Source organism: Pseudoalteromonas sp. SG43-1 (assembly GCF_014164415.1).
Lineage (GTDB): Bacteria > Pseudomonadota > Gammaproteobacteria > Enterobacterales > Alteromonadaceae > Pseudoalteromonas > Pseudoalteromonas distincta.
In genome coordinates this window covers 1-57,671 of record NZ_JACJFD010000022.1, presented here as the reverse complement: position 1 = coordinate 57,671, position 57,671 = coordinate 1, and the positions used below count along the sequence as shown (strand labels likewise).

The following is a 57,671-nucleotide window of genomic DNA, read 5'->3' as shown; positions in this document are numbered from 1 at the left end:
GAATCAAAACCGAATCCACCTTAACAGGCGGGCACATCACCCGCGCCACAGCCGAAACCAAAAAGAACGTCCCAACCATAGCGGCATAGTCAGTATCTTCAGCGCCTAAATAACTATGCAACCACACAGCAACCCGTGGCGTACCATCCCACTTAACCGAGTTTAAATAATCCTTAACAGGATGAAAGGCATGCTCTTCAGAATGAACCAAAATAGCACCCAGCACATCATTAGCCCTAGGCGTAAAACCATAGGTTTCAGAAAGGTAAATACGTAAACGCTCAGTATCAGTGTCGGTCCACTCACCCACCTTACCCTTTAAAAAAGGCGGCTTCTTACGTTTAATAATGCGGTAACTAAAGTCGCAATAACCCAACACACCATCAAAAGCAGGGTCATTTTCAAGCACCAACTTTGTATTGCTAATACTCGCCTGAGGGTTACCCGAATTAGTTCTTTGGAAATTGCGCTGCCACTGCTCATCCCCCAGAGAACGCTGTCGCGCGTCAGCGTTTTGCGGCGGCGGGTTATTTTCATTATTACCATCATTAGCACTAGGCTTATCAACAACATTAAGCAGTTGCGTTTTAACCTCATTAAGGCCAGCGCTAACGTGTAAATCATTCCAATCATTTAACTTATTACCTGCCATTACGCCGCCTTATCCGCCACAGCAGAAAAGTCAGGCACAGCAACCAAACCACAAACAGCAGCTGCCGCCTCATTAGCCTTCGCTATGCCCGGGTTACCTTTTGTATTAGCATCATCATCAGCGCAAAATATAAAAGTCTTATCAGGTAGCTTCTCTTTTAGTGCTAGTGCAACAGGCATTAAATTCCCCACATCAAGCGCCACCGCACACGGCCACTCAGTTGCCATATGAATACTCGCACCCGTTGCATAGCCTTCGCATACAGCCAAAATATTGCAACTGCTCGCCTTACCAATAAAATGAAACAACCCAGCCTTACGGCCATGCTTTAAAAAGAACTTACCCCCCGTCGCATTAATAATCTGCACATTCCAAAGCGCCTTATCAATATCAATCAACGGAATCGCCAAGTCCCCACGCTTAATATGGAAAATAGAATAATCGCGTTCATCCTTAGGTGGTAAATCACTTAAAAACTGCTTAACCTCTTTTGCACCAGTAACATACTCAGCCACAAAATTAGGCCGCATAATCACAACAACAGACTGCTTAAACGCCCTAACCCCAAAACCAATCACCTTTTTTTCGCTCAAATACTTATTAGACTTAACCTTAATCGTAAATTGGTCAAGTAAACTACTGGCAAATTCCGCAACAACCCCATGCCAACGCTGGCGCGCGGCTTCATCTTCGGCCTCTTGCGCTTCGCGCTCCTTAGCACGCTTGGCAAATTCAGCATTAAGCCTAGCTTGCTCTTCGGGTGATATAGGCTCACGTTTAACAGTAAAGCCATTATCCTTAGCCATACCAAAAACAGTTTTAATCGTAGTACCGCCGCCAGCTTTAATGCTACGCCACGTACTTTTAATATCGCTCGGTTTATATTGCTCACTGCCAGCGCTCCAACTATCAAACGCATCAAAGCCCGCATCACCAAACTCATTTTTAATACCCATGCCCACCTTAACCCACTCATCACGCGAGCAATTAGGGTCAAGGTACTGCAACGCATCATGTAAATCCTGCAAAGTCGTTTGCTGCATTGTTTTAAATCCTGTTATTAAGCGCTTCCTTAAATTAGTATGTTCAGTAACCAAACCAACAAACCAAAATAAGGAAGCTAAATGTCTAATGGTTATGAGACCCCTAGTTATGAAACTATCCGAATAGATCATCCTAAACTTCGAAAATTTGCACCGTTAATTTCTCCAAAGGCTAAACCCATTAAAGTCAAAATGTCTGATAAGTTGAGACCTGAGGGTTGTTGCTATTGGAACGTTGCCGAAGAAATTGAAGCTCATGGAGGCGTTCCTATATATGGTTGGCAAATAATGTACTGGCCGAAAAGGTTCATTGAAGCTATGCATCATGCCATTTGGAAGATGCCAGACGGGACCTTGGTTGATGTCACGGCAAAGTACGAAAGCGATCCGGTTAAGAGCCATACAGTCTTCATTCCTGATGATAGAATCACTATCAGCCTCGAAAAGCCTTGCTTTGTTCAATCTAAGCACTTTCCCTTTAAGGACGAGCCAGCTATTACAGAGCTTATCTCCGCATATAGGAATAAAAACATCGCAGAAAGAGCCATGGCCGAACTTAGTTACAAGTATGGGTATAGAAATCAAGGTCAAAAGGCTACTGCTAAAGGGGTCAGCTTTAACCCAAGCAGTATTCAGTTCCCTCTTGATTTTCAAAGAGAGATTGCGCCCATACATGCCACTTTTCAAAATGCTATGAATCAACTCGGTACGGCAATCCGCAGAGTCAAAGCTTTGGATGCTGCCAACACTAGAGGTGGTGCCTGACAATGGAATATAGATTTGTTTATTCTCATCTATAATTTCAATCATAATTAAATACCACTCAAAGCTATCGGTAGTTGTAATTCTGAATTTTCAACCGATAGCTCAACATTCAAACTTCTAACCGCCATAAATCACCTGTATAAAAAAACATATATTGCACAGGTTTATTCCACATTGAGTTATTGCACTAAAATTAACCGCACAACAACACAGGAATAACCCCAATGAAAACCATCAATTTAAGCAGCGTGTTTGCTTTCCTCAGGCGGATAGATGTCAGGCCGCAGTTCATACCTAGACACACCCGTAACTTTTTCAATAAGAATCACTTTATCAGGCGCAACTTTACCGGTTCTTAGCCAGTTAGATACGTTTTGTTGAGAGGTTTGAATTGCGTCGGCAAGTTTTACTTGGCCACCTAAGGTAGCAATTGCTTTTTGTAATGCTGGTTGAGTAGTCATTTTGATACCTACTTTGTAATTAACTCCTCACATCATACAACTTAAATTGTAATTTACAACAATTTAAGTTGTTTTCTATGTTACAAATTTTCTTGTAAAATGAGAAAAACCATAAAAATTAATAATTATGAATACATTAGCTAAGCGTTTAAGTTATGTTTTAGAGATGAAAGACATAACTCAGGAAAAAGTCGCTAGCGCTATAGGTGCTAGCCAGCAGTCCATTCATGCCATATGTTCGGGTAAGACCTTAAAGCCGAGAAACCTTGTTGCTATAGCAAGGTTCCTAAATGTATCACCAGATTGGTTAGAATCTGGCAATGGTAGTATGGGTTTAAGTGAAAGCAACACTATAGAAATGAAAAAATTTAGTCCTAGCGTTCCGTTAATCAGCTGGGTGCAAGCTGGTCATTGGACTGATATACATTTAAATGATATTGACGAATTTTACCCATGCCCAGAAAAACACAGTCAATTAACATACTCACTTGAAGTAAAAGGCGAGTCAATGTCACCCGACTTTATCAATGGCGAAATAATCTTTGTTGATCCAGAGGTAGAAGCGCGTAATGGTTCGTGCGTTGTTATTAGGCAAAATGGCAATACTGAGGCTACATTTAAACAACTAATTATTGATGGCTCACAAAAATACTTAAAAGCACTCAACCCAAACTGGCCTAACCCAATAATAGAAATGCTGCCTGATGCCGTCATTTGTGGCGTAGTTATTGGTAGTTATAGAAAAAGAAATTAAACCAATCAAAAGGATTTTTATAATGAAAAAACTATTTCCAATCTTTGTATTCGCTCTAACAATGTCTGGCTTTGTTCATAGTACAGATATGAGAAACGTTAACTGGGGTATGAGTATAAAAGAAGTCAAAGCCGCCGAATCAGTTAAACCTGAGCTAGAAAAAGAGAACATGCTTGGGTTTATTGATCAGCTGGATGATAAACAAATCTTTGTAATTTACTATTTTACTGAAGGTAAATTAGGTAAAGGGCTTATACGTTTTAATAATAAGCGAGTTAATAAAAACGGTTTTATTAGAGACTTTAAAACCATAGACGACTTACTAAAGAAGAAATACGGTGAACCTATGGATTCTAGGGATTTATGGTCTAACGACATATTTAAGGATGATCCAAACAGTTATGGAACTGCATTGGCTGCTGGTGCATTAATGAAATTCAGCAAATGGGAGTTAGAAAAAACTAATATTTACCATATGGTATCTGGGGAAAATTATAAAGTAAGCCACGCTATAGAGTTTTCTGCTAAGCAGTTAGGTAAAGATATAAGCAAAAAAATAGAAGAGAAAAATTTAGACAAGTTATAGGCTCAATCGCCCTCTTATAAAACCGCCTTTCGGCGGTTTTTTTATGCCCATCAAAAATCCCACCTAAACAACAATACAATTTAAATTGTAATTTGTATTGACTTAAACAATTTAAGTTGTATTCTAAATAACAACTTAAATTGTTAGAACTCATTATGAACACTACACGCACAGAAACCGGATACCAGCTTGACGGCATGCATGTTAACGCCAAGCCCTATTCACGCTTACCAACTCAACAGGCGCGTACCTTGCTATTGGTCGCTAAAGGCCTACCGCAAAAAAGCATCGCTGATGAGTTGGGTGTAAAACTGTGCACAGTTCGCCAAGCGTGTAACGAGCTCAGCTTTAAATTTAACACCCATTCCATGCGCCAAACGGTTCACCAAGCAATCAAGCAAGGCGTATTGCGCTATACAGTATGCGTACTGCTTTGCCTAATTAGCGCAGCAAATAACGACCTAGAGCGCAGTTTTAGAACTATTCGGGTAGCCCGAACAGTTCGCACCACCCGTTTACGCCACCTGCGTGAACTGCAAAACGACTTACTAGCAGCCTAACGGCACAAGGAGAATAGCAATGACCAAAGTATTTTTATTCCCAACAGCCCGAAATAACGCCGCAACAGCCCCGTTACTTCATAAGCTAAAACAAGCCCAAAAGGTATGCCCGTTTGAACTGGTAATTCCAAACATCAAAGCGGCCAATAACCCATACCCTGAGCCACCACCAACCGCGGCGTAACTCAGGGCCATAGTTTCACAACCTGCTGGCGCGTACTTGCCCAACTAGCCCAGCCGAGTGGTTGCCGTAAGCAACCAAACAACACAACAGGAAAAGGATAAACACCATGCTAAACGTATTTACATCACTGGTAATAAACCAACTAAAACAACGCATTCACTTTATGAACCAGCGTATGCAAGGTGAAGAACTACGCATTTACGAATCAGGTACCAAATACTGCATCATCGTATTTGTCGATCTAAATACACAAACTGTACTCAGCACATGGGCACTAAACGCCAGCGCCAAGCGCGACCTGTGTGTCACCAAAGCGTTTTTAAGCCTTATTGAAAACACCCGTTCACAGCAATCATTACTAGCAGCGTAATGACTGAATTTGAGCAAGCAACGCTCGAAACCTTGGTCAGTTTTAAAGCCAAAGACCAAGCCGAGATCAAACAGTTACTAACTAACAAAAAGCTCAAAAAAGAAGCCTGCGAACTGGTAAGAAAGTGGAACGAACAGCGCTTAAAGCTCGGTTTAACGCCCTGGCAATAGTCATTACTAAACTAGCAATATTGATGACCGTAACCACTAAAACAAAATTTTACCAACTGAAGGATAAAACAATGCACAAATTTAAACGCAACTGTGTAGCCCAACAGCGGGTCCGCATACGTCAATACTATCAACGTAAAAAACAGGCTGAGCAGGTAAAAGAGCCTAAACACACTAAGGAAGCAGCATGAGTAAAGTATATCCAATTGATCAAATGTCCTTAATTTCAGCTATCAACACCGAGCTGACTAGGCAGCACCCTGAAATGCCATTAATTTCATCTGTTTTTAACAAGTGCATTGAAGCCGCAAATTTAATTTGTGAAGAGTGCGAGCGTGAAAAAGTTATGGCAACTGAGAGGATGAGTCTTAGCGAATGGTTTAACTGTGACGACACAGGCCTAAGCTCGTGTTTTATGGCATATGTAATTGATAGTGGTATTCCACCTCAAATCCCCGTTCAAGAGTACGCATATCCAAGAGATGCCGACGACCTAGGTCGCTGTATCAGAATGGTCCGCGCTTGCGAGCTAGAAAACCAATTGTTTTTACTACGAACAGCAGGCCACGAATGGAGTTTAATTTCTAATCAATGGGATAACTTAACTTCCTTATACGATCAAAAGCAATGGGAAGCAATCAACACATTCTTAACATTAATTAGTAAGTAGATGGCTAACCCAAACACTTTAATCACCATGCCAAAGGCCTGTATTAGCTGTCAGGCCTATAAACACATTGGTAAAAGCGACGATCCGCACTGCCCACATACAGACTGGCGCGGCCAAGTTAAAACAAAAACCCGTTATGGCCACTGCCAAACCCACGGCACTCAAGTATTCATAACAGAGCTGTGCAACCAATATCAGCAAGAGCCATTTATAGAAGTGGTTGATGCTGATAACAGGCCAACAGCAAAACAGCCAAGGCAAGAACGCTTAGCATTTTAAATAACAGGTGACATATGAAATATATTTTAGCCCTTGATGGTGTTGGTTTTATAACTGATGAGGTAAAACTATGAAAAATATTAAATGGTTTCTAAGTGAATTAGCACTGGCCGAACCTGAGCAATATGAAGCAGGTGAGCTTGAAATAATCTGTGAAGATGAATCAGGCCGTGAGGGATATACATCATTTGAAATTAAAGATTTAGCCGAAGATTCACTTAAGCTAATTGAAAGCCTTGAAAGTAAACTTGATGAAGCCAACGAGTTACTTACACGAGTTTATGATTCAGGTATTAAATTAGATGAACTTGAAGAGCCTATTCATTTCTATTTAGTAAAATAAAGGAACCAACATGGCTAAAAAAGTAATCACAATTTTAGAAGATGCCGATGGCGTTATTATTGAAATTCGCACCAATGGCCGTCGCGTAAATTATGAGTGCGAAGACCTAGACGAAGCACTAGAAGTACTCCCCCACTTAGACGAACTGCAAACAGGTGACTTATGAAAAAGCCTAAATTAATGAAAGCCCGTTGTTGGGCAAAAGAACACTTCCACGGCGATTCACTCCCAAGCTATCAATCACTTCGTGACTGGGTAGCAACCGGCTATGTGCAAGGTGAATTGGTAGGCCCAGGGCAACAAGTGTATATTTACGAAGACCAACAACCAGGAACGCATGCAAAAGCAAAAGAAATTGCATTGCAACTAGCAGCGAACAGCTAACATGGCACCAAGAAAACGACTTAACAAAAACCGAGACCTGCCGCCGTTTTTATACTTTGATAAAAACGCCGGCTATCAACTCAAACTAGTAAACGGCAAGCGCAAAATAATCAGCCAAAACCGTACTGAGGCAATTATCATCGCCAACGAGTACAACCGCATAAAGCGCGGCGGCTCATTACTAGACGACCTAATCAACGACACCGCCTCAAAAACCAGCTTTAGCAGCTTAGTAGATAAAATAATTGAGCGCATGACCGCCGATAAAAAACCCGGCAGCAGTGTTATATCTACGTGGTTAAACGACGCCGAGCGCGTTAAATCATACTTCACCATGCCAGGCGAAGAAATAACCCTAAGCGACGTAACTAACTACATGGACCACTTTCATCAAAGCGCCAGTAACAACGTATACAACCGCAAATTAACCTTTCTTGAACTCGTATTCGACTACGCCAAAGACACAGGCCACATGACCACCAACCCAGCAGCGCTTAAAATTAAAAAACCAAAAGAAGCCAAAAAGCGCAAAGCCCTGGACGTAAACGCATTTGAAAAAATACGCGCCGCCGCCCCACTATGGCTAAAAACAGCCATGGACTTAACCATGCAAACCACCCACGCAGTACTCGAAGTCTCGCGCATAGAATACAAACTAAAAAAAGCAGAGCCAGGGCGCTGTGGGTGCATTTGGTATAAAGAACCACTCACAGACCAATACGGTAAAATTTACGGCGAACTGGCCATACACCGCCAAAAAACCTATAAAAGTGAAGCGTCGCACGTAATAATACCCATCAACGACACAATAAAAGCCATTATCGACAACAGCCGCGACAACACCGTATCGCCCTATGTCGTGCACAAGCTGCCTAAAAAGAACTCAAACCCAACCAGTGCATTGGTAAATCATATAACCCAAATCGTAAGCAAAAACATCAGCCGCGAATTTTCAAACGTACGCGACCAACTAGGCCTATACAACAACCTAAAACCAGAAGAACGCCCAACCTACCATGAAATACGCGGCCTTTCAGCACGCCTAATAAAAGCCCAAGGCTGGGATCCACAAACTAGAATGGGCCATTCAGACAGCAAATCAACCAAAGTCTACACCGAATTCGGCAAGCAAATAGAATGGGTGCAAGTGCCTAATTTAACGGTAAACCTAAGCTAAACCAGCAACGGCAAAATAAACCATGATATTGACAAAAAATAACAGTCAGCCCATACTTAGCGCGTACCAGCAAAATCTGGTTCCCGAATTGGCATTCGGAAATTACTTGCGGAGCACAACACGCCCTAATATTTAGCGTGTTTTTTTGTGCATGCTCTCCATTTCATTATGGTGGGGTGGGCTGTGGCAACTTCGGTTGCGCCAGTATTCCGTAGGTAGCTGGTATGCCAACTCGGTTCACCCCACCACCATCTGATTGGCATCCTTGGTGATGGGTTTAAAACTACTTACCTACGGAGTCAAATATGACTAATTTATCAATTCTATCAAAACAGATCCGTTTACATGACGGGCTTTACTCATTAAATGATTTACATAAAGCTGCTGGCAGTGAGGGCAAGCACCGCCCCGATAGGTTTTTACGCTTAGAGCAAACGCAAGATTTAATAACTGAAATTAACAGTTGCCCAGATATGGGCAACTCTTTTAAAACATTGCGTGGTATAGGTTCATTTGGCTGTAAAGAACTGGTTTACGCCTATGCCATGTGGATAAGCCCTAAGTTTCATCTACAAGTGATTCGCGCATTCGACGCCCAACAACAGGCCATCACCAAAACACCCAGCCCACTGGACTACCAGCGAATCATGCTCACAATAGAGAACGGCAAAACCACCCATACCCAAGCACTCGCGCTTGATGATATGGTCACCTCATTCGACAAAATCCCCGGTGTCCTACGAGAAAGTATGAAAATACAACCCTACCAACTCGCCCAAATAGCCAAAGCCGCCAACGAACGCTTAAGCCGAATGATCCACAAACGCTAGCCCATAAAAAAACCCGCTAATCAGCGGGTTTTAATTTTTATTAATCAGAACAACAAAGTGCTAATCAATCGTTTTTTCCCCTATACAAGCGCATAAGATCATTATAAGCATCAGCTAGAGCGTTTCGTGAATCATGGCTTTCGTTCATGTTATAGCTTTTAGGTATATTTTTATTTTTTACATACATAGTAGCCGCTACTTCTAAACGCGCACTAGCTGCATTGATTTTTGCGGTTTGAAACATTAGTTCAGCTTGTTTGGCTTGGGCTTCTGCAGCTCTATGTAACTCCCCTCGTTGGTTTGATAATTCATCACGGGTCAATTTTAGTTCTTCCCTTTGTAATTCTAACTCTTTACTTTGAAGGACAATCGTATAAATAACACCACAAAATGCAAGCCCAGTAAATAAAGTGTTTATAGCTCCAAACATACCACCAAAGGAATTTCTAGCATCCCAATTAGGCAGTTCAAAATAAATAACCAGTCCAAGAGTAACTTGTATTAATGCCACTAAACCAAACATTATCCATAATGCTCTGAATTTTTTCATCATGCTCACTTAAATATGTAAAATTAATAAAGGAATCTCGACCAATTTATCACGATCATTATATTTGTTTAATAGCTATTTTGAGCTTTCAATGTTTGATAAGACTTAAATGAAAACACCACAGCAAAAAAAAGAGCTAGAAGAAATGGAATATAAAAAATGACAGAAAACGTCTCAAATAATGAAGTAATTACAGTTGTGTGCTCTTTGGTATGTAGGCCATATCCCCAATTAAGTAAATAGCCAGTCAGTAACCACAAAAGCATTGAAATAAATGCGCCAACTTGCCAAAAATGGCCTGTTATTTCGAAGAGCATATCTAAAAATTCTGAAGTGTTATTTTTTCTACGAGCCATGCTATCCCTGCAACTAGAAATACAATTTATCTAAATTTAAGACACTAAGCCACCTAAAGCAAGATTAAAAATAAAATCATAACCGGAAAATTGTTCATTCTTTAGCAAGTTACATCACAAGCACTAAGCTATAAAAGCGAAACTCCACTAATTTGTATCGAGGTGTTTAAAAATCTAATCAAAACTAAAGATTAGCCCTATATACAGAATATATTTAATTTACAAAAAAAATTAAAAATGCAAATATAACAAATATTCTAGTAAGGAAGCTTGAATACATAATCTTTTATACCCTCCTTACTTCAATTCTAACGCAGTTTACCTAATATGAAGGAAGTAGAAAGTGTCACACAACTCATCTTTCGCCTACTTAGAAGAACAAATATCTAAAAGTATAGAAACTCTAAAATCTAAAGTGAAAGTCAACAAACGAAAAACATATTTTTGTAATGCACTATCCATAGCTATGGGAGCGGCGATAACGTTATGTTTAGGCTTAGACCTAAAAGAAGAGTTGGGACAATTGCAAAAAAACATGGCACTAATTTTAGGTTTTATTTTAACTGTCGTTAACAGTTGGATGGCTGTTTTTGACTACAAGAAACTATGGATGCGACAAAAAACGACGCTCTTAGATTTATATCAATTAATGAATGAATTACGCTACAGACAATCACAGAATGAATTTTGTTCTATAGCGCTTTTATTCGAAAAGTATCAATCAATTTGGGAAAAAGATGGTAATGAATGGAGAAAAATAATCATTCCTTCTGCACATTCTCTGGACAATAAAAACATTAATAAGAATGGTGAGCCTAATGGCACTAATAAAAATTAAAATCGATAAAATCATGATACATCAAGTCCATCAAAGGGAGGCTAGTGAGACTCGAATTAAACCAACTAGAAGTAATGAATTCATTAAATTTGATAAAGAGGCGATGGAGACTTTTGAGTCAAGATTTATTAATGCTGTAGGTTCTAATTCTAAAGCAGTGGAAATGGACATAGTTAATCAAGATAAAAGTGATTTACCATCAATAATTGATAAGCTTAGCACTGCAAATGACAAGGACTTCAAAGATCTATCATATGATGTAGCTGAAAGGTTAACATTTGCACAACAGCGAAAAAGTATACCGGGAGGAATAATAGTTGTTTTTCGAGGTACATTTGGTGGTATTCCTGCAAAAACATTTATCGGTTTGATGAAAGCTGAAGTATATAGTGCTTATGAAAAAAAAATGAATAAACTGACCCAAGAAATTACTCTTAGATTGGTACATGAAGCGTTATTAACACCTGCAACAAAGCTATATAAAACAGCCGTGTTCATGCTCACAAAACCAAATGAAACTAAAAGCTTAAAAGAAAAATGGGATGTCTTAGTTTCTGATTCCCAAATAAGTCAAACAGATGGTAAAGCGGCTGCAAAGTACTTCTATTCTACATTCCTTGGATGTGGTTACCCTGAAAGTAGTGCACGTACAACAAAAGAGTTCTTTGAGGCAACTGCAAAATTTTTGAATCAGTTAGATATAACAGAAGAAAAAAGAAATGATCTTCGAAATGCCCTAGTTTCATATTTGAAGTATGAAAATACTGATATAATTAACCCTAAAGATTTTGCTAATAGATATTTTGAACTTGAAGATAGAGATACGTTTTCAGATTATTTAGAGGATATTGGGCTCCCGACTAATTCTTTTACTAAAGACATAAGGCACATTGAAAGTAAGCTAAAAACTCGAAAACTTTCATTCAGTAAGAATGTAAAAATCACAGCTCCTTCTGATGTATTTAAAAACTATATAAGTATTGAATCGATTAAAAAGGACTCTAATGAGATGAGTGTCAATTGGACCAAAGTTATTATTAAAGACAAGATTATATCTCAAGAATGAACGAAACAAACTTCTTATCTATTTGGAGAAAAGAAAACCCTATGTACGATGCATGGGGTAAATTTGTTGTTTCTGAAATATGTGGGGCCCTAGAGAAAAAAAACATAGTCTTATCACAGTTCTTAAAACTGCCGACTACTCCACGCCTCAAGACAGAAGACTCTTTATTAGATAAAGCATTTAATAGAAAAAAAGAATACAAAGATCCGTATAATGAAATCGAAGATAAAGTTGGTTGCAGATTTGTTGTTTTGTTAATTGATCAAATCAAAACCATAACTGAAATTATTGAATCTAATCCGAATTGGGAGTTTAAGGAGTGTCGTCATTTCAGTTCTGAAAGAGCTAAAGAGCCTCTACTTTTCACTTATCAATCTGTTCATTATGTTGTTAAAGCAAAAAATGAAATCATCAGCGACAATATAACTATAAAAAAATCTACACCCTGTGAGATTCAGATTAGAACGCTTCTTCAACATGCATATGCAGAACTAACACATGATGCTGTTTACAAAGCAAAAACTCTTGTGCAACATGATGTACATAGAACCGTAGCTAAAAGCATGGCTCTAATAGAAACTACCGATGATTTTTTCTCAGATGTTCATAATAAGTTAGGCTCATCCTCTGCTGATAAGCACTTCTTACAAAATGAATTGGATAAACTGTTTATTGATTACACTGAAGTTTTACCTCTTCCTGCTCAAAAGTCCTCTTTAGTTATTTTGGACGAATTTGATAGTTATATTTCTGAAAATACTATACATGATGTTAAAAGAACACTTGATAAAAACCCTCACCTTATAGATGAGATAAAATCAGATCTTCCTTCTAACCCTCTATACTCACAAAGCATTGTGCTTTATGTTTATTATTTGATCATAAAAAGAACACATACGCTCATAGACAACTGGCCACTAAACTCAAAAATTCTTGATAAGTTAGCTGTAAATGCTGGTGTCTCACTTGATATAAATTAAAAAACACTGACGCTTACAATTTATCAAACTCTACACAAGGTTTATGTAACCTAATACTCCTTGTAACCACACCTTCCAAGCAAAAGCCATCTTCGGGTGATATGTACACTGGTGCGTAGTCATCTGAGGCCGATTGCAACAAACGCTTTTCTTTATGAATTATTTTACAAACAAAGCAGCCATTGTAAGTGGCAACCACAATATCACCTGTACTTACATCAACAGCACGATCAACAATTAACAAGTCGCCATCAAATATCCCTACCCCCTGCATAGATTGCCCCGACGCTAAACCTATAAAGGTAGCATCAGGATGCTTAATAAGTAGCTCATCCAAAGTTAAGCCCAGCTCTTTATATTGCGCTGCCGGCGATTCAAAACCAGTAATACCCGCCTCAATATAAATAGGAATAACAAACATACACACACCAAAATAAAACACTGTTTATTTATACAGTATAAGTCTAATAAGCGAGTTTGGAAAGGTAAACTAGCTTACTGAGGAAAGTGAGGTTTTTGATTAAGATTTTCTAATGGGTTGTTTATATTAAGTTTTACTGATAACGTAAATACTCAATTTGTAACAAGCGCTCTAACCGCTTGATTTTATTGAATTGTAAAAATGATAAAAATTGCAAAATTAACTGTATATAAAATCAGTTAATTGCATTTATAATGTATAAATTACAATAACTTAACTCGATATAGCGTCACATCATGGGGTGGCAGGGGTCGAGAGTTCGAATCTCTCCATACCGACCATTAATTTATTTAAATATTAAGTACTTATAATTTAAATAAAATACATATTGCTACACGCACACTAAATATTATTAATACATGTAGCATATATGTAGCTTCACTACTTACAGCTAATTCAGCTCGTTCATATGTAGTTATTAAATAAATAACTTTAATATGTAACATCATGCCCTATCTTATTTCCTAATACCCTGATGTGCAGCATAATTAACATATTTCTAGTAGATGTTTATATTTAGCAACAGCTTGTCGAGTCATTCCTATTTCGTTGGCTATAAGCACCTGTGAAGGCTTTTTCCCTTCACTTTGTATCTTCGTTATTGCTTTAGTGATTTTTTCCTCTGTGTTTGTTCTACGTGCTTTGTGTGTAAACTTAGCCCCCTGCTGTTGAGCAAGTTTTTTAGTTACGATCTTAATTTGCAGTAAAAATAGTCCGGCTCTCCCACGGTTATTTGACGAGCTATATTTAAACCAAGTGAAATTAGCCACACTCTTAACAATCCCTTTCAATTCGGAGTGGTTTAATGGGTGGATTTTAGGAAGGTCTGACGAACTGAACTCATTACACGACTGAGCAATATTAAATAAATGACTTTCCCATTGCTCATATGTCCAATTTTCTTTCGCATAATTAATGCGTTCATATGCTATGAATCTGAGTTCATGAAATACCATACAGTTTCGCGACTCAGCGACCAAAGACCAATCAAAGTCATATCGGCGTTTTTTTGTCACCTTTGTTAAATAATTATTTAATTCATTTAGACTGTATTCATGTGCATGAAGGAAAGATGTATTCCAACTTGAATTTAAAGGATTTTTACTCAAAGGGCCGTAATAGTCTGCATCAGCGCCTAATTGCAATGTCATCCCTTTTTTTACATCATCTAAAAACCTGACAGGTTTTTCACGCGATGCATTTGATGAAGGTACAAATTGCACTGCATAAAATAGATGCGCACCACCAACTACTTTAGAGCTATCAGCTCGGTCTAAACCACTTACAATTATATTCGGTGGCGGTAATAACTTATCTTCCCAGCTGAAAGTGTTTTCATCATCAATGTCAAAAACCAACCAAAACACGATGTTTTTAGGGTTTATCTGAATATATTTATGAGTTTTTAACGCTAAATCACCATACCTATAACGTGCTTCATGTTTTATATCTGCACTAAGTGTTCTAGGTGGTGTGGTTTGAAATAATCTTTGGGTTAAAAGCAACTGAGCACACTTATTCTCAACCACTAATGGCTGTAATGCTAAATTCATAATAAAAATACCTATGTCAAAAGTAATCAACATGGCAGGCAAGAAGTATAATTTTTTATGCCTGCCATATTAGCAAGCTATGTGCGGTCACCATACTTTCGAAGCCAAGTATCTAAAGTCGACTTTTCAAATAGTAGTTTGTTACCTAACTTAATACTTTCAGGCGAAAGTTTTTTAGCCAACTGCTGATCCCCCGCTTTTAAAGCGGCTTTACTTTTATTACGAATATTATAAATATGTTGAGTAGAACAGCTTAAATAAGCAGCTGCTTGTTGAGCGGTAATATATCCAGGCATAACAATCTCCAATACGTTAAAGAAGCGAAGAAATGCGCCACATAGATATGGCTTAATTGCATACACATACGTGTATGTAACTCGTTACGTATTGAAGGCAGCCCGTAGGCGCCTGTTTTTTCACTGTGAAAGTGATAGGTAGAATGTACTGAACTTAATTAAATAGGGAAATTTCTTCGCGTTATAAATAAGCATATAACATATGCTTATTTATAAATTTAAATTACTTAGGAGTATAAATCAAGGAGTTTAGCCTCTAACGGGTATTGAACTTTATAACACTCTGTTTATAACCACCGTTTTTGAATGTAGCCCAAGTTTCCAAATTTAGGCTTATATTCACTGTAGTAGTTTTCACGAAATACTTTATCCGCGCCTTCCCTATCTATTAAACCGTTTTCAAGTAAATACATTAAAGCAATAGATGGGCTTCGAGATTCACCTAAGCTGCAATAGATAAATACTTTTTCTTCATTGTCTAAAGCTCTTTTTATAAAGCCTAACGCAGGATCGATCATTTCATTACTTACATATGCAGGGTTATCACCATCAATCATGTTTAAATAAATCGCTTCCTCCGTTTCTTTAAATAAGTAGTAAGGGTTATCTTTGTTGCATCCCCTGCCACTCCAACCAACAACAGATTGGTGAGTTACATGACCATTTGCTCTGTTTAAAGCACAAACAATTTTCATGCCCTTTGATTTGGCAAGCTCATATTCTTCTTTAGTACCTACGTAAATTTCTAAATCGCCAATTCTTTTCATAATAAATCCCTTTAAGTTTTTTTTGCCGTTTAATGAATTACTGAACGATGGGTTTTTAAACTATTACTACAATCATCACAAAGCATAAGCATCCACTTAAACACTGATTGAACATGTGCCTCAGGGTAGTAATTATCGCGTTTTTTCACTTTTTCTGAACGATTATAAAACGATGAAAAAGACTCTAATTGTATATCCCAAACCTCTGATTGCTCATTACTATAATCGTAAAACATAAAGTCTAAGGTAAGTAGCTCACTAAGTACTTGTGCTTCATTAAGCTTACTTAAGTTATCTCTAATTGATAATAACTTATCACGGCTATTATCTTGACCTTGCAGTTTAATATATAAAAAATCAATCGCAGGTAAAAATGCGTAAACATTAAAATTAATCATAAAAAAACTACGCAGCTTTTCAACTGCGTAGCCTGTATTTTGTGTAAAAACCCACCTAACAATTGCACTTAAAAAAGCAACTGTCAAAACTATTTGTAGAACTCACCACGGCTATGAGCGTCACGCGCTTCTTGCTCTGTGTAGCTATCACCGCAATGATCGACATTTCCAGTTCCATCATTGTATTCATCAATGAACTTATCTTGCTCAGACTTATCATCAACATCCAGTAAAATATCAACCGTAACGGCTCCTATAAACTTAACTGCTTTCCACAACATTTGCTTCACTCGCCTCTATCTAAGTATTCCTTAGTATCGTGAGCACATTAAAGCTAAGAAACTCTTAGTTTTCAAGTTAAGAATTAAATATAATGAAAACGAATGATGGTTCACCGTTTCCAAAACGGCTAAAAGAGGCAAGACTAGCAAAAGGACTTTCGCAAAAAAAACTAGGAATACTGGCAGGGATGGATCAATTCGCGGCGTCGCCTAGAATGAATCAGTACGAAAAAGGCGTGCATTCACCCGACTTTCAAACAGTACGGGCACTAGCTAAAGTATTAGAAGTACCAACAGCCTTTTTTTACTGTGAAGAGGATGCACTAGTAGATTTAATTCTGCACTTTAAAAAATAAACTAACCGAATGGATATTTATGAAAAAAGCAGTAAGAGTTAAATTAATTTTGTATATTTCACTATTTATCGGCTTAATTATCTTCCCATTTAGCTTGTTCAAAGGATGGATATTTATTGCATATCCATCCCTTTTAATAGGCTTTACAATACCTTTCATATTACTTTTAGAGCATGATATTGAGAAGTTTCTAAAAGGGATATTTTTAATTTTATATGGGATTTTTTGGGGTGCAGTAATCCCAGAGGTATTCAGTGAGTATATGAATGGATACTTTGCCCAACAATTTGAAATTTTCAAAAATTTAGCTCTTTTTTCTTGTACCGGCGCTGGCGGTAGCATTATAGCTTCTCATTCAGAAACAGAAAGTAAGAATAAAAAGATCGAAAAAGTTGTTATTGATAAAACAGAAAAAATAGAAGAGCTAATATGTAGCATAGATAAACTGAGAAAAATAACATATCGAATCCACGCCATATATGGAGTAATTATTATATTGGTTATTCTCATCATAGTTTCAAATAGCATGCTTTAAAATACCTCTAAGAATACCAAAGCTTTATTTTCTAACAACATATAGCAAATTCATTTTTAAAGAGAGGCATCATGAGCAATAGCCTCTCTTTAAACATTGGGGCTTCGCCCCTGTCCCCCGCTATGTCGAAGCCGAAAATCGGCTTACACATAGCGGGGGACAACACATTCATACTCTTATACGCAGGTTTTATTTGCAGATTGAAAAATATTTCTAAAGTGGTAATCTTATTGTTACTGAAGCTCTAACGAGCCAGAAAAAAACAGGCGCTATTCAGCTGCCTTCAACACGTAGTAACGAGGTAAATACTATCTTTTCAAAGGTAGTAACCAACCAAAAACGGCGCACTCCAGCTGCTGACAACACGTAGAAATGAGGTTAATAATCAGGCGAGATCAGTCCGAGCCTTTCGCATGTGCGAAAAACAGGGGCGAATAGGCTTAAGTGCCGCTGAGCTTTATTGCCAGTCAATCTTACAACCTTAATACGACTGGAGTGATCCCATGAAATTCGATGCCCTAATCGAAGTCCAAAAACTAAAATTTGAAAGCAAGCTAATCGCTGGAAACCGTAAAAAAGCATCTAAGCTTGATAAACATAAATTTGAGCTAATAGAAATTTACAAGCAAGGGTCTAACATTGTCGAGCTTCAGCGCTGGCTAAAGCGTAAAGGTATCAATGCTCATTGGTCAACAATTCAAAGATGGATTAAAAAACATGGCTAAATTTGCGAAACCAAAAACTCAAGCACACAATGTCATAAAAGGGCTTACAAAAAGTAAGCTTATAAAGTCTCTTGGAACTGCCAGAAACTATGAGCAATCACTTAGCACAGTTGCTTCATGGGCTAAAGATATTGGCATAAACGGTATTCAGGCAATGACAATAGACCAAGCACTCAATTATTTAGATTACCGAAAAGAAATAGTAGGTCAAAAGTCACTGGATATGGAGCGGCAAGCTATACAAGCAATGATGAGGCTAAACGGCAAACTTAAAGACAAGCAAACACTCCCTGTTATTAAATCAATTAATCAGCAAATTCTTAAATCTCGCGCCTACACTACAGAGCAAGCACAAACAATAAGTAAGCACCAAACATCTAAATATTCATTATCAACGCAAATAGCACTCTCTTCGGGGCTTCGTGCGCATGAATTATTGACCATAGCCAAAGTTGAAGAGCGCAAAGCAGATAAACGACCAGCTTTTGATTCAAAATGGTCTGGTAGAAACGGTGTGCTATATACCGTAACAGGAAAAGGAGGCTTAACACGCGAAGTACTAATACCCCACGATTTATCAGCTAAATTAGAACTTCGTAAATTTAAACAACCTGTCACTGTTGTTGATAGAAAAATAAACTACTTACAGCGCTACGATATTGGAGGTGGCAAAAAGTGGTCTGATTCATTTAATAAAGCATCAAACCGAACTATCTCTTTTTCCAATGGCGCTCACGGCCTAAGGCACAGCTACGCACAAGAAAGACTATTAGAGCTGATACTTAACCAATATCCATATCAAATAGCATTAGAGACCGTTTCACAAGAAATGGGGCATTTTAGACCTGAGATTACTGAGGTTTATCTGAGATAGATTAATGATCATTTTTTGAACCAGCTTTGATCTGATAATTACAAAATGGATCTATTCGTATAAGCCCATGAACTTAAATATTTATTCCAATAATCCTAAGCGTAGAAGGATAATATGAGCATTATTTGAGATATAATTAAAGAACTAAATAAATATGATTTGAATTAAACTTGCTCGTGTTGATCTTTGTAGATTGAAATTCATTCAATCTAGGAACAATTTAATCGCGGCGTGAAATTTGTAGCCTAGTGGGCTAAGTAAAAATCTAGTAACAAAGAGTTAGTCGCCCCAAGAGAACCTTTCGGGTAGCGCATGTTTGGTACGCAATTTATTTATGCCGCGTTATCACTTATTTATGGGGAGTACACAACATAGACTCTGCCTTGCCAAGTACCAAACATACAGCTGTAAAATTAAACACAAAAGATCAGCATGCCCTAGCTATACAGCTCTTTATTTAATTGAATAATTATTTTATATACTCAGTTGTCCAGTACTGTTAGTTTTTCCTGTGAAAACCCTTGAAATAAAGAGTGATACTTTTTCTCTCTTTCATGATCTGAATTTAATCGCCATACAATAGTTCCCTTGAAGAAAATTAAATGAATGATATCTTTTCGTTGATGGTATTCTGCAATATTCCAAAGTACTCTATGGCATTTGTTAAACAAATTTTCAAACTTTTGCCTGTACAAATAATTGTAAATATTCAGCAATTCACCAATATCTGAATCTTTAATTCTATCTATCATCTCACATTCAATATACGCTTGGTATTTATATACTGTAGCTCGACAAAAATTGTAAGCGCTGTTATCCGACCTAATAGCCTTATCTAGATTGTTTATTTTTTCAGCGTTACTTCGATCGTTATTAATAGTAAATAGAATATTATTTGCCAAAGTATTAAAACCAAAATTTCTTGCACGTTTTTCTAGCTTAACTAGCGTTCGAATCCGCAAGTCACTCGCTTTACTTTCAGCAAGTATCACTTCTGATGATATGTAAGCGATAGAGTTTTTATGGTAGTTATTTTTATTTTCTTTAGCTAATCTAATAGCCGCATTCAAATCTTTTTGTTCCAATAAGTAAAGTCTTTCAGTGTAGATATTTTCTAAAGTCTGCTTATCTTCTTTAGGACAAAGTTTTTCACATAAATCTAAGTAATGCCCAGCTTCAAGATAGTTAGACTTTATTCGGTGCGAAGAAGCAATATGTTCATAGTATTTATATAGATTACCTTCATCAACGACTTTAATAATTTCTATTAAATTCTCTACAGCCGAAATAGCCTCAGCAAATCGAGATGAATTTCTAAGAATATACACATAAGAATTACTATAGTAGGAAAGTTTATTCATTTTTCTCAGGTTCATCTCATTAGACTCCCCTGTGTTTTTATTTATTTCAATATCTTGTTGACAAGCTTTGAGAGCATAATTTAGTAATGTGCAAGTATTATCTTCTTCAGTATTATACCCAGACTGGTATATTTTACGATTGATTGAGCTAAGCTTTATACCTTTTTGAGTCTCAATTAATGTAACTTTCAAGTATGCATTAGAAATCTCTACAACTTCTTCTCGAGATATTTTACTAAGAATATAATCTTTTATTATAGGATTAACTTTGATTAGCATTGATGAACTATCAATCATGATAGTTGTGGCTAATTCAAATCGAATAAGTTCTTGCGTGTTCTTAGGATTAAGACCCAAACCCATTTTGTCTTTTCTAAGATTTGTTAATGTTTCCCCATTTTTAAGGATTGAGAGAATATTTAACATCCTAAGAGTTAGTGCTTTTGATGAATCTGAAAACAAAACATCAATTTGATTAAGCATCGTTTTAGGGATGTGCTCTAAGTGAAATTGATCATCAAAAATATCATCATGTAACAATACTTCCTCTACTGAGCTAATTGATAAAAAGTCCATTATTTGTTCTAGTTTATCAACTACACCCTCAGAAAGTTCGTGTATTTGAAATATTTGAGTCGATGTAAAATGAGATTGTTCAAATCTATCATAAAGAATTAGCTCTGTATCGAGCAAACTCATAGCATCCAATTCAACCTCAACCCCTCTAAACTGCTTAATATTTACACTAGAAGTAAAAATAAAAAATAAATTTTTTCTAAAAATTGTAAGCATGCTCGGTAAGTTGTAAAGGTATATCAAAGCATCGACATTCATATTTCCACGTATTTTGTCGAAAATAATAAAATGAACATCTTCACTTTTAGTATTTAATAGGTATGTGAGCTGTGATATGGATTGACCAGTATCGATACTAATTTGATGCTCAATTTGACTCTTAGAGATCAATTCAGAGCAGTCTACTCGTAAACATTTGGTTCTATTGCCGTCAACCAAACTTTGTAATGATGATATGAAATCATATGTACCGTATCCAAGAGGAGCTCTAATAAATAGAGCATTTTCTTTAGCTAAAATATCTACAGATTTGCGCCTAATACTTTCTCTGACTTTACGGTTATACCCCCTATTTTCGACGTCGTAGTAGTTAACATTTTCTATAATTCTTCTACTTAACTCTTTTTCAGCATTTCTTTTTTTTTTAGTTCGGTTACTGCTGAAAGCTCTTTAAAAACATCGTTGCAATCAATCCCCTTAAAGAAGCTTATGCGCCCACGAGTTATTGCGTCTTTTAATTTATTGAATAAAGCAATTTGATATTTTTCTATAACGGCATCATTTGCTTCGAAGAAGCACCATAATAGGTTATAATTTGACTTATTATTTATCACCGTAGACGCTAAAGAGCGTGTAAAGCTATCGTCCCAACCACTATATCCAAGGATCGCTATAGTTTGCTTACTAATTAGCTCCTGAAGCGAGGTTTCGGTACGATCTCGGACTGAATTTAACTGAGAGGTTGTATGCATAGAATCCCCTCTATCCCAGATACCGTGCAAATGAATAATATTAATATTGCTATTAATCTCATCATCTAATTGAGTGTCAGCAACAATGCTAAAAGAATTAAAATGTATTCCTTGATTCGTAAACTCTTCTTCTAAGAGTGTATCGAAATTTGTAGTAATAATATTTTTTACATGTAAGTTTTTATTTTTAACACTCGAAACAAAATCCTTAACCGCTTGAGGAATTTGTTGTTTTCCATCTTCATCGAAGTTACTTTCTACTACCCGTCTAATAATTTCGTTAATTGCATCTTGTCCACATAGACCAGCAATTAAACTAAAAGATTTCTGGTATCTGTCCTGAGGAGAGAAGGTCTGAGACACCTTACAATATTCATCAAGTAAGCCATTTTCATTGGCAAAATCTTCAATGAATTTGAGCACCTCATCAACATTTGGAATACCTGCTCCATTAGTAATTTGACTAAATGCGGATCCCAAAAGGAATGTCACACCATTTTTCTCTTTCTTAAGCCGAGAAACAAGAATACTTTTATTATGCAAATCTACCATCATCAATTTCTCACTATCCCTTATGTTATTTTCTCCCACCATGGTACTTATCAAAAAGCATCTATGGTTATACACTTCAAAATTTAGCTTTCAAGTCTATGATTATAACTGGAATCATATTGTTAATTAGAGCAAATATACTACTCGCTAAATTAAAAATAGACTACATCATTGTGAACATAAATGCACTTAATAAGACTAAATTATAAGTTGGGTTGATTTTAAGCAAACAACATCTAAAAGTTTATTCAAATGAGGAGCACTACTAAATAATGTAAATGAAGTACATCTAGAGTTTGGATATAGCTAAAACAATGATCACATGAATTTTAAAAGCTATTCCATACATTTTGTTTAATAAACCAAAGTAATAATTACTAACATTCCAGCTACTCAATATCGTATATCTATTAAATTAAATCGGCATAAATATATAAGCGCGGGGTAAATTGCACAATATTAATATATAGCTACGAACTAATCTTATTCCCCCACTCTTCCAAAGCTTTACTTCTAGCTTCCATATACTCCTGCATATTATAAACGCCCTGCACACCTTGTAATTGATGATTGAGTATTTTCTCAATTACTATGGGATCAGCTCCTATGTCAGAGTCACCTAACCGTGTAGCAACCGTTCTTCGCAAGTCATGAGGTACAAATTTTGGTACTCCTAATTGCTCTAGTTTACGGCTTATAGAGCGTGATAGTGAGTGCCTGTCAATTGGTTGCTCACCTGGGCCTGATTTATTCGTTGTTGTACTCGGAAATACATATTTAGAATTGAGATAGCCAAATGCTGCCCGCAGCTCATCAAGCAAAAAAACCATATTTTGAGTGATCGGTACTTTATGGGTTCTTTCGCCATCTTTGTTTTGTTTTACGCGCTCGGCTGGGATTGTCCATATCATTTTGTCAAAATCAAATTCTTGCCACTGTGCGCCTGTAACTTCTATTGGCCGACAACCTGTTAAAGTAATACACTTCAATGCGTAAATAACTTGCTGGCTAACACCTAGCTTTGGTAAGCGTTCAAAAACTTGAATCACTTCGTCAAACTCTAGCGCTCTGGTTCGCGACTTTTCAAGACCGCCCACACTCTTCTTTTTAACAGTGCTTACCGGGTTGCCCTGCATAAGGTCTCTCTCAACACCAAAGTCGAACATTTGTTTTAAAATAGAGAGTGTTTTATTTGCTTGGGTATTTGAACCTCGATCTTTTATTGGATCAAGCACCTTATTAAGAATGTCACGCCGAGTTATCTCTTTGAGCTTATAGTTGCCTATAAAGGGCAAAATGTCTTTTTTGAACATTCTCATTACAGGATCTACGTCTTTTCGGTTAACTTTAATGTCTCTTTCAATAAACTCTTGGGCAAGCTCTTCAACGGTTGGTGATGTATCTTCGATAAACTGCTGCTTTAGTGATAGCTGCTTTGTTTCGTATACGTCTTCACCTAAAGCAACTCGCCCTTTTAGACTTTCGACTTCCTTGCGGACATCTTTTAAATCGCACTCACCAAAGTATCCTAAATGGTAATTACGCTGTTTACCTTTGATGCCACCAAAACGATAATTTAAGTAAAGTGCAATTTTGCGCTTTTTATCATTTTGTGTTTTACCTACACGTGCATGAAATCCACTTAACTTTGTGTCATTTATCCGTTTAATAGGTTCAGGGACTGAGCTTAATAACGAATCAGTTAATAACATTTTCACGACAGACATATGTAGCACCAAATATTAAACATAAAGTACATGCAGCATATATGTAGCATCGCCCGTATTCAATTACTTAATTCTACTTAGAGCTAACCCACACTAATAAATTAAATTTAAACACACTATAACAATTAGTTAAATTAAAAATAAGTTCTACTTGCAGCTACTTACTTCTACTTAAATCTAATCTTTATTTTTATGGGGTGGCAGGGGTCGAGAGTTCGAATCTCTCCATACCGACCATTAATACCAATCCGCAATAATACTTAATCATTTTGCGGGGCTAAACGTGTCGCTACCTGTGTTAAAAAATTCTCATTTAGAACAACTAAATAGCGAATTTTTTGCCTAGCTATCAACACGTTTTTCCATCCTAAAAATAGATCACTTAATTAAGCGAATTGGTATAAACTCCTTCTATATCAATAACTTAAACTTCTCTTCAAAATATAGCCAAAATCCATCTGTTTTGATTCTACAATTTATCCGTGGCACTATCTTATTTATCTAAGCGCACTTAATAAAACTGAGTTTAGCTGGCTAGTTTGGTGGTTTTTGAGGGGGTTGTATTTAAATGTTATTACCTTGAAGTGGCCTTTGTGGGATCTATATAAAGCCATTTAATTTCAATTTATTGAAATTAAAATAAAAAAGCGCTCTAAGCGCTTTTTTATTAAAGTACTAGTGCTTGCGCCCTACACCATTACGTACCATGTCTTGCCCTGTTTGGAATACATCTTCTGTAATACCGCGCGCTAAAAGTAATTTTTGATTATCGTCAAACACGGCTACAAAACGACTACCATCACTATTGTTTGTTGCCATACCAACGCCCGAAACACCCTTAAGGCCAAGACCGCCGTTTTCTACATTTAATAAAAAGCTTTCTAATTCGGCTAGACTAGAAATTACATCATTCTCTTTATTCATTTTAACACTCTTTTAGTAAGGCTTTTAAATCATTATGGTGGCTATTTTATATAGAAGAGCCAAAAACTTAAACCCTTGGCTCAGGTTAGTCACTAAATCGACTTTATAGCTAACTCTAAATTGCTTAGCGCACAACCAAACTCTTTTGCATTGATGCGATGATACTGCGTGTCACTCGTTGCTGTAAGGCTAATTATAAACTCGTCTTGTTGGGCTACCGCACTTTGCTCTTGGCTTAAACACATAGCTTGAGTAAGTGAACGCAGTTTTGAATTTGTTAAAATTGAGCCAAAACGCTGCACTGGCAGTGGAGGTATTTTTATAGCGGGTAACGCTTCATCTATTGTGCGTGCGCTTAAGGTAAACGTGTTATTGGTAATTTCAATTACACTGCTTGTAGGCCAGTACGAATAGCTATAGCTCTTACTCTCAGGTTGGGCTTTACCTTGGTTAGCCAAATGCACTACACCACTTTTGCCTATTACGGTTATTAAACTACCTTCTGGCGATTTGATAACAACTAAGGCTGTATTTTCATCAATACCAAATCCATGTTGAATCTCTGTTTTAGTATTTTTCACTTCGTTTTTATTTAGCGTTGCTGCAAGCCTAAATGTACGGTTTTGTTCGCTAAATTGAATATCTAGTACACCAAAGTTAAAACTGCCCAGCCCACCAGCATTAGTGTTATTTTCACTTTTACGAAGTGCCTCAAGGCTTGTCGTATTTGTAAGCATGCCCGTCACTTTACTTTGGATTGCTGCGCCCGCTCCTTCACCTACAATTACTGGGCGAGTTTGCAATGCTTGCGTCCACGGGTATGGGTTATTGTTTTGATCAAATAATACCTTATGAGTTAATGCTGCATTACCGCTATTAAACATCACACCGGTACTATTTTTAATAAGTGATACAAGTGCATTAGTGCCATTTTTACATAAAGCGTATTCGGCCTTTGTGCGATCGGGATAAATCACTTCACGGTTATACACATTCATTAATGTATTTCTAAGCGCTGGTAATTCATCGCACGAGTTACTCGTAATCGCTTTAGCAAGCGCTGGCGTTAGTGCTAACCATTGAGTGTTTATATTTGATTGTGCCAAAAGACTTTGCGCTACATCTGCCGACTCATAAGGGTCGCGGCTCGAAGCCGTAATAGCAAGCATGGTTGGTTTTGCGTTATTAACTTTTAAACTGCCCGACACAAATTGTAAAATATTATTAGTCGCAACCTCATTATTAAAATCGGTATTTACTTGCTCTTTTAAACGCTCACCGTTTTTATTAAGTAGCGGTACTTCTAGCATATCAAATACAAAGTTGTACTCTTGCTGAGTTAGACTTTCTAATTGCTGATTATTTATATCGCGCCACTGCCAGAGTAAATCTGTTTTTGATACGCTATTTGACGATTTACTTTGTATGGTTTTAAGTGTTTTTAATACAGCCGTTTTTGCCTCAACATTATTATTAGGCCAATGCTGCGCGATGTTTTTTATTTGAGAGCTGCTAAGTGTATATAAATTATGTGACTTACCATCAATAACAGCCTCTTTTTGGCAATTATTAAGCTTGGCGCTAGTACAGGTAGTAAGCTCTGACCCCACTAAAATTAAAGTTTGGCTTTGCTCTTGAGCCACTGCATTTATTGAAAAACCGGCACCGAACAATGCCACTACCATACCCAGTAACTTCGGCTGTTGATCACGTAAAAATGCACATATCATAATGTAAACTCTAATATAAATAATAAAACTAATGTGCTGTAGTTTAACAGCTAGCCACTTGCGCCTAAATATATTTTTATAAATGTTAAATAATTCAAGTCTCTGAAAAACGTTCGGGTTAAGCACTGCATTTAAATACATTGTTTAGTTTGCCCCTCTGTCTTTGTAAATATTATCTAAACAAATTTAAACGGAGCATTTATTGACCAATTTCATTGTTTAAATTACGGTGGTGAATTATTTTATGTAACTGGGGTGAAATATGGACTTTTCTAATGAAGAGATAAATTTTTTTGCTGAGTTATTTAAGCCCAATACAAAGTCACATGCTCACAACAGTCACGTTTTAACGTTACAAAGTTCAGTACCAGCCAATATTGCTCACTTACTTAGTAGCGCTAATTTAACCCTGCTCGCAGAGGTTGCACACTATCAGTTATGGTTTCCGTTGGACTTGAAAATTGATAGCGCCGGTATAATCAAACCGATTTTAACTGCCCCCGAAGTAATAGACACACAAGGTACGCTGCGCAGTTGGCGCTGGAGTGAGCTAAATATTAAAAGCCAAGGGTTTAAAATTGAATCAATATCAAACACGGGGATGTTTTTAAAACCCCTCAGAAAAGGTAACCATTTAAATAAATCGCAGCACATGGAATTTATTTTACCTAACAAACAAAGTATTTCGATGGAAATAGAACCCGTAAGGCAAAGCACGCAAGGTATAGCCGCTAAAATAACGCAAATTCATAGCGGTCAAGAGCAACTAAGAGCTTACCTATTTGAAGAACATAAGCGTCAACATGCTAAATTATACGAGAATGGCCAATTAGTTGAGCAGCTAATTTAATAGGTGTTTACCCCGCTATACTTGCATTTAGTTGGCTTTATTTAACCCCCTCTCAATGTTAATCTGTACCCTTATTAATAAATCATAAGGATATGACAATGCCAGGTGCTTTTGCGCACATCACTGCTGTTAATATTGCAACGCAAACCAAGTCACTCGCTAAAATGGATATGCCTAAAAAAGCAAAGCTTATTTTAAGCCAACGCCAAGCATACCTTGAACTAGGCTGTGTAGCCCCCGATTATCCTTACTTAGCTGTAGCGCAGCCTAGCCAAAATGCGTGGGCCGACCTAATGCACTATGAGCACACAGGCGATTTACTTAAAGCAATGATTGAATACTGTAAAACACTTGAAGGTGAAGCATTTGAAAAGTGTTTTTCCTGGTTATGCGGTTATATGGCCCATGTTGCTGCAGATATAACAGTGCATCCGGTTGTTGAATTAAAAGTAGGCCCTTACGCGCAAAACCAAACGGCGCACCGTACCTGCGAAATGAATCAAGACGCGTTTATTTGGCAACGTTTAAACTTAGGTGAGTTAGGTTATGCTGACCGCGTGCAACAAAATATTGGATCTTGTACTAACAAAGACGATAATTTTGATACCGATATTGCAAAAATTTGGCGACATGCTTTATTAACGGTTCACCCAAGCTACGCAGCACAACACGCTCCTAACTTTAATTCATGGCATAACGGTTTTCAGCTTGTAGTAAATAATGTTGAAGAAAGCTATCGATTATTTGCCTGTGCACGCCATGTTGCTGCTGATTTAGGCTTGTTTTATCCTCGCCCAAACGAAGTAGACCCCACTTTTATTGAACATCTAAAAACGCCGCACGAGCCTATGCATTACAACGATATTTTTGACTTTGCCGTTAGTAACATTCAGCACTACATAACCATTATTGCCAATGCCGTATTTTTAGATACTGATTACAGTGCAATTAAAAATTGGAACCTAGATACAGGCTACGATGAACACAACACGATGACGGTATGGAGCCAATAAAATGAAACACTTACTTTATATAAGCCTCATAGTATTACTTAGCGGTTGCTACACTCCTAAAAAAACAATCCAGAAGTGATGGCCGACTTAGCCTCACAATTAAAAGATATTGCTACAGCCGTTGATGGCACACTAAAATTTAGTGAAACATCCTATTCAACAACTGATGAGTTATTAAAAGCCGCTGTTAATAACGATTTAAGCAAACTTGCACCTTTTGGGGAATACACGCTTATTGTAAACGTACAAGATGATAACGCAGTGCTACTTTTATGTGATGCCAATACGGCTTTAATTGAAGATGCAGGCTGTACTGCTCAATCAGATATACAGCATTGGGGAGCAGGAGTTATTCATCAGTGCGAAATAACTATAAACGCCCAACAGCTCTGTAACTAGGTAATAAAATACCTGCTATACATTTAAAGTTGAGCCGTCATCTCTTTGGGGTTAAACACTAAGCCATGGCGGCTAACATGCTCTGCAAAATTTTCGGCTGACATTGGTTTCGCAAAGTAAAAGCCCTGAAATTCTTTACACCCCATTTGCGCCATTATTGCTACTTGCTCTTGGGTTTCTACTCCTTCGGCTACACACTTAATATCAAGCTCTTCACACATAACGTGCACCGCTTTAACTAAACTTTTTTGACGCGTAGAGCTTGTTACTTGGCTGATTAATGAGCGATCTAACTTGAGCTTGTTAATAGGGTAATCGGCAAGGCGTGCAATATTAGAATACCCCACTCCAAAATCATCAACCGAAATAGTAAAACCCCACGATTGCAGTGTTTGCATAAGCTTTAGCGAATGCGCTTGGTTTGCCTCAAGAGAGGTTTCAGTCAGTTCTAACTCTATTTGAGGTGGCTTTACGTTGAAGTCGGCAAGGTATTTAACCAGTTTTGACATAAAATCGGTTTGGCTAAAATCAATTAGAGATATATTTATTGCCACCGGCACACTCGGTAAACCCGCCTTAGTCCAATTGGAAATTTGAGCGCAGACTTTTTGAATAATCAGATCGGTTAACCTACTGACCATTCTGTATTCTTCGGCAATAGGAATAAATACCACTGGCGACACATTACCTAGTATAGGACTGTTCCAACGCGCTAAAGCTTCAAGCCCTATACATTTACCCGTTGCATCTACTTTAGGTTGATAGTGTACCGACAAATCGCCCTGCTGAAGCGCTTCATCTAATAACATCGAAATTTCGTATTTTTCGATAAAAGCTTGTGATTGTTTTTCGTTATAACCACTTAGAGGCATATTACAGTTTGCAACTTTAAGTGCTTCGCACGCATTGCTAAGTACTGTTGTGCTGTTTTTTCCGTGATCAGGATACTTTGCAAAACCAAATAAAAATGATTGCTGACACTTAGTGCCAAACACATTATAAGTTTTATCTAATGTATTTTTTATTTGCATTAATAGCTTATCTTCAAGCTCGTTTTGCGAGTTTGCGCCAATTATAAAAGCAAGCTTTCCTACTCCTATATGGGCACACAACAACGGCCCATCTGCCATCGCCTTTAAACGCTTGTACGCGTTAATAAGTAATGCTTGAGAGTCGGCTTTAGTGAGCTTTAAATTTAAGTATTCACTATTTGCACTTTGGGTAACAACGATAAAAAAACCTTTTTGGTATTTGCTTGTTAATCTGTCGCATTGCAGCTCAAACCATTCTCTATTAGGTAGTTTTGTTTGCGAGTCTCTAAAGCGTAAACGTTTATTTTCTTGTTCCATCATCGATAAATTTTGTTTAATGAGCTGTTCTTGCGTGCAATCGTAAAAGTCGTATACACGGTAGTTAGTACTCATTGTTATTTGTTGGTAGCAGGCTTTAAAATAGCTTTTTTTGTACTTCACAATTTTATTTTGAGCATTAGAGTCGTCAAAAACTAAGGCCGGAAATAAATGAGAAAGATTAACGCTTCCTTCTTTTAATTCTTTTTTTATACCAAACATATCAATAGCGTGTTGATTAAAATCAGTAATGACAAGGTTTTCGTCAACAATAATTTTGGCTTTATTTGATTCGGTGAACAGGCTTCGATAAAGCTCATTTTTATCTTTAAGGTGTGTATTAGCGCTTATCATTGTTTTGTTTAAACGCTTAGCAGCCACAATAGTGCGCGCCACAGCAAGGGGAATACAAATGTTAAAAAATAAGAATATTAGCCCTGTAATGTATAAGTCAGCGTCGGGAAGTTGTTGCGCTATGCCGGTTAAACCCGATAAATTAACGTTATTGATGATCATATAAAACGGCGCAATATTTAATACGCCATAAGCAAGGGCTGTTCTATAACCAAGTAGCATAAGTGCTATTATCGGGCAGGAATACATATACATAGAACCCACTTTAGCAAGCTCTAGGTCTGTTAAAAATAAGTTCATTGACACGCTAGCAGCTACAATAGCTATTAAAAGTGCATGAGCGCTAAAGTGATAAAAACGCTTACTTGCTATAAGTAAACCGCATACAGTCGCAAAAAAACTGCTTGTTAATACAACAATATAAATTAAGTTAAATTCAATAGCGCTTGTGTACGTGTGGCACGCCACAGCAAAACATAACACCATTACTAAAGATAGAATAATGCGCAGTGCACTTATTCGCCAATTAGCAACCTGACCAGGGGCTGAATAATGGTCATTTAATAAAAAGAATCTATTGAAAAAATGCATAATAAACAACAGTTAAAGCTCATTCTTCTATTAGACATTGATAGCTTGTTAAAATCAATCAAATGAATATAATTTCTATTTACATTGTTCTATAAAATAGACAGGTGTAAACCTACTTGTAAGCCGTTAAGCATTTATTTTCCGAGTGTTTTTACAGTTATCTTCTTTAAGAGCGAAACCACTGCATCCTAAAAATTCACCGTGCTTAGATTTGCGTTTACGCATTTCGCGACCACACTTTTCACAAATTGGGTGCTGCGTTTTACACTCTGTATTCACACATTGTGAGTACGTGTTTTTATCAACTGATGGGCTACTACAGCTTTTACACACTCGTAGTTTAGTTTCGCAAATCTGCGTATTAGTACAGCTATAATAATCACCATACTGACCCGTTTTTGGCACAATTAATCCGTCGCTGCACGTATTACACTCTCTTTGCTTTAGTTGCGACTTGTTAAACAACGTGGAGCCGATTTGAATAGGATAATCGTCATTTACTAGTTCTTTTACAAACGCTGAGCATGCATAAGGGTCTGCAATTAAATACGCTTTATGTTTTGCGCGCGTAATACCTACATAAAGCAAACGCCTTTCTTCTGAGTGAGTGAATTCATCTTGCACTGGTAATAACGACTCCACCAGGACGTTATTTTGATTATCGCTAGGAAACCCTAATTTACCTTGTTCAAAACCAATAATAATACAGTAATCGGCTTCAAGCCCCTTAGCGCTATGCAATGTCCAAAAATAAAGAGGGTTTGTATGCTTTTTATCTTTTAAATGCTGCTGCACGCTATTTAACATGTATCGGTATCGACTAAGTATGGCAATGCTCGCTGATGCATCGTTTTTTTGAATAGTGCTTATGCTCTGCTGTACTTTTATTTCTATCGATTTAGTGCCTTGGTATAAATCGTCTAACAAAATAACTTGTGGTGTGGTTACTTGCGTATGTGTGCTGATCTGCTTTTTATATTGCTCAGGGTTTTGCATTACAAAGCGCCCCGCTACATCACTAATACTATTGTTATATCTAAATGTTTTTTGCAACATAGTAAGTGAGTGGCTGCCCACTAATTCATTAAAGCGTGTAGTAAGCGCTAAATTACCACCCGAGAACCGATAAATTGCTTGCCAGTCATCACCTACCGCAGTAAAGCGTATTCCTTTGCCATATTTTAATATGGCATTTAAAAAAACCATACGCGCACTTGATATATCTTGAAACTCATCAACTAAAATGTGGCTCCATGGAATATTAAAATCTCCGCTTACTATCGCCTTTGTTGCTTGAATAATCATGTCGTCAAAATCAATGGCATTTTGCGTGCTTAGTTCATTTATATAAGCGTCATGAATTTGCACTAACAAGTTTGCATATTGTTGATAGTTTTTAATACCACTTTGCTTGATGCGCTGCGCTATTTGCTTATTACTTAGTTGCTCCACTCGAATAGCTTGTAAGCATTTTATGTACTTATCAATGCCTTGCTGTAACTGTCCTGAGTTATTTAAAGTATGAAATATTTCGTCGTTACTTAAAGGTGTTAATTCAACATTATGCTGCTTTAATTGTTTAGCGAGAGTTTGCTCTAGCTTTCCTTCTACCCAGTTGTAATGAAAGGTTTCGAGTAAAGTGGTGCCATTTTGTTTATGTAACTTACGCTTAAATGCAATTTGCTCGTTATAGTGTTTTTTATCTATATCGGCACGAGTATTCCCTTGCCTATCAATGCCAAAGTGCTCTAAGTAAATATCGTATTGAGGTATATAAAAATCAGGCTTATATTGCCCACTTAGCTCTGCGCCTTGATTAAAGTGATAATTCACCTCATAACTGTGCGCCACGCAATTCAAATGTAGCCAGTTTGAAATAAGCACTTCCTGATAACTTTTTACTTTATGACCCGCAAGGCTACGGTATTCGTTATCGCGTACGTACCGCTCGTACTGTGCATTATCTTTAAAGCTAAATATATCAATCGGCTCATGGAGTAAATCTACAAATGCTTTTAAAAACTGTGGCTCGGTTTGTATTTTTTTACTTACCCACCCAGTTAACCAACTATTTAATTGAACTGGGTCGGTTGCAAATTTTGACAATTCGATTGGCTTTTTAGCACTTTGTAATAATTTAAGCCCAAGCGCATGAAACGTTAAAATAGTGGGTGCTTTGGTATGCAATTTTGCATACGTGGCGCGTTTAATAAAGCGCTCTTTAAGCTCATTTGCTGCTGTTTTATTATAGGCCAGCACCAAAATTTGCTCAGGCTTGGCAATATCACACGCTATTAGATCTAACGATTTTGCGACCATCACAGATGTTTTACCTGTGCCTGCTGCCGCTAATACTAGGTTTTTATCGTTATCGCGTATAACCGCTAAGCGCTGCTCTGTTGTTAATGGATTTGACTCTACTTGATTAAAAAAGTCATTTTTAAGAGTTAGCTGTTTTTTTTCATATTTATGGCGCAGCTGTGCGATTGCATCGTGAGTATTGGGTGTGGAGCTCAGTATATTTAAAAATTTAATACTGCTTGGCGATAAGTGTTGTTGCCATGTATTTGTACTTTGAGCGTATTGTTTAGCAAGTAAAAATACTTCGTTATTAAGTATTTTCATGGAACTATCACGTAAAAACTCATCTAAAGCATAACGCTTTAGCAAAGCCTTGGCGTTATTTACTTTTTGCTCAAGCATGGCTGAAAATTGCGTATTAAGGGCGGTATTTAAAGACTTAGCTTGTGCTTTGTTTAAAAAGCTAATTGATGTATTGCTACTATCGCACAAATTAATTTTGGCGCTAAATAAACGATTTTTAAGTATTGAGTAATTATCAAAGTCTTTAATTAAAAATGTCCGTGCGGGAGCACTTCTAAAATGCACAACAAGGCGCTCTTGTTCAATAGTTACGTGTTTAATACGGGTAAAAAAACGGCCTAGCCAACTTGGAGTAGCAATATACTGCGCCATAATACTCAATATGAAGATATGCTTTGGCTTGATTGTAACATACTCTTTTATATTACATTTAACGCTAAATAGTAGCCATTTATCAAGCAACCTCTTAGCAGGCTGACTTTTAAAACTTAATGTTATCATTTTACTCACAACCATTAACAATTTTAAACATTTACAGATAGTGTGTTGTGTAACAATGCACAAATACACTTAATATATTTACCAGGTATATCCGCAATTAAACAATTACTTATAGCTAATTCAGTGGTTAAAAGGAGCTAACATGCTTAAAAAGTGCATTACCACAACTGCTTTAATTTTATTATTATGCGCCTGTACAACAGAAACAGAGTCGAATTTAGTAAAAACAAAAGGAATTTGGGCAGGCTTTGAACTGATTTCTGACGGTAACCGCACGCGTGTTAACGCAGAGCTAAATGCGGGAGATGCTAATGGCTCAAACATTATTTTAAGCGATAGCGACTCATTGCAAGCTGTTGTTAATAACACTGCTATTGTACTTACAAAAGATACCGACTTTTTAGACGTTGATTACCAAGCGTATATAAATGCTACTGATGATAACCAACAGTTTGATATAAAATTTAAACGAGACGATGGCATAAATGCGAATTCAGGTGTGGAACTACCTTTAAATTTTATTATTTTAACCCCGAGTAACAACCAAACTTTTAGTATTAATAGTCCCCTTACAGTTCAGTTAGATGGCACTGATCCCAATAGTACTAGTCAAGTAGGACTTAGCAGTAGCTGCACTAACAATAATAATGAAACACTTTTACAATCAATGCTTTTTGCGCTTGGCACTTCGCGCCTTGAAATAGATTTGCAAAGCTTAGATATGTTTAGCAGCTCGCAAGTAGATCAAAGTAAAACGTGTAGTTTAACCGTTAGTGTAAGGCGTGAACGAGTAGGTAGTATTTCGGGTGAGTTCGCAAGCCAAAGTTATATTAAAGCCCAGCAATCACGCGCTATTAAAAATATGACTTTAACGTTTTAATTTGCACGCTAATTTACTCAGCGTTAAGCTACGCCTTTATTAAGTAATTTTACCAATTGTAATTGCCCTCCTTATTTATAGGAGAACAAATAACAGTTGATATAAAGGTTTATTATGACTAACAGCACATACCCTATTGGCACACCAGGCAAAAAATGGAATAACAACGATAAAGCCCAGTGGTTAGCACGCCAAAACATTAAACGCAGTTACCAAAACGAAGTCGTAACGCTAATTAATGACCTTAAAAGCACCTTAGATATAGAGCAATACGGCGAGCTTAATTACGCCGCTGGTACTTACCCATTATATATATTAAAAACGCCTAACTTTAATGCCAATAAGCCAACTGTTTTAATCACCGGTGGTGTACATGGCTACGAAACCAGTGGCGTACATGGCGCACTTAGATTTGCTAAAACATCCGCTATGCAACACTCTGAGCAGTTTAATATTGTTGTTGCGCCCTGCATTAGCCCTTGGGGATATGAAACAATAAACCGCTGGAACCCTGATGCTATTGATCCTAACCGCTCATTTTACGAAGACAGCCCAGCACAAGAGTCAGCAGCTATTATGGCGTTTGTAAAATCACTCAATGTAGACTTAGTTGCTCATATTGATTTACACGAAACAACCGACAGCGATAACAGTGAATTTAGACCCGCACTTGCTGCCCGTGAAGGCACGACAAACACTAATTGGAACATACCTGATGGGTTTTATTTAGTGGCCGATACCAATAAGCCTGAGCCTGAATTTCAAAAAGTAATTATCGAAGATGTAGCAAAGGTCACGCACATTGCACCGAGTGATGAAAATAACCAGTTAATAGGCGTCCCTCAAGAGCAATTTGGCGTTATTAATTACGCAGCACGCGATTTAGGTTTGTGTATGGGCTTTACAGATGCACCCTATGTAACCACAACAGAGGTATACCCTGATAGTCCAACAACCACAGATGAAGAATGTATTTTGGCGCAAGTAGCGGTTATTAAAAGCGCCCTTAACTATATTAAAGCACTTTAATAAGTTTGCAGCCGCTTGTACCCTATTGGCTGCTAAACTAAATTTAGATAAAAAGCTAATTTAGGAGGTATTAATGGAATACAAAAATGAAAACGGACACGTTAATTTATCGCTTGAAAATAATATAGTTATTGCACAATTTAGCGGAAACCTAGAACTTGAGCTTTTAAGTAATTTTAAAACAGCGCTTTTTGAAACCATTCAATCATTTAAAGGCGAAAAATGGGGTTATATAAGTGACTCATCAAACGTTGTAGCTGCAACCCCACAGGCCGAGCAAGAAATGGTAGCCATAAGCCACAGCATGCAGCAAAACAACTGTTTAATTAGCGCGTTTGTGCTTACATCACCTATTGCTATAAGCCAAATGCAACGAATAATGCAAAACGCCAAAAGAGACGTTACTTTCAAAGATTGTCTTTTTGATAATCTAGAATCGGCAAAGCATTTTATTTTAAATGAATTAAACAATGACTTGAGCTAGGTAAAGCTCAAGTCATTGTTTATATAGAGCTTATATACTGTACTAATTTTTATAAAATTGGCTGTCTTTGGTTATAGTAATGCTGGCATCTTCTTGCGCTGTTACTATAAATTGTAACTTACTCACTTTGTGCGCAATATTGTAATCATCGGCTGTTACAGTAACGGGGACTCTTTTCATTGCACCTGGCTGTATAAGTGTAGAACTTGGACTTGAGAGTGTTGCTTCTGGCAAGCCCTCTATGGCAATACTGTAATGCAGTGCTTGCTGCGTTTTATTAATAATAGTAAGTGTATAAGGGTTTTCTACCAGGCCCTCGTAGTTCACTCTATAAAGCGCATTCCTATCGCGTAGTACTGAGGCTTCTATTGGTGTGCGTTGCAGCATCCATGCAAACATTGAAATGATTAACAAAGCCGTTAATGCGCCGTATCCTATTAGTTTTAATCTAAATGGATTGGTTTTTTTGCCTTCCATTTGTTTTTCGCTGGCGTATTTAATTAAGCCTTTTTGATAACCAAATTTCTCCATGGTATCGTCGCAAGCATCAATACATAAGCCACAGTTTATACATTCATATTGTAAGCCATTTCGAATGTCTATACCTGCCGGGCAAACCTCTACACATAAGTTACAGTCTACACAGTCACCTAAGTTAAGCTCTTTTGGATCGGCTTTGCGTTTACGCGGTCCACGACTTTCACCGCGCTTGCTATCATAGGTAACAAGCAACGTATCTTTATCAAACATAACAGCCTGAAAACGAGAATACGGGCAAGCAATCGTGCACATTTTTTCGCGTAAAAACCCTGCATTACCGTAAGTACAAAAAGCGAATAAAAACACCCAAAAGCTCGTAATACCTGACCATTCAAATGTAAGCATTTCCATATACAAACTTTTTGCTGGAATAAAATACGCCATAAACGAGGTGGCGGTTAAAACTGAAATAATAATCCACGCACTGTGCTTAGTTATTTTTTTGCGCCAAGTACTTAGCGTCCACTGAGATTTATCTAATTTAATTCGCTGATTTCGCGTGCCTTCTATGCGCTGCTCTACCCACGAAAACATGAGCATCCATATTGTTTGCGGGCACGTGTATCCACACCAAACCCGACCAAGCCAGTTGGTTACAAAAAATAACGCAAAAGCCCCCACCATGAATAGCAAGGCTAAAATCATAAAATCTTGAGGAAGGAGTGTTAAACCAAAAATAGTAAAGGTTTGCGTTGCCACATCAAGCAGCACAGCTTGTTGACCGTTATATTGGATCCACGGTATTGCAATAAAAGTTAGCATTAACAGCCAACCTAAATTACGGCGTATGCGCTGAAAAAATCCTTTTTGCTCGCGGATATAAATTGGCCCTTCGGTGTTATAGGGCTTAATGATCATGTCTTCTTCTTTAATATCAAACTTCATAGTACTTGCTTCATAATGACGGGTATTACGCAAGCATTTGCAACTTTCAGACCAAGCTGAAAATTTATTTACATTATTGATATTAAACGGTTTATTTCAAAGCAATAAAATAAAATTCGCGACATTAAACGCACTTCGCGATATATCACGAATCTTTAGCAATCCCTAACTTTCGCATTTTTGAGCGTAGTGTACTCTCAGGTAAGCCCAATTTAACTGCCGCTCCTTTATCACCTGATATTTGCCAGTGCGATAACACAAGAACAGAGGTTATATGCTGCTTTTGCGCTTCATCGAGCGTAAGTGAAGGATTAATAACTACTTCACCACCCGCTTGCAAAGGCTGACTTAGCTGAAGTACCGCTTGATTAGATAAAATAGCTTCGCGTTCAAGTACATTTTGCAGCTCTCTAATATTGCCTGGCCAATCGTAAGCCTGCAGCTGCGTAATTGCTTTTTTACTTAGCCCTTTTAAATTTTTCCCGAGCCGTTTATTTAGCTGCGCAATCAAATTAGCGCATAAATAAGGAATATCTTCTTTTCGATCTTTAAGGGCAGGTACTTTTATAGGAAATACATTGAGCCGATAATACAAATCAATTCTAAACGTGCCTTTTTGTACCATTTCCCACAGGTCGCGATTAGTCGCTGCAATTACTCTAATGTTTACTTTTAGCGTGTTGCTGCCACCCACACGCTCAAACTCTTGTTCTTGCAGGACTCTCAGTAATTTACTTTGCGCCTCAAATGGAAGCTCTGCTATTTCATCTAAAAACAAGGTGCCTTTATCAGCAAGTTCAAAGCGCCCTTTACGGCGGTCATTGGCACCTGTAAACGCGCCCTTTTCATGGCCAAACAATTCCGACTCTAGCAAGCTCGGTGTAAATGCAGCGCAATTTACTTTTATAAAGGCTTGTTCACTACGTTTGCTTAGCCTATACAAGTTACGGGCTACCAACTCTTTACCCGTGCCATTTTCGCCAAGTATAAGCACTGTGCTGTCGGTTTCACTTACCAGCTTTATTTGATCTAACATGGTTTGAAATATATGGCTTTGTCCAACTAGCCCTGAGTCTTGCCAGTCTTCGTTGAGCTCTGCAATTAAGTAGTTGTTTTCATCTTTTAGCTGCTCACTTAAGTGCTTTACTTGAGTAAGTGCCTCTTGCAGTGCATTTTGTGTTTGCTGTTGCAGTGATATATCGCGAAATACCGCTACAGCACCAATTAACTTATCATTTTGATAAACCGGTGTTGAAGTGTATTGAACTGCAAATGAGCTACCGTCTTTACGCCAAAAAACTTCATTTTTAACTTCACGACGCCTTCCGTCAAACATGGTGCAGTAAATTTGGCATTCATCTGCGGGATAAGGTGTGCCATCAGCATGAGTATGGTGATGATATTGGTGTATTTTTTTACCTAATAGTTCCTCAGCGCACCAACCTGTCATGCGCTCAGCGGCAGGATTAACAAACACCGCATTACCCGATAGGTCAAAACCGTATATGCCCTCACCTACTGCGTTTAGCAATAATTTAGGATCGTTTAAAAATTGTTTTATCATAAATGCACCTCGCGAAATATCGCGAGCATTATGGCAATTTTATACGCTAAGTGCACTCATTACTTAAAGTTCGCTTACGCGTAAATTAAAACGCTAGAAATAGTGCTTAAATAACGTTTTTACATCTATTTTTGCACCTAGCCTTGCGGCTATTAAATAAAGTCCTGCAAGTTTTCGGTGAATAAATAACGCATCAACGGGCGGTGTATGCCATTGCTGAGATTGCGCACTAAGGGCAAGCCCTGCATTTTTAATTTTGAGCGCGAGTTCACTATTTTTAAAATCAAATTCCCCTTTTACTCTTAGCGGCTCGCACGCCATTAAAAATAAATCAATGACGTTGTTTTTATACTCATCAACTAAGTCATTTTTAAAATAACCTATGTGTGATGCCGCTTTAAGTACACCTTCTCGGTTGTTTTCGCTACCCGCTTTAAATAAGGCTAAGTACGCTAAGCTAAGCTCGGTTGATATTTCTCGCGTTGCACCAAAATCAAATAAAACAATTTTTTGTGTATCAAGCTGATAATGAAAGTTGGCAAAGTTAGGGTCGGTTTGAATTAATTTAAATTCAAACATTTCTTTAAAAAACAAATCAATCAGTTGCTCTGCAACAAAGCTTTTTTGACTATCAGGTAGCTCTGTAATGCTCTCAATAGGTTCTGCTTTTATATACTCCATAGTTAGCACTTGTTGTGTGCTGTGCTCTGGATATACGTTGGGTACTTTAAAGTGGGGATTAGTTGCTAATGCATTTTTATAACGTATTAAATACTGAGCCTCCCGCTTATAATCAGCCTCGGCTAATAACTGCGCCTTAGCCTCATTAATAAGTGGTTTAATATTAAGGTCTTTTGGCAATAACCGAGAAATCGTTAATAACGAAATAACGTTATCGACATCACTTACTACACTTTTTGCAATACCAGGGTATTGAATTTTAACAGCAAGCTGATCGCCATTTTCTTTATAAGCTAAATGAACTTGCCCTATAGAAGCCGCTGCAAAAGGTCTTAGCTCAATGTGAGAAAAACGCGCTAGCCACTCATCCCCCCATTGCTCTTTTAACACTTCAACAAGCTGCTTATGAGGCATTGGGTTCGCGTCTGAGCGAAGTAAAGCAAGTAACTGAGCTAATTCAGGACTAAGTAGATCACCGGCATCCATTGAGAGCAATTGCCCCAGTTTCATTGCTGCACCACGTAAATGTGATAGCTGTGTGGCTAGTTTTTCAATGTTTTTAGGTTGTAGTAGTAAGCTTTTATTATCCCAACCTTTACCAGTTAGCGCGCTCTTAGCACCATCAACTAACATGTTGGTAGCAACACCTGTGGCAAGTGAGCCTAATTTTGCAAAACGGGAAAGCCGAGAAGTGGGAACAGTACGAGGAGCCGCCATAATATTAAAACCTAATTAGCCTGAAAGTCAGGCTAATCAATACGTATATTGTAAGTAGGTAGATCTACTTATAGACGAGGTACTAGCTTAATTGCGCCTTCAACCACTTTCATATCAAGTGGAAGTTTACTAAGTAGCATCATTTTAGGGTCATCCATGTTTAGAGTATAAACTGGGTTAACCGCTAAAAAAGCATTAATAACATCCATTGCTTGGCTATCAAGCGCACCTAAATTACCTTTAAAACCGCCGGCATCTACACTCGAATCAAGTAATTTAATATTACGTAAAAACACTGCTTTTTTCTCACTGTCGTAAAATGGGCTACCTTCAATTTGCAGCTTTAAACGCACAGGGTATTTAAGAGCGAATGCATTAATTTCAGCGCTAGAATCGGCACCAAGCACAACAACATCGCGGTTATCAGGTCCAATGTTGACACTTAAGTCGTTTACATCAAACTGAACGGGTAAACCCATTAAGCTTACTTTTTCACTTAACTTTGGTAATTGCTTACCCAGTACAGATTCAACCTCAGAGTTGGTAAATGAATATACTGATATGCCTTGCGTGGTATTACAGGCGGTTAAAAATAACGCTGCAATAATAACTAAAATTCTCATGAAAGCCCTTTTGTTTATAAATTAGTGGTACATAAAAAAGCCGCTATTAAAGCGGCTTAGTAAAATAGTAACCAGCACATATTATGCTGGTTTTATTAAGCTGCAAGTGTCGCTTTAAGTCGCGTTAGTGTGTCAGGTTCAACTGAACCGTCACTGAGCGCTAATAACTGTTTTAAATAATAGTTTAAATCAGCATGATCGCCACGATGTTTGTCATCTAGCATGGCTACTTGTTCTGCCATTCTAAGTGACTTATCGGTTGAACTTACGTTCGCTAGTATTTCCATACGAGTAATAAGTTGCTCTTTACTTAATGTTGTTTTAAGCGGTGCTTGATACTGACTTGGTAACGCTTCATTGTTTTCAAGTGCAGTAATTAATGCATCTAAATTAGCTTGCTCAGATTTACTTGTAAGCAATGCAAGTTTATCTTCAATAGCAGCTAGTAGCTTAGTAACCTTTGGCGCTAACGATCTAAATTGCGTGTACCCTTTCACTTTTGTTTCTAGGTCGTGCAACTGCGCTCTTTGATTAACATCACTAAGTGCTGCTTCAAGCTCAGCAAGTTCTGCAATTGCTTGTTTATCTGACTCGTTTTGCTCGAGTTTTTGCTGCTCAAACTCACTACTACGCTTAGTAAATGTTTCATCGTTATACTGACGAAACTTTTGCCATAACGCATTTTCAGCTTTTAAACCAGCAAAGCCAATGGTTTGCCATTGCTGCTGCATTTGCTTCAACTCTTGGCAGGCAGCGGCTAAATCATCGCTTTGTGATAATTGCTGCGCTTTTTCTACTAACTCATTTTTAAGTGCTGCATTACTTTTATGAAATGCGTTTAATAAAGCCAGTACTTGTTGTTGCTCATTTTTATAACGATCGTTTAGTGTACGGTATGTTTTAGGGTCAACTTTACCCACACTGCGCCACGCTTTATTTAAACGATTGTATTGGCTTTCATATTGTTTCCAATCAAAATCATCCTCAGCAGTTGGCTGTAAATGGAGCGCATGCATGTCGTTAATAATACTTTCACGCTGTGCTTTTGATGCTTCGCGTTGCACTTCTTGCTCTGCGAAGTAACTACGGCAAGGCGCAAATAACAACTCGATTTGTTCATCAAACTGCACACCTTGTAGCTTTTCTTCATCTGTGTCTAAACGACCTAACTCATTCCAACGTTTACGTAGCGCTTTTACTTGCTCTGCGCGTTGTTGTGGGTCTGTACACTCTTCGCTTACTAATGCACTTACTTCTTCTAATAAAGCTTTACGCTTTGGTGCTGCAGCGTATTTTTGCCAATCTTTAGCATCTGCAAGTTGCGCTTCAAGGTCTGCTTTTATGTTCACAAGTGGCTGCTGATATTGCTCAGTAAGTGTATTAAATAACTCTTCAAAGCCTTTAAACACGCCAAAAGCAACATTAAAACGACCTTCTTCAATTAGGCGCTTAACATCACGAGCTTTGCGCTTTGCTTGGCTTTGGTTTTTTTCAAGTGGCTTAACTAGCTCATTCATTGGTGCTAAAAATTGCTTTTTATGCCCATTTAACTGTGTTTTAAAGGTACTTTGCAGTGCGCCATCTAAAACATTCAAATGATTACGCGCTGCTTTAAAGCCATTATTAAATTCAGTAAGAGTTGCATCGTATTGTGCTAAATCTTCTGCTGGCTTAATTTCGCATAATGCTGCAAAAGCGAGTTTGTACTCTTTAATAGCCGTTGTTAGCTCGGGTAATTTAGCAACTTGAGTAAATAGTTTTTCTAACTTGCTTACAGCGAGTTTTGATTGTGCATTATTAGCAAGTTCTGTTTCGCTAATAGCTTGCTTAGCTTGCGCTACTTTTGCATCAAGCCAATCTTGTTGAATTTGCTCTGGAGTTTCAAGACCAAGCTGTAAGGCATTTTCAATTTCTTCACCTAAAGCTTCAAGTGTTGCAAGTGCTAATAATTGACGCTGTTGTTGCGCTAATTGCTGCTGCTCTTTGTCATGTACCGCTTTTAGCTGTTCAATGTGTGCATCTAACTTAGTGGTAATCGAAGTGTATTTTTCATCAAGAAGCTTTACACGTTCATCACTTAACCATTTAAGCTCAAGTGCTTGCCACTGGGCCATTAATTCGCCGGCTTGTGAATTTACAACACCAAAATCTGTTTTTTCACGTAAAGCATTTAACTTAGCTAAAATAACACGTGTTGAACTTTCAACCTGAAGTGGCATTTCAATTGCTAAACGCTCATTTTCAATATGCGTTTCAAGTGCTGCTTTTGCATCACCTTTTGCATGTTTTACTAATGGCTTAATTAATTGATGGGTAATAACAAGTTCAACTAACTGAGTTTGTAGCTCTTCGCTACCTTCTTTAAATGCTTTTTCTACTAATTTTGGGTTTGCTAAACGTTTTAATAATTTAACGCGTACTTGCAGTTCTTTTTCTGCAAATGCTAACTTTTCGAGTGTTTTAACAGGTGCAAAACGCTCTATGTATTCACTTTTGATTTGCGCTGTTAATGTACTTTCGCTATTTAAAACAGCATTAGATATTTGCAGCTCTGCTATATCTTTTAATGCTTGATCTTGTTTATACGCTTTCCACCATAGCGGCAAATTGTTTACCTTTTGCAGCGCTTTACGGCGAATTTCAGCTGAGCTATCTTCAAGTGCTAACGTGTTTAATATGGTTGCATCACGTTCAATGTCTAATTTTTCGATAGCATCAAGACGTACTTGTTGCTTTGGGTGTTTCCACTTAGGTGTAAAAAGGTGCTTAAAGATCATGTTCACTAAACCTAGCTATTTCGTTGTCTGATTTGAATTCTTTTTGTAGTTGAGCTTTTGTCTTTTGGATCATTTCACCATTAGCACCAATCGTAAATTGCTCGTTTGATTGAGCCACCTTTGCTTGATACAACATAACCAACTGCACTGTTTGTTGCTTTTGTTCATCTGATAAAACGGTACCGTCTGGCCACTTGCCAGTAGAAGCACCGTATTGTAAGCGTTCGAATAATTCGGGAGTAATATTTTGTACAAGATTGTCGATGTTCATGTCATTTTTTCTTTTTTAGAGTCACTAAAATAATACGATTTATAAGGTACCAGATACAGCCTATGCCTATTGCGGCAGTGTAAGCATACCACTGAAGTGTTTCTTCTTGCGGTTGTAAAAAGTACAAGCAGAAAAAACCACCTAAAAATAAGATAAGCGCCAAAAAGGAGTGATTTATAAACATCTGCTTTTTTTTAATTCGCTGTTCGCGCTGAAGTTGTAAAACTTGCTCGTCGTTTAGCTCTGCAATGTTGCTTTCGCAATGCGGACATTGCTTATGTTTATCTGAAATTGATTTTGCACATTTTGGGCAACGAATAATCGCCATACTTCTCTCCATACTACGCATAAAAAAAGCGCCTTTCGGCGCCTTTATTGTACTTGTTTTATTTCTCGTTGTCTTTTTTGAATTCAAACCAACAACTGATTTAGGGGCTATAATTTTCTAAGTTGCCCACTAAGTTTAATTACTCAGCGTCTTTTGACTGTTTCTCTAAACGCTTTTCCCAAAACGAGGCGTTTTTAATCCCTAATTTAACTGGGTCAAATGTGATTTTTCCGCCTTTTTTCTTCTGATCCTCATAATCGCTCAAACATAACAAAGCTGGCTTAGCTACAAAGAAAATAGCTAAAATACCCAATATGTTAATCCAAGCCATTAAGCCAACGCCAATATCTCCAATAGTCCAGATATAACCTGAATTATTAACCATACCGTATGCAACCATGAACATAATCACAAATTTCACAAGGACAAGCGGGATATTGCCTTTAAAGTAACGATTTAAGTAAGCAATATTTGTCTCTGCAATGAAGTAATAAGCAAGTATTGTGGTAAAGGCAAAGAAGAATAATGCAATACCGACAAATGCTTGTCCAAAGCTGCCAAATACACTAAATAAAGCCATTTGAGTAAAGGCTGCTGAGCCAACTTCAGTCGCTGCATCGACATTTTGTACAATAAACTGTCCTGCTGGTAAATCACCCACAACATTATATTGCTGCGTTATTAAAATCATTAATGCTGTTGCAGTACACACAAAAATGGTATCAACATAAACCGAAAAAGCTTGTACTAAACCCTGTTGAGCTGGGTGATCAACCTCTGCAGCGGCTGCAGCATGAGGCCCACTACCTTGGCCAGCTTCATTAGAATATATACCACGCTTTACGCCCCAACCAATAGCGGCACCAAAACCAGCCTGTGCAGTAAATGCATCACTAATAATTAAATAGAATATATCAGCTACTTTATCTAAATTTAAAAATACCACGATTAATGCCAGTACTATGTAACCCAGTGCCATAAATGGCACTACTACTTGCGTAAAGTTTGCAATACGCTTTATACCGCCAAAAATAATAAACGCTAAAACAATAAGGATGATTGCTAAAGCGACTAACTTAAAGCTACCTACGTCACCAAAGCTAGTAGTAACCATGTTGCCACTGCCAAACACTTGGGTAAACGCATTACCTACTGCATTTGCTTGTACACCAGGTAGAAATACACCACAGGCAATAATCGCCGAAACAGCAAATAAAACAGCTAGCCACTTTTGCCCTAAACAACGGTCAAAATAATACGCTGGGCCACCACGGTATTGCCCGTCTTCTTCTGTTTTATAAATTTGGCCTAAAGTAGACTCTGCGTATGCAGTGCTTGCACCTAAAAATGCAACAACCCACATCCAAAAAATAGCACCTGGCCCACCAAAACCGATAGCTGCTGCCACACCTGCGATATTACCAACGCCTACGCGTCCAGACAACGATACTGCAAGGGCTTGAAAAGATGAGATACCTTTATCAGACGTGTTAGGACTAAATAATAACTTACACATTTCTTTAAAATGTCTAACTTGAGCAAATCGAGTTAATACTGAATAAAACAAGCCTGCGCCTAGGCATAAATAGATGAGTGCATTACTCCAAACAACATCATTAACAGCACTTACAAAAGCTTCCATGGATATCCTCTATAGTTATATTTATTATTTTTAATTACGAGACTCTGCTTTAGCTACTACGCTACATAAGCTTTACGAAATAAGGTTTTACCTCTCCCGTCCCGACTCATGATTTAATTAATCTTAACTTAAGTAACCTAACTTTGTTAACACTTAATTTTCAAAATATATAATTACACACTTGGCGAAAGGCATTACATCTGTAGTATTTAAATGAAAGTAGATTGATTTGTACCGATACGGTGATGATACGCAGCGAAGAAGCGTTGAAAACGTTTTAAGAATAAAGCTGCTATATGATTATTATTTTTTATACAAAGGGTTTTATTAAAAGCAAAAAGGGTATCAAAACTATTGATACCCTTTTAGATAAACGTTTTATCTTAAATCATCAACAACATTAACAATAGCCGCTAATGTATCTTGACCAAATTGATACGAACGACGATCTGACCAGCCGTAATCTGGATCAGGTAAATCGTTGTTGTCTTTAAATGGCATTTCAATTGTGTACGTTAATGCTTTGAATTCTTCAGCCGTAGCTGATGAACCTACCGTTAGGTTAGCTTGACCTGGCTCATCTTTTGGATAGCCATGCTCATCTTGAAACTCAGGTGTAATAGTTAAAAGCGCAGCTTTAAAGCTATCTTCTAAGCCTTTTAAGCGTTCATCGTAACTTGGAATACCTTCACTGCCTGCCACAAAGTTATATGGGATAGCTTCATCGCCGTGTATGTCTAAGTGCATATCTAAGCCAGCTTCGCGCATTTTATTAAGCACTAAGTAAACCTCAGGGCTATTTTCCATGCTTGGTGTTTGCCATTCACGGTTTAAGTTAACACCTTTAGCGTTAGTACGAAGATGTCCGCGTGCGCTACCGTCTGGATTCATATTAGGCACAACGTAAAAAACTGCTTTTGATAGAAGCGCAGCTGCATGTGGGTCTTCGTCATCAAGAAGTTTGTGCAGTAGACCTTCAACATACCACTGCGCCATTGTTTCACCTGGGTGTTGACGTGCTGTGATCCAAATGGTTTTCTTGTCTTCACTTGGCTCACCAATTTTAAGCACACTCATATCGCGGCCATCGAGTGTTTCACCAAGCGTTATTAATTGGCAAGCGCCTTGGCTTTGTGCCCAAGATAATAAATCTAAATGGCGGTCGTAACTGTATGGCGCAAAGTAAGCAAAATATACGCTGCCGCACTCTGGTTCAATTTCAAAGCTTAATGTGCCATTTTCATAGCTTGATGGTACACGAAACCATGTTTGGCGGTCATATGATGCAACGGCTTGGTACCCTTCCCAACCATCTGGGTAAGCTGATTTATCAAGCTCATTAATATTTAACTTATGCAATTGGTAAGGTGTTGTTTCAAGACGAAAGTGAAACCACTGATAAAATTCAGACTGGTGATCTTTATTAATTTCTAATTGAATATTTAAAGGATCGGTGGCTTCAATAACTTTGATATTACCACTGTCGAAATTGCTGCTGATTTTCATGAAAAAACCTTTAGGTTGAATAAGTTTATCTGCTTATTAATTCACAGAACTGACATTATTTTATAAATAGTAAAACGAATGTGCATCTTCTTAATTAAAGCCTATCACAAGGCATACGCTTTAAAAATAATACACGACCAAAAAAGCCAGCAACATGCTGGCTTTTAAGTCACTGCAAATAAATTAGCGAGGTAAGCTTGGGAATGACACTTCGGCCATATCGCGCATACAACGTACTACTTGGCAGCTGTAACCAAACTCATTGTCGTACCATACATATAAAACAATACGGTTATCTTCAACAATTGTTGCTTGTGAATCAACAACACCTGCGTAACGACTACCTACTAAATCGGTAGATACAATTTCCGTTGATGCAGTGTAATCAATTTGATCACGTAAGTCTGAATGAAGTGCTGTATCGCGTAAAAATGCGTTTAGCTCTTCAACTGATGTGCTTGTTGCTAAGTTAAGATTTAAAATAGCTAGCGACACATTAGGTGTAGGTACGCGGATTGCGTTACCTGTTAACTTGCCTTCAAGCTCTGGTAATGCTTTTGAAACCGCTTTTGCAGCACCTGTTTCAGTAATTACCATATTAAGTGCTGCGGCACGGCCACGGCGCTCTGCTTTGTGGTAGTTATCAATAAGGTTTTGATCGTTCGTGTACGAGTGTACAGTTTCAACATGGCCATTATTGATACCAAACTTATCGTTCAATGCTTTAAGCGTTGGTGTAATTGCATTGGTTGTACAGCTTGCTGCACAAACAATTTTATCTTCAGGTAATATATCTTTGTTATTAACACCATATACGATGTTTTTGATATTGCCCTTTGCAGGAGCTGTTAATAATACTTTTGCAGCGCCCTTACACTCTAGGTGCTGGCCAAGGCCCGCTTCGTCTTTCCAAATACCGGTGTTATCAACAATTAATGCATTGTCGATACCGTATTGAGTGTAATCAATTTCGCTAGGAGAGTTAGCGTAAATAACTTGAATGTAGCTACCGTTAGCTTTAATTGCATTGCGTTCTTTATCAATCGTTATTGAGCCATTGAATGGACCGTGAATTGAATCACGACGCAGTAAGCTTGCACGCTTTTCAAGATCCCCATCTTTACCACCACGCACAACAATAGCGCGCAAACGTAAATCTGAATATGGACCTGATTTTTCAATTAATAAACGCGCTAATAAACGACCGATACGACCAAAACCATACAATACTACATCGCGTGGCTCTTTCGCTGGTGAGTCTGTTATTTCTGCAAGTTCATCTTTTACAAACTCTTCTACTGAACGACCTTTTGCGGCTTCAGTGAACAAATAACTATATGCAAGCTTACCAATATCAATACGTGCTGAGTTTAATTCCATTTTGCTGATAGCTTCTAAAAATGGGAAGCTTTCGCGCAAACGTAATTTAGTGCCTTCAAACTGAGCAACGGTTTTGTGAGATTTTATAATATCGATAGTACTGGCATTTACGAGAGGACGGCCATATACAGCGATTTCGATACCACGATTACGGTAAAGCTTACCAATGATTGGTTGCATGCTTTCTGCGTAATCTTGGCGCTCTTGCCAACTATTTGTGTATTCTAACTCGTGAGATGAGGTCATTTTATTTACCTAAGTTTATCATTTTGAACGGATAGCCTTTAAAAATGCACTATATTTTGAGAGTAATGCACTTCAGGCAGGGCTATTCTAATTTAAACTGAAGTTATTCTCTACTGTTAGGCGTTAAATGATTGCGTTAGAATAACAAAGTAAATATTCATTTGGGGTTAAGGAATGCTTAAAAAAGCAAGTGTACTATTGGGTTTGCTAACATTGGCAGGGTGTGAAGAGCCGTTAACACTCGCACAAGTGTGCAAAGAAACACCTGGCTTTTGTAGCGACTTAAACAAAGACAGTCACTGCAAGGATGAGCGTTCTGATGTAATTATCAAACGCTACATAGAATACAAAGACCCTACTGATGAAAATAAATACCAATTACTCAAGGACTTTGAATCTTATAACCAATGCATAACTTTGGCCGCTAAAATTGAACATATTAAGTTAAAAACTAAAAAAACGTCACGTATTGATGGTCAACTAACGAGTATTAAAGAAATGACTCGGTTATATCAAGATACCCAAAATACAAACCACCCAGGTTTGCTCTACTACCAATGGTCACGAAATAACAACCAAAGTGCGTTGACTAAATTATTGGCTATAGAAAATGATAAAAGTGTAACGCAAAGTGCCGAAATGCAATTTTTTTTAGCATCGTACTATATTAAATTTGATGATGAAAAAACCATTGATTTACTTTATAAAACTCTAGAGCTCAATAAAAAAGACAACATACCGAATCCGGAAGTGTATACATCACTTATTAGTCTTTTTTATAAACATGATAAGTTTAAGCACGCATATATATTTTCTAAAGTAGCGCAAATGTCGGGGATTGAAAATATTGATGTATTTGAAATTGAGCAGAAATTAGTCGCAAATGGTAAAAGCTTAGATAGCTTAGATGTACTTGCAGAGCAAACATTTCAGCAAATAATGGCAGGTGATTTTGTATCTCCTCGAGAGTTTTAATTTATAATCGCAAAAATAACCTAATACCAATCTGCTTATGTATGGGGTCTATTTAACGTTAAGGAAATTACGCTAGAACTAGGCAAAAATTTTGTATCTAGTTGTTCTAGATAAAAATATTTTAACGACGTTATAGTGTTATTTAATTCCTTAAATTGATCAAAGATTTATGCAGGTTGGTATAATTTAATAACTAGGTTATTCAGGCAAATAAAAAGGCAGCTTACGCTGCCTTTTTTTATTTTGCTTTGCTTGTGCCCACTTCTACACGGGTTTTAAGCTTTTGACCTGGTCGAAAAGTCACCACGCGACGTGCCGAAATAGGAATATCTTCGCCTGTTTTCGGGTTGCGGCCTGGTCTTTCTTTTTTGTCTCGAAGATCAAAGTTACCAAATCCAGAGAGCTTAACCTGCTCGCCTTTTTCTAGCGCTGAGCGGATTTCTTCAAAAAACGCTTCAACTAAATCTTTGGCATCTTTTTTATTGATCCCGAGCTTTTCAAATAGGTGTTCAGCTATGTCGGCTTTAGTAAGCGCCATATCTAGTCCCTCAACGATGCATTAAACTGTTCGGCCAATTCGGCCACCACGTTATCAACTACTAGATTGATATCTTTCTCTTCGAGTGTTCTATCAACCGCTTGCAGTGTTAGAGCAATCGCCAAACTCTTATAATTTGGCTCAATACCTTTGCCCTTATACACATCGAATAAGTTTAGGTCAACCAATTGATTTCCGCCAACTTTTTCGATCACGCTTAAAATGTCGCCAGATTTAACGCTGTCTGCCACTAAAATCGCGATGTCGCGGCGATTTGAAGGGAATTTAGACACCCCTTCGGCTTGCGGTAAATTTCTTTTTTCTATTGCTGACATTTCAATTTCAAAAACAAAAGTTGCGTTGTTGATATCTAACGACTTTTGAGCTTGAGGATGTAAAGCACCAAAAAAACCAACCTTTTTACCATCAACATATATTACTGCTGATTGACCAGGGTGAAGTCCATCTGACTGCTCGGCTTTAATTTCAAAGCGAGTAATGTCATTGGTAATTGCAAGTAAGGCTTCAACATCACCTTTTAAATCGTAAAAATCAACATTGCGTTTTTCTTCAACCCAATGTTCACCATTTACAAGACCCGTAATAACACCACCAATAACCGGTACTTGGTAAACACCATTTTCTGCACTTTCGTCGCTTATAAATTTAAGACCATGTTCGAATAAACGAATACGAGGCTGTTGGCGATTTTGGTTATACGCTACAGACGCTAATAAACCCGGCATTAAACTTACACGCATTGCTGACATTTCAATTGAAATAGGATGCGGTAATACCATTGCTTTACACTCTGGGTGTAAAATAGCTTGTGCTTTAGGGTCTACAAAGCTGTACGTAATTGCTTCTTGGTAACCACGAGTCACTAACGTATTGCGGAACTTGCTAAGCGCAATAGTTGCTTCGTTATGTGTCGTCATTTTAAGTTTTGCAGTTGGTGCAACATTTGGAATGCTGTTGTAACCGTAAACACGTGCTACTTCTTCAATTAAATCTTCTTCGATGCGAATATCAAAACGGTAGCTTGGTACGTCCGCACTCCAGCTTTCATTTTCTACTTTAACATCAAGACCTAAACGCGTAAGAATATCTGTTACTTTAGCATCTTCAATATGATGACCAATAACACGGTCTAAACGTGCACGACGAAGACGTACTTCAGTCACTTTTGGTAGTTTATCAGCCGCAACAGCTTCAACTACTGGACCTGCTTGACCACCCACAATTTCAAGAAGAAGTGCTGTTGCACGTTCCATTGCATCGTGTTGTAGAGCAAAATCAACACCGCGCTCATAACGGTGTGAAGCATCAGTGTGTAAACCGTAGCTACGTGCTTGTCCTGCAATTGCTACAGGATTAAAAAATGCGCTTTCAAGTAATATATCAGATGTTTTATCTGTAACACCTGATTGCTCCCCACCAAAAATACCCGCAATTGCAAGTGCTTTATTATGATCGGCTATCACAAGTGTTGTGTCGTTTAATTTAGCGGTATTACCGTCTAATAAAACAAGTTCTTCGCCTGCGTTTGCACTACGAACTTTAATACCACCTTCAATCGCATTTAAATCAAACGCGTGCATTGGGTGACCAAGTTCAAGTAATACATAGTTAGTAACATCAACTACAGGATCGATAGAACGTACGCCACTACGACGTAATTTTTCAACCATCCAAAGTGGTGTTTCAGCATCAAGGTTAATGCCCTTTATCACACGGCCAAGGTAACGAGGACATGCATCTTCGTTAACTAGCTCAATTGATACTTTGTCATCAATTGTTGGCGTAACCGCTGGGATATCTAATACATTTACGTCAATGCTATTTAAAACACCTACTTCACGAGCAAGGCCTTTAATACCTAAACAATCACCACGATTTGGTGTTAAGTCAACATCTATAATATTGTCATCAAGACCTAGGTAGTCACGTAAATCAGTGCCTACTGGTGCATCGCTTGGCAATTCCATAATGCCGTCGCCTTCTTCGCTAATACCTAGCTCAACAAAAGCACATAGCATTCCGTTTGAAGGTTGGCCGCGTAGTTTGGCTTTTTTAATTTTAAAGTCACCAGGAAGTACAGCGCCCACAGTTGCAACAGCAACTTTAATACCTAAACGACAATTTGGTGCACCACACACGATATCAAGTAGCTCATCGCCACCTACGTTAATTTTGGTAACACGAAGTTTATCTGCATCAGGGTGTTGACCACATTCAACAACTTCACCAACAACTACGCTATTAAATTTGGCAGCAGCAGGCTCAACACCATCAACTTCTAGACCAGCCATTGAAAGCTGTTCCGAAAGAGCTTGCGTATCAATAGCAGGATTAACCCACTCTCTTAACCACTTTTCACTAAATTTCATTTTATTGTTTCACTCTTAACGGAACTGGTTCAGGAATTTTAAGTCATTTTCGAAAAATGCACGCAAATCGTTTACGCCATAGCGCAACATTGTTAAACGCTCTACACCCATGCCAAAGGCAAAGCCGGTGTATTTTTCTGGGTCAATGCCCACAGACTTAAGTACATTGGGATGTACCATGCCGCAGCCTAGTACTTCTAACCACTTACCGTCTTTACCCATAACATCTACTTCAGCTGAAGGTTCTGTAAATGGGAAGAATGAAGGACGGAAACGAATTTCCATATCCTCTTCAAAGAAGTTACGTAAAAAATCATGCAAAATACCTTTTAACTCCGTAAAGCTAACATCGGTATCAACCATTAAACCTTCAACCTGGTGGAACATTGGTGTATGTGTTTGGTCGTAATCGTTACGGTATACACGTCCAGGTGAAATAATGCGCAGTGGTGGCTGCTCAGTTTCCATAGTACGAATTTGCACGCCACTAGTTTGTGTGCGTAGTACTAATTTAGGATTGAAATAAAAGGTATCATGATCAGCACGTGCTGGATGGTGCTCAGGGATATTTAGCGCATCAAAGTTATGAAAATCGTCTTCGATTTCTGGACCAGATTTAACTTCAAAACCTAACTCACCAAAAAAGCTTTCTATACGCTCAATAGTGCGCGTAACTGGGTGTAAACCGCCGGTAGGCATAACACGTCCTGGCAGAGTTACATCTATAGTTTCAGCAGCTAGCTTTTCTTCAAGTGCTTTACTTGCAAGCAATTCACGCTTTTCGTTAATAGCAACTTGCACATCTTGTTTAGCTTGGTTTATAACTTGGCCTGCTTCTTTACGTTCTTCAGGTGCTATTTTACCTAACGTTTTAAGTAAGCTAGTGATTTCGCCTTTTTTACCAAGGTAATTAACCCTGATATCTTCTAACTGCGCTATTTCACTGGCACTGGCTACCGCCTCAAGTGCTTGCGCTAATATGTTTTCTAAGTTCATTCGATACCTGATCTTTCACAGAAGGTGATTGCTTAAGAGCGTGTTGGCCTTTTAAGATTGCTTTACAACAGTGTGGTTGGTTATTAAATAAGGTTAAGCATTGGACTGTAGTTTCCTACATAAGTGATGCAATAACGCTAAATAAAGACCAAACACATGCAGTTTGAAGTGTTTATCTCGGAGGCTACGTTCTTTGTTGTTCGGGTTTCGCATATAAATACTACGCTAAAGCCCTCACGACGCGATTAAAGCACTCTTAAATTAAACAAATTCCAATCAGGAAAGGTAAACACGCTCTGATAATAGCTTATGATAACTGAAAGCAGGGTCTAGATTCTAGACCTACTACAGCTTTAACGTTGATTTTATAAAAGGAATAGTTAATTTTCGCTGTGCAGCCATGGATGCATGATCTAATTTGTCGAGTACATCTAATAAAGCTCGCATATCACGGCTTAAACGGGTTAATAAAAAGCGTGCACACTCATCACTTAATTCAAGGCCGCGCATGTGAGCGCGCTTAACAAGCGCTTGTGCTTTATCGTCATCACTCATAGAACGAATTTGAAAGGTTGTTCCCCACGTTAGACGAGACTCTAAGTCAGGCAGAGATATATTGAGCATGCTAGGAAGTAAATCAGCAGTTACTACTAACATTTTACCGGGTTCGTTAAACCGGTTAAAGAAGTTAAATAGTGCTTTTTCCCACGCATCATTCCCTGCAACTAAATGCACGTCATCAATACATAGAACATCAAGCGCTTCTAAACCGTCTAATACCATGGGTCCAAAGTCAATTACTTCGCGCATAGACAGTAGCATATTAGATAGGCCACGCTCTTGTGCTTTAATACAGGTTGCATATAAAAGGTGAGACTTGCCCGAATCACCTAAACCACATAGGTATGTATACTGAAACGTTTTTGCTAATTTGGAAAAGCTATCTTTTAGGTGATTAACCTCCAAAGAGTCTTCTCCCCCAAAATACGATGCAAATGTTTCGTCATCCGGTAAAGTAACCGGTAGTGCCATTTGCATCGGCTCAGACATTAGCATTATGGTGTTACCCATTGATACTCTAAGCTATTTTTATCAACAACATGATAAAATGCGCGTGGATCCTCATAATCTTTAAATGAAGAGTCTAGCCCTAACCCTTTTTTAAGATCACTCAAGTTACCAGTATGGTTTAGTTTAAATTCAACAAATTCCGGTGTTTTACGAACAATTTTGACTTGCGTAACAACACTCAGGCTCAATAATCTTCGTTTCGCTAATTCTATATCAACAAAACTTTGTGTACCCTTTAGCGTGAGCGTAGCAGTTGCTTGTTCATAATAAGCATTTGGATCAATTGCATACTCGCTTGCAAGGCCTCGCGCTAAGGTGTCAATCATCTGGCTCACTATTTGCTGTTTATCACCAGTTAATCGATTTGAATCAAATTGATCATCATTAGTAAAACGCCAATCTAAAATCCAATTTTCGCTATCTGCTTCTTTATACATTCTAGCTGTAATACTTCGCTCAGCGCTGTAGCGTCTAGAGGCCTCTTCTACTGGTTCTGAAAAGTTACCCCACACCTCAGGAATACCTACTAGACGTCGATCTTGTAAATCAAGTAATGGAACAACGACAGGTAAACCACGACGCCCTGCTTTGTCATAAATTAACTGCTCTAACTGCGGGTAACTTTCTTGTGTTACCAATTCTCTGCGCCAATTGTCTTCAATACCTAACCATATTGCGACTAATGGACGTTGTACTCCCCATAAAGGTAAGTTTAACTCTTTGATTAGCGCGTTGATCTTTCGAGCTTCAAATTTAACAACGAGTTTCAATTGTCCATTTGCTCTCTCGTCATATTCAAACTTAAGCATATAATCAGAAATATCTTTAGTACGTTGCTGCGCTAATTTATTTTGATCCGCAGTTTCATCACCGCTTACTTTCACTAAAACATTAAGCAAAGCTTTACGACTCGCAGCTAATCGAGTATCTCGTGTTTTGTCATCCACTTTTAAAATATCTTGATATAGATCAGTTACTTCAACTGCCGACACAGAAAAACAAAATAAAATGGATATGGCGCTAATTAATAATCTATACACAGGCTGTTAGTTCTTGGTTTTAAACTGATTTGATCCTAAATCAAAGACAGTAACAAAGCAAAATTAAATTTGTTATCTAAGGAAATGAGAGTAATTAGCTTTTATAAAAAATAAAAAAGATTAAATTAACTTCAGGAGTCGCTAAGCTCACCCGACCTACGTGATGGTGTTGATGTGAATGTGTGTTAATTGCGCGCATTTCACTTTTCTGCAGACGTAAAAAAGCCCGACTATTTCTAGTCGGGCTCTCTACAATTTGAAGCCTGGTAATGTCCTACTTTCACATAGCAAATGCTACACTATCATCGGCGCTGTTTCGTTT

At 37.8% G+C, this 57,671-nt stretch carries 61 protein-coding genes (1 of these 61 running past the window's edge); 28 read left to right on the top strand and 33 right to left on the bottom strand.

The window, feature by feature from the left end:
* Positions 1 to 652: the beginning of a virulence-associated E family protein gene (locus H5159_RS15005; protein ID WP_182780545.1), read on the bottom strand. Its footprint begins 716 nt before the window's first position; the window shows 652 of its 1,368 coding nt (coding positions 1–652); the start codon lies at positions 650 to 652; its stop codon lies off the left edge, out of view.
* Positions 652 to 1,695, bottom strand: a complete 1,044-nt coding sequence (locus H5159_RS15000) for a PriCT-2 domain-containing protein (RefSeq protein WP_182780544.1) — start codon at positions 1,693 to 1,695, stop codon at positions 652 to 654. The genes H5159_RS15005 and H5159_RS15000 overlap by 1 nt, the downstream gene beginning before the upstream one ends.
* A gap of 81 nt (positions 1,696 to 1,776) precedes the next feature.
* Between H5159_RS15000 and H5159_RS14995 the strand changes: the two genes are divergently transcribed.
* Positions 1,777 to 2,460: a hypothetical protein gene (locus H5159_RS14995; RefSeq protein WP_182780543.1), complete on the top strand. Its 684-nt coding sequence runs from the start codon at positions 1,777 to 1,779 to the stop codon at positions 2,458 to 2,460.
* A gap of 239 nt (positions 2,461 to 2,699) precedes the next feature.
* Here the strand turns inward: H5159_RS14995 and H5159_RS14990 are convergent, their stop codons facing one another.
* On the bottom strand, positions 2,700 to 2,921 hold the full coding sequence (locus H5159_RS14990) for a YdaS family helix-turn-helix protein (RefSeq protein WP_182780542.1): 222 nt from the start codon (positions 2,919 to 2,921) through the stop codon (positions 2,700 to 2,702).
* A 127-nt stretch (positions 2,922 to 3,048) separates the two neighbouring features.
* Between H5159_RS14990 and H5159_RS14985 the strand changes: the two genes are divergently transcribed.
* The 13 genes from H5159_RS14985 (at position 3,049) to H5159_RS14925 (ending at position 9,228) form a co-directional block, all read left to right on the top strand.
* A complete protein-coding gene (locus H5159_RS14985; RefSeq protein ID WP_182780541.1) occupies positions 3,049 to 3,675 on the top strand; it encodes a LexA family transcriptional regulator in 627 nt (208 codons plus the stop codon).
* 22 nt (positions 3,676 to 3,697) lie between these two features.
* Entirely contained in the window at positions 3,698 to 4,261 is a 564-nt protein-coding gene (locus H5159_RS14980) for a hypothetical protein (RefSeq protein WP_182780540.1), read from the top strand.
* Between the two features lie 155 nt (positions 4,262 to 4,416).
* Positions 4,417 to 4,821 carry a LuxR C-terminal-related transcriptional regulator gene (locus tag H5159_RS14975; RefSeq protein WP_182780539.1) on the top strand — a complete coding sequence of 135 codons (405 nt, stop codon included), beginning with the start codon at positions 4,417 to 4,419 and terminating at the stop codon, positions 4,819 to 4,821.
* A 19-nt stretch (positions 4,822 to 4,840) separates the two neighbouring features.
* Positions 4,841 to 5,005 (top strand): hypothetical protein, encoded by a 165-nt coding sequence (locus H5159_RS14970; RefSeq protein ID WP_182780538.1) that lies wholly within the window; start codon positions 4,841 to 4,843, stop codon positions 5,003 to 5,005.
* Positions 5,006 to 5,111: 106 nt separating this feature from the next.
* A complete protein-coding gene (locus tag H5159_RS14965) occupies positions 5,112 to 5,375 on the top strand; it encodes a hypothetical protein (protein ID WP_182780537.1) in 264 nt (87 codons plus the stop codon).
* Complete coding sequence (locus H5159_RS14960) at positions 5,375 to 5,545, top strand: hypothetical protein (RefSeq protein ID WP_182780536.1); 171 nt, start codon at positions 5,375 to 5,377, stop codon at positions 5,543 to 5,545. The genes H5159_RS14965 and H5159_RS14960 overlap by 1 nt, the downstream gene beginning before the upstream one ends.
* A gap of 187 nt (positions 5,546 to 5,732) precedes the next feature.
* Entirely contained in the window at positions 5,733 to 6,215 is a 483-nt protein-coding gene (locus tag H5159_RS14955; protein WP_182780535.1) for a hypothetical protein, read from the top strand.
* Positions 6,216 to 6,494: a hypothetical protein gene (locus H5159_RS14950; RefSeq protein WP_182780534.1), complete on the top strand. Its 279-nt coding sequence runs from the start codon at positions 6,216 to 6,218 to the stop codon at positions 6,492 to 6,494. It begins immediately after the preceding gene.
* A gap of 70 nt (positions 6,495 to 6,564) precedes the next feature.
* On the top strand, positions 6,565 to 6,837 hold the full coding sequence (locus H5159_RS14945) for a hypothetical protein (protein ID WP_182780533.1): 273 nt from the start codon (positions 6,565 to 6,567) through the stop codon (positions 6,835 to 6,837).
* Between the two features lie 10 nt (positions 6,838 to 6,847).
* Positions 6,848 to 7,003 carry a hypothetical protein gene (locus tag H5159_RS14940; RefSeq protein WP_182780532.1) on the top strand — a complete coding sequence of 52 codons (156 nt, stop codon included), beginning with the start codon at positions 6,848 to 6,850 and terminating at the stop codon, positions 7,001 to 7,003.
* A complete protein-coding gene (locus H5159_RS14935) occupies positions 7,000 to 7,221 on the top strand; it encodes a hypothetical protein (protein WP_016899770.1) in 222 nt (73 codons plus the stop codon). Before H5159_RS14940 ends, H5159_RS14935 begins: the two co-directional genes overlap by 4 nt.
* A 1-nt stretch (position 7,222) precedes the next feature.
* Complete coding sequence (locus tag H5159_RS14930) at positions 7,223 to 8,398, top strand: recombinase (RefSeq protein WP_182780531.1); 1,176 nt, start codon at positions 7,223 to 7,225, stop codon at positions 8,396 to 8,398.
* Between the two features lie 305 nt (positions 8,399 to 8,703).
* Complete coding sequence (locus H5159_RS14925; RefSeq protein ID WP_182780530.1) at positions 8,704 to 9,228, top strand: KilA-N domain-containing protein; 525 nt, start codon at positions 8,704 to 8,706, stop codon at positions 9,226 to 9,228.
* 64 nt (positions 9,229 to 9,292) lie between these two features.
* On the opposite strand, the gene H5159_RS14920 is transcribed toward H5159_RS14925, so the two are convergent.
* The gene (locus tag H5159_RS14920; protein ID WP_220496462.1) at positions 9,293 to 9,778 is read right to left on the bottom strand and encodes a hypothetical protein; all 486 of its coding nucleotides are present in this window, start codon (positions 9,776 to 9,778) and stop codon (positions 9,293 to 9,295) included.
* Positions 9,779 to 9,846: 68 nt separating this feature from the next.
* Positions 9,847 to 10,134 carry a hypothetical protein gene (locus H5159_RS14915; protein ID WP_182780528.1) on the bottom strand — a complete coding sequence of 96 codons (288 nt, stop codon included), beginning with the start codon at positions 10,132 to 10,134 and terminating at the stop codon, positions 9,847 to 9,849.
* A gap of 343 nt (positions 10,135 to 10,477) precedes the next feature.
* Between H5159_RS14915 and H5159_RS14910 the strand changes: the two genes are divergently transcribed.
* From H5159_RS14910 to H5159_RS14900, 3 genes are read left to right on the top strand one after another with little or no spacing between them, the layout of a single operon-like run.
* Positions 10,478 to 10,972, top strand: coding sequence for a DUF4231 domain-containing protein (locus tag H5159_RS14910; protein WP_182780527.1), 495 nt, complete (start codon positions 10,478 to 10,480; stop codon positions 10,970 to 10,972).
* Positions 10,953 to 12,038: a nucleoid-associated protein gene (locus tag H5159_RS14905; RefSeq protein WP_182780526.1), complete on the top strand. Its 1,086-nt coding sequence runs from the start codon at positions 10,953 to 10,955 to the stop codon at positions 12,036 to 12,038. Before H5159_RS14910 ends, H5159_RS14905 begins: the two co-directional genes overlap by 20 nt.
* Positions 12,035 to 13,018 carry a GTP pyrophosphokinase family protein gene (locus H5159_RS14900; protein WP_182780525.1) on the top strand — a complete coding sequence of 328 codons (984 nt, stop codon included), beginning with the start codon at positions 12,035 to 12,037 and terminating at the stop codon, positions 13,016 to 13,018. The genes H5159_RS14905 and H5159_RS14900 overlap by 4 nt, the downstream gene beginning before the upstream one ends.
* Before the next feature lie 13 nt (positions 13,019 to 13,031).
* On the opposite strand, the gene H5159_RS14895 is transcribed toward H5159_RS14900, so the two are convergent.
* From H5159_RS14895 to H5159_RS14870, 6 genes are all read right to left on the bottom strand, one after another.
* The gene (locus tag H5159_RS14895; RefSeq protein WP_182780524.1) at positions 13,032 to 13,439 is read right to left on the bottom strand and encodes a LexA family transcriptional regulator; all 408 of its coding nucleotides are present in this window, start codon (positions 13,437 to 13,439) and stop codon (positions 13,032 to 13,034) included.
* Positions 13,440 to 13,987: 548 nt separating this feature from the next.
* Positions 13,988 to 15,052, bottom strand: coding sequence for a replication initiation protein (locus H5159_RS14890; protein ID WP_182780523.1), 1,065 nt, complete (start codon positions 15,050 to 15,052; stop codon positions 13,988 to 13,990).
* A gap of 77 nt (positions 15,053 to 15,129) precedes the next feature.
* Entirely contained in the window at positions 15,130 to 15,348 is a 219-nt protein-coding gene (locus H5159_RS14885; RefSeq protein ID WP_008137059.1) for a helix-turn-helix domain-containing protein, read from the bottom strand.
* Positions 15,349 to 15,635: 287 nt separating this feature from the next.
* Entirely contained in the window at positions 15,636 to 16,115 is a 480-nt protein-coding gene (locus tag H5159_RS14880) for a dual specificity protein phosphatase family protein (RefSeq protein WP_182780522.1), read from the bottom strand.
* Positions 16,116 to 16,144: 29 nt separating this feature from the next.
* Complete coding sequence (locus H5159_RS14875; protein WP_182780521.1) at positions 16,145 to 16,513, bottom strand: hypothetical protein; 369 nt, start codon at positions 16,511 to 16,513, stop codon at positions 16,145 to 16,147.
* A gap of 89 nt (positions 16,514 to 16,602) precedes the next feature.
* Positions 16,603 to 16,794: a hypothetical protein gene (locus H5159_RS14870; RefSeq protein WP_096793371.1), complete on the bottom strand. Its 192-nt coding sequence runs from the start codon at positions 16,792 to 16,794 to the stop codon at positions 16,603 to 16,605.
* A 92-nt stretch (positions 16,795 to 16,886) separates the two neighbouring features.
* On the opposite strand from H5159_RS14870, the gene H5159_RS14865 reads away from it, so the two are divergent.
* From H5159_RS14865 to H5159_RS14850, 4 genes are all read left to right on the top strand, one after another.
* Positions 16,887 to 17,150, top strand: a complete 264-nt coding sequence (locus H5159_RS14865; RefSeq protein ID WP_165723918.1) for a helix-turn-helix domain-containing protein — start codon at positions 16,887 to 16,889, stop codon at positions 17,148 to 17,150.
* A 19-nt stretch (positions 17,151 to 17,169) separates the two neighbouring features.
* Positions 17,170 to 17,685, top strand: a complete 516-nt coding sequence (locus H5159_RS14860) for a hypothetical protein (protein ID WP_008136220.1) — start codon at positions 17,170 to 17,172, stop codon at positions 17,683 to 17,685.
* 503 nt (positions 17,686 to 18,188) lie between these two features.
* Positions 18,189 to 18,410, top strand: coding sequence for a hypothetical protein (locus H5159_RS14855; protein WP_058549634.1), 222 nt, complete (start codon positions 18,189 to 18,191; stop codon positions 18,408 to 18,410).
* On the top strand, positions 18,403 to 19,284 hold the full coding sequence (locus H5159_RS14850) for a site-specific integrase (RefSeq protein WP_182780520.1): 882 nt from the start codon (positions 18,403 to 18,405) through the stop codon (positions 19,282 to 19,284). Before H5159_RS14855 ends, H5159_RS14850 begins: the two co-directional genes overlap by 8 nt.
* A gap of 482 nt (positions 19,285 to 19,766) precedes the next feature.
* Here H5159_RS14850 and H5159_RS20935 read toward each other — a convergent pair whose 3' ends face one another.
* From H5159_RS20935 to H5159_RS14830, 5 genes are all read right to left on the bottom strand, one after another.
* On the bottom strand, positions 19,767 to 21,479 hold the full coding sequence (locus H5159_RS20935) for a hypothetical protein (protein ID WP_220496461.1): 1,713 nt from the start codon (positions 21,477 to 21,479) through the stop codon (positions 19,767 to 19,769).
* A 356-nt stretch (positions 21,480 to 21,835) separates the two neighbouring features.
* A complete protein-coding gene (locus H5159_RS20930) occupies positions 21,836 to 22,786 on the bottom strand; it encodes an SIR2 family protein (RefSeq protein ID WP_220496460.1) in 951 nt (316 codons plus the stop codon).
* 428 nt (positions 22,787 to 23,214) lie between these two features.
* Complete coding sequence (locus H5159_RS14840; protein WP_182780519.1) at positions 23,215 to 24,471, bottom strand: tyrosine-type recombinase/integrase; 1,257 nt, start codon at positions 24,469 to 24,471, stop codon at positions 23,215 to 23,217.
* Between the two features lie 675 nt (positions 24,472 to 25,146).
* Positions 25,147 to 25,395: a hypothetical protein gene (locus H5159_RS14835; RefSeq protein WP_024596835.1), complete on the bottom strand. Its 249-nt coding sequence runs from the start codon at positions 25,393 to 25,395 to the stop codon at positions 25,147 to 25,149.
* A 92-nt stretch (positions 25,396 to 25,487) separates the two neighbouring features.
* Positions 25,488 to 27,125, bottom strand: coding sequence for a cyanophycinase (locus tag H5159_RS14830; RefSeq protein WP_182780518.1), 1,638 nt, complete (start codon positions 27,123 to 27,125; stop codon positions 25,488 to 25,490).
* A gap of 262 nt (positions 27,126 to 27,387) precedes the next feature.
* Here H5159_RS14830 and H5159_RS14825 point away from each other — a divergent pair, with 262 nt between their 5' ends.
* The 3 genes from H5159_RS14825 to H5159_RS14815 all read left to right on the top strand — a co-directional run bounded on the left by H5159_RS14825 (position 27,388) and on the right by H5159_RS14815 (position 29,387).
* Positions 27,388 to 27,975, top strand: a complete 588-nt coding sequence (locus H5159_RS14825) for a hypothetical protein (RefSeq protein ID WP_024596834.1) — start codon at positions 27,388 to 27,390, stop codon at positions 27,973 to 27,975.
* A gap of 98 nt (positions 27,976 to 28,073) precedes the next feature.
* A complete protein-coding gene (locus H5159_RS14820) occupies positions 28,074 to 28,988 on the top strand; it encodes a zinc dependent phospholipase C family protein (RefSeq protein ID WP_182780517.1) in 915 nt (304 codons plus the stop codon).
* A 78-nt stretch (positions 28,989 to 29,066) separates the two neighbouring features.
* Entirely contained in the window at positions 29,067 to 29,387 is a 321-nt protein-coding gene (locus H5159_RS14815) for a hypothetical protein (protein WP_259396092.1), read from the top strand.
* Between the two features lie 23 nt (positions 29,388 to 29,410).
* Here H5159_RS14815 and H5159_RS14810 read toward each other — a convergent pair whose 3' ends face one another.
* Both H5159_RS14810 and H5159_RS14805 read right to left on the bottom strand, forming a co-directional pair.
* Entirely contained in the window at positions 29,411 to 31,681 is a 2,271-nt protein-coding gene (locus H5159_RS14810) for a bifunctional diguanylate cyclase/phosphodiesterase (protein WP_182780516.1), read from the bottom strand.
* A 126-nt stretch (positions 31,682 to 31,807) separates the two neighbouring features.
* Positions 31,808 to 34,657 (bottom strand): UvrD-helicase domain-containing protein, encoded by a 2,850-nt coding sequence (locus H5159_RS14805; RefSeq protein ID WP_182780515.1) that lies wholly within the window; start codon positions 34,655 to 34,657, stop codon positions 31,808 to 31,810.
* Positions 34,658 to 34,928: 271 nt separating this feature from the next.
* Between H5159_RS14805 and H5159_RS14800 the strand changes: the two genes are divergently transcribed.
* The 3 genes from H5159_RS14800 (at position 34,929) to H5159_RS14790 (ending at position 37,179) form a co-directional block, all read left to right on the top strand.
* Positions 34,929 to 35,666, top strand: coding sequence for a hypothetical protein (locus H5159_RS14800; RefSeq protein WP_182780514.1), 738 nt, complete (start codon positions 34,929 to 34,931; stop codon positions 35,664 to 35,666).
* Positions 35,667 to 35,780: 114 nt separating this feature from the next.
* Positions 35,781 to 36,695, top strand: a complete 915-nt coding sequence (locus tag H5159_RS14795; RefSeq protein WP_182780513.1) for a M14 family metallocarboxypeptidase — start codon at positions 35,781 to 35,783, stop codon at positions 36,693 to 36,695.
* 73 nt (positions 36,696 to 36,768) lie between these two features.
* A complete protein-coding gene (locus tag H5159_RS14790) occupies positions 36,769 to 37,179 on the top strand; it encodes a hypothetical protein (RefSeq protein ID WP_182693656.1) in 411 nt (136 codons plus the stop codon).
* Positions 37,180 to 37,221: 42 nt separating this feature from the next.
* Here the strand turns inward: H5159_RS14790 and ccoG are convergent, their stop codons facing one another.
* From ccoG to H5159_RS14740, 10 genes are all read right to left on the bottom strand, one after another.
* Positions 37,222 to 38,604 carry a cytochrome c oxidase accessory protein CcoG gene (gene ccoG, locus H5159_RS14785; protein ID WP_182780512.1) on the bottom strand — a complete coding sequence of 461 codons (1,383 nt, stop codon included), beginning with the start codon at positions 38,602 to 38,604 and terminating at the stop codon, positions 37,222 to 37,224.
* 145 nt (positions 38,605 to 38,749) lie between these two features.
* Positions 38,750 to 40,168, bottom strand: a complete 1,419-nt coding sequence (locus H5159_RS14780) for a sigma-54-dependent Fis family transcriptional regulator (RefSeq protein ID WP_182780511.1) — start codon at positions 40,166 to 40,168, stop codon at positions 38,750 to 38,752.
* Between the two features lie 93 nt (positions 40,169 to 40,261).
* Positions 40,262 to 41,566 (bottom strand): AarF/ABC1/UbiB kinase family protein, encoded by a 1,305-nt coding sequence (locus H5159_RS14775; protein WP_182780510.1) that lies wholly within the window; start codon positions 41,564 to 41,566, stop codon positions 40,262 to 40,264.
* Between the two features lie 68 nt (positions 41,567 to 41,634).
* Complete coding sequence (locus H5159_RS14770; protein ID WP_002960677.1) at positions 41,635 to 42,189, bottom strand: DUF1439 domain-containing protein; 555 nt, start codon at positions 42,187 to 42,189, stop codon at positions 41,635 to 41,637.
* A gap of 95 nt (positions 42,190 to 42,284) precedes the next feature.
* On the bottom strand, positions 42,285 to 44,966 hold the full coding sequence (locus H5159_RS14765; protein WP_182780509.1) for a DUF349 domain-containing protein: 2,682 nt from the start codon (positions 44,964 to 44,966) through the stop codon (positions 42,285 to 42,287).
* Positions 44,956 to 45,237, bottom strand: coding sequence for a YeaC family protein (locus H5159_RS14760; RefSeq protein ID WP_007378333.1), 282 nt, complete (start codon positions 45,235 to 45,237; stop codon positions 44,956 to 44,958). Before H5159_RS14760 ends, H5159_RS14765 begins: the two co-directional genes overlap by 11 nt.
* Position 45,238: 1 nt before the next feature.
* Positions 45,239 to 45,565 carry a hypothetical protein gene (locus tag H5159_RS14755; RefSeq protein ID WP_002960680.1) on the bottom strand — a complete coding sequence of 109 codons (327 nt, stop codon included), beginning with the start codon at positions 45,563 to 45,565 and terminating at the stop codon, positions 45,239 to 45,241.
* A gap of 139 nt (positions 45,566 to 45,704) precedes the next feature.
* Positions 45,705 to 47,207, bottom strand: coding sequence for a sodium:alanine symporter family protein (locus H5159_RS14750; RefSeq protein WP_002960681.1), 1,503 nt, complete (start codon positions 47,205 to 47,207; stop codon positions 45,705 to 45,707).
* A gap of 378 nt (positions 47,208 to 47,585) precedes the next feature.
* On the bottom strand, positions 47,586 to 48,713 hold the full coding sequence (locus H5159_RS14745) for a M14-type cytosolic carboxypeptidase (protein ID WP_002960683.1): 1,128 nt from the start codon (positions 48,711 to 48,713) through the stop codon (positions 47,586 to 47,588).
* Between the two features lie 183 nt (positions 48,714 to 48,896).
* Positions 48,897 to 50,339 carry a glyceraldehyde-3-phosphate dehydrogenase gene (locus H5159_RS14740; RefSeq protein WP_002960684.1) on the bottom strand — a complete coding sequence of 481 codons (1,443 nt, stop codon included), beginning with the start codon at positions 50,337 to 50,339 and terminating at the stop codon, positions 48,897 to 48,899.
* A 174-nt stretch (positions 50,340 to 50,513) separates the two neighbouring features.
* Here H5159_RS14740 and H5159_RS14735 point away from each other — a divergent pair, with 174 nt between their 5' ends.
* A complete protein-coding gene (locus H5159_RS14735) occupies positions 50,514 to 51,314 on the top strand; it encodes a DUF2989 domain-containing protein (protein ID WP_182780508.1) in 801 nt (266 codons plus the stop codon).
* A gap of 238 nt (positions 51,315 to 51,552) precedes the next feature.
* Here H5159_RS14735 and ihfA read toward each other — a convergent pair whose 3' ends face one another.
* The 5 genes from ihfA to H5159_RS14710 form a co-directional block, all read right to left on the bottom strand.
* Complete coding sequence (ihfA, locus tag H5159_RS14730) at positions 51,553 to 51,852, bottom strand: integration host factor subunit alpha (protein ID WP_002960690.1); 300 nt, start codon at positions 51,850 to 51,852, stop codon at positions 51,553 to 51,555.
* A gap of 2 nt (positions 51,853 to 51,854) precedes the next feature.
* Positions 51,855 to 54,242 (bottom strand): phenylalanine--tRNA ligase subunit beta, encoded by a 2,388-nt coding sequence (pheT, locus tag H5159_RS14725; protein ID WP_182780507.1) that lies wholly within the window; start codon positions 54,240 to 54,242, stop codon positions 51,855 to 51,857.
* Between the two features lie 15 nt (positions 54,243 to 54,257).
* Positions 54,258 to 55,238, bottom strand: coding sequence for a phenylalanine--tRNA ligase subunit alpha (gene pheS / locus H5159_RS14720; RefSeq protein ID WP_039486289.1), 981 nt, complete (start codon positions 55,236 to 55,238; stop codon positions 54,258 to 54,260).
* A gap of 345 nt (positions 55,239 to 55,583) precedes the next feature.
* Entirely contained in the window at positions 55,584 to 56,294 is a 711-nt protein-coding gene (gene hda, locus H5159_RS14715) for a DnaA regulatory inactivator Hda (protein WP_002960693.1), read from the bottom strand.
* The gene (locus tag H5159_RS14710; protein ID WP_024596168.1) at positions 56,294 to 57,349 is read right to left on the bottom strand and encodes a DUF2066 domain-containing protein; all 1,056 of its coding nucleotides are present in this window, start codon (positions 57,347 to 57,349) and stop codon (positions 56,294 to 56,296) included. The genes hda and H5159_RS14710 overlap by 1 nt, the downstream gene beginning before the upstream one ends.
* Between the last annotated feature and the right edge of the window lie 322 nt (positions 57,350 to 57,671).

Excerpts from the sequence above, each read along its gene's own strand:
- H5159_RS15000 (WP_182780544.1), bottom strand. The coding sequence starts at position 1,695 with ATGCAGCAAACGACTTTGCAGGATTTACATGATGCGTTGCAGTACCTT.
- H5159_RS14995 (WP_182780543.1), top strand. The coding sequence starts at position 1,777 with ATGTCTAATGGTTATGAGACCCCTAGTTATGAAACTATCCGAATAGAT.
- H5159_RS14990 (WP_182780542.1), bottom strand. The coding sequence starts at position 2,921 with ATGACTACTCAACCAGCATTACAAAAAGCAATTGCTACCTTAGGTGGC.
- H5159_RS14985 (WP_182780541.1), top strand. The coding sequence starts at position 3,049 with ATGAATACATTAGCTAAGCGTTTAAGTTATGTTTTAGAGATGAAAGAC.
- H5159_RS14980 (WP_182780540.1), top strand. The coding sequence starts at position 3,698 with ATGAAAAAACTATTTCCAATCTTTGTATTCGCTCTAACAATGTCTGGC.
- H5159_RS14975 (WP_182780539.1), top strand. The coding sequence starts at position 4,417 with ATGAACACTACACGCACAGAAACCGGATACCAGCTTGACGGCATGCAT.
- H5159_RS14970 (WP_182780538.1), top strand. The coding sequence starts at position 4,841 with ATGACCAAAGTATTTTTATTCCCAACAGCCCGAAATAACGCCGCAACA.
- H5159_RS14965 (WP_182780537.1), top strand. The coding sequence starts at position 5,112 with ATGCTAAACGTATTTACATCACTGGTAATAAACCAACTAAAACAACGC.
- H5159_RS14960 (WP_182780536.1), top strand. The coding sequence starts at position 5,375 with ATGACTGAATTTGAGCAAGCAACGCTCGAAACCTTGGTCAGTTTTAAA.
- H5159_RS14955 (WP_182780535.1), top strand. The coding sequence starts at position 5,733 with ATGAGTAAAGTATATCCAATTGATCAAATGTCCTTAATTTCAGCTATC.
- H5159_RS14950 (WP_182780534.1), top strand. The coding sequence starts at position 6,216 with ATGGCTAACCCAAACACTTTAATCACCATGCCAAAGGCCTGTATTAGC.
- H5159_RS14945 (WP_182780533.1), top strand. The coding sequence starts at position 6,565 with ATGAAAAATATTAAATGGTTTCTAAGTGAATTAGCACTGGCCGAACCT.
- H5159_RS14940 (WP_182780532.1), top strand. The coding sequence starts at position 6,848 with ATGGCTAAAAAAGTAATCACAATTTTAGAAGATGCCGATGGCGTTATT.
- H5159_RS14935 (WP_016899770.1), top strand. The coding sequence starts at position 7,000 with ATGAAAAAGCCTAAATTAATGAAAGCCCGTTGTTGGGCAAAAGAACAC.
- H5159_RS14930 (WP_182780531.1), top strand. The coding sequence starts at position 7,223 with ATGGCACCAAGAAAACGACTTAACAAAAACCGAGACCTGCCGCCGTTT.
- H5159_RS14925 (WP_182780530.1), top strand. The coding sequence starts at position 8,704 with ATGACTAATTTATCAATTCTATCAAAACAGATCCGTTTACATGACGGG.
- H5159_RS14920 (WP_220496462.1), bottom strand. The coding sequence starts at position 9,778 with ATGAAAAAATTCAGAGCATTATGGATAATGTTTGGTTTAGTGGCATTA.
- H5159_RS14915 (WP_182780528.1), bottom strand. The coding sequence starts at position 10,134 with ATGGCTCGTAGAAAAAATAACACTTCAGAATTTTTAGATATGCTCTTC.
- H5159_RS14905 (WP_182780526.1), top strand. The coding sequence starts at position 10,953 with ATGGCACTAATAAAAATTAAAATCGATAAAATCATGATACATCAAGTC.
- H5159_RS14900 (WP_182780525.1), top strand. The coding sequence starts at position 12,035 with ATGAACGAAACAAACTTCTTATCTATTTGGAGAAAAGAAAACCCTATG.
- H5159_RS14895 (WP_182780524.1), bottom strand. The coding sequence starts at position 13,439 with ATGTTTGTTATTCCTATTTATATTGAGGCGGGTATTACTGGTTTTGAA.
- H5159_RS14890 (WP_182780523.1), bottom strand. The coding sequence starts at position 15,052 with ATGAATTTAGCATTACAGCCATTAGTGGTTGAGAATAAGTGTGCTCAG.
- H5159_RS14885 (WP_008137059.1), bottom strand. The coding sequence starts at position 15,348 with ATGCCTGGATATATTACCGCTCAACAAGCAGCTGCTTATTTAAGCTGT.
- H5159_RS14880 (WP_182780522.1), bottom strand. The coding sequence starts at position 16,115 with ATGAAAAGAATTGGCGATTTAGAAATTTACGTAGGTACTAAAGAAGAA.
- H5159_RS14875 (WP_182780521.1), bottom strand. The coding sequence starts at position 16,513 with ATGATTAATTTTAATGTTTACGCATTTTTACCTGCGATTGATTTTTTA.
- H5159_RS14870 (WP_096793371.1), bottom strand. The coding sequence starts at position 16,794 with ATGTTGTGGAAAGCAGTTAAGTTTATAGGAGCCGTTACGGTTGATATT.
- H5159_RS14865 (WP_165723918.1), top strand. The coding sequence starts at position 16,887 with ATGAAAACGAATGATGGTTCACCGTTTCCAAAACGGCTAAAAGAGGCA.
- H5159_RS14860 (WP_008136220.1), top strand. The coding sequence starts at position 17,170 with ATGAAAAAAGCAGTAAGAGTTAAATTAATTTTGTATATTTCACTATTT.
- H5159_RS14855 (WP_058549634.1), top strand. The coding sequence starts at position 18,189 with ATGAAATTCGATGCCCTAATCGAAGTCCAAAAACTAAAATTTGAAAGC.
- H5159_RS14850 (WP_182780520.1), top strand. The coding sequence starts at position 18,403 with ATGGCTAAATTTGCGAAACCAAAAACTCAAGCACACAATGTCATAAAA.
- H5159_RS20935 (WP_220496461.1), bottom strand. The coding sequence starts at position 21,479 with ATGAATGTCGATGCTTTGATATACCTTTACAACTTACCGAGCATGCTT.
- H5159_RS20930 (WP_220496460.1), bottom strand. The coding sequence starts at position 22,786 with ATGGTGGGAGAAAATAACATAAGGGATAGTGAGAAATTGATGATGGTA.
- H5159_RS14840 (WP_182780519.1), bottom strand. The coding sequence starts at position 24,471 with ATGTCTGTCGTGAAAATGTTATTAACTGATTCGTTATTAAGCTCAGTC.
- H5159_RS14835 (WP_024596835.1), bottom strand. The coding sequence starts at position 25,395 with ATGAATAAAGAGAATGATGTAATTTCTAGTCTAGCCGAATTAGAAAGC.
- H5159_RS14830 (WP_182780518.1), bottom strand. The coding sequence starts at position 27,125 with ATGATATGTGCATTTTTACGTGATCAACAGCCGAAGTTACTGGGTATG.
- H5159_RS14825 (WP_024596834.1), top strand. The coding sequence starts at position 27,388 with ATGGACTTTTCTAATGAAGAGATAAATTTTTTTGCTGAGTTATTTAAG.
- H5159_RS14820 (WP_182780517.1), top strand. The coding sequence starts at position 28,074 with ATGCCAGGTGCTTTTGCGCACATCACTGCTGTTAATATTGCAACGCAA.
- H5159_RS14815 (WP_259396092.1), top strand. The coding sequence starts at position 29,067 with ATGGCCGACTTAGCCTCACAATTAAAAGATATTGCTACAGCCGTTGAT.
- H5159_RS14810 (WP_182780516.1), bottom strand. The coding sequence starts at position 31,681 with ATGCATTTTTTCAATAGATTCTTTTTATTAAATGACCATTATTCAGCC.
- H5159_RS14805 (WP_182780515.1), bottom strand. The coding sequence starts at position 34,657 with ATGGCGCAGTATATTGCTACTCCAAGTTGGCTAGGCCGTTTTTTTACC.
- H5159_RS14800 (WP_182780514.1), top strand. The coding sequence starts at position 34,929 with ATGCTTAAAAAGTGCATTACCACAACTGCTTTAATTTTATTATTATGC.
- H5159_RS14795 (WP_182780513.1), top strand. The coding sequence starts at position 35,781 with ATGACTAACAGCACATACCCTATTGGCACACCAGGCAAAAAATGGAAT.
- H5159_RS14790 (WP_182693656.1), top strand. The coding sequence starts at position 36,769 with ATGGAATACAAAAATGAAAACGGACACGTTAATTTATCGCTTGAAAAT.
- ccoG (WP_182780512.1), bottom strand. The coding sequence starts at position 38,604 with ATGAAGTTTGATATTAAAGAAGAAGACATGATCATTAAGCCCTATAAC.
- H5159_RS14780 (WP_182780511.1), bottom strand. The coding sequence starts at position 40,168 with ATGATAAAACAATTTTTAAACGATCCTAAATTATTGCTAAACGCAGTA.
- H5159_RS14775 (WP_182780510.1), bottom strand. The coding sequence starts at position 41,566 with ATGGCGGCTCCTCGTACTGTTCCCACTTCTCGGCTTTCCCGTTTTGCA.
- H5159_RS14770 (WP_002960677.1), bottom strand. The coding sequence starts at position 42,189 with ATGAGAATTTTAGTTATTATTGCAGCGTTATTTTTAACCGCCTGTAAT.
- H5159_RS14765 (WP_182780509.1), bottom strand. The coding sequence starts at position 44,966 with ATGATCTTTAAGCACCTTTTTACACCTAAGTGGAAACACCCAAAGCAA.
- H5159_RS14760 (WP_007378333.1), bottom strand. The coding sequence starts at position 45,237 with ATGAACATCGACAATCTTGTACAAAATATTACTCCCGAATTATTCGAA.
- H5159_RS14755 (WP_002960680.1), bottom strand. The coding sequence starts at position 45,565 with ATGGCGATTATTCGTTGCCCAAAATGTGCAAAATCAATTTCAGATAAA.
- H5159_RS14750 (WP_002960681.1), bottom strand. The coding sequence starts at position 47,207 with ATGGAAGCTTTTGTAAGTGCTGTTAATGATGTTGTTTGGAGTAATGCA.
- H5159_RS14745 (WP_002960683.1), bottom strand. The coding sequence starts at position 48,713 with ATGAAAATCAGCAGCAATTTCGACAGTGGTAATATCAAAGTTATTGAA.
- H5159_RS14740 (WP_002960684.1), bottom strand. The coding sequence starts at position 50,339 with ATGACCTCATCTCACGAGTTAGAATACACAAATAGTTGGCAAGAGCGC.
- H5159_RS14735 (WP_182780508.1), top strand. The coding sequence starts at position 50,514 with ATGCTTAAAAAAGCAAGTGTACTATTGGGTTTGCTAACATTGGCAGGG.
- ihfA (WP_002960690.1), bottom strand. The coding sequence starts at position 51,852 with ATGGCGCTTACTAAAGCCGACATAGCTGAACACCTATTTGAAAAGCTC.
- pheT (WP_182780507.1), bottom strand. The coding sequence starts at position 54,242 with ATGAAATTTAGTGAAAAGTGGTTAAGAGAGTGGGTTAATCCTGCTATT.
- pheS (WP_039486289.1), bottom strand. The coding sequence starts at position 55,238 with ATGAACTTAGAAAACATATTAGCGCAAGCACTTGAGGCGGTAGCCAGT.
- hda (WP_002960693.1), bottom strand. The coding sequence starts at position 56,294 with ATGCTAATGTCTGAGCCGATGCAAATGGCACTACCGGTTACTTTACCG.